Raw genomic sequence first — 57671 nt, 5'->3', positions numbered from 1 at the left:
ACTCGCTGCTGTACCTGCTGGACTCGGCGGGTGTGCAGACGTCGACGGGGTCGGCGTGCCAGGCCGGGGTCCCGCAGCCCTCGCACGTCCTGCTCGCGATGGGCGTGCCCGAGGAGGACGCGCGCGGTGCGCTGCGGTTCTCGCTCGGCGCGACGTCGACGCACGCCGACGTGCAACGGCTCCTGGACGCGTTGCCACAGGTCGTGGCGCGCGCGCAGGCCGCAGGTCTCGCGTCCTCGGCGGGCGCAGGCCGGAGCACCACCACGAGCACCACGAGGAGGCCTGCATGAGAGTCCTGGCAGCGATGTCCGGCGGGGTGGACTCCGCCGTCGCGGCGGCACTGGCCGTCGAGGCCGGCCACGAGGTGGTCGGCGTGCACATGGCGCTGTCCCGCAACCGCGAGCAGTTCCGCGCCGGGTCGCGCGGCTGCTGCTCGATCGAGGACGCGGGCGACGCGCGGCGTGCGGCCGACGTCCTGGGCATCCCGTACTACGTGTGGGACCTCTCGGAGCGCTTCGAGGACACGGTCGTCGCGGACTTCCTGTCCGAGTACGAGGCCGGTCGCACGCCCAACCCGTGCGTGCGCTGCAACGAGCACATCAAGTTCGAGGCGCTGCTCGACAAGGCGACCGCGCTCGGGTTCGACGCGGTCGCGACGGGGCACTACGCGCAGGTCCTCACGCGCGAGGTCACGGAGCCCGGTCCCGACGGCGAGCCCGTGACCCGGACGGTCCGCGAGCTGCACCGCTCGCCCAACGAGGCCAAGGACCAGTCGTACGTCCTCGCGGTCATGGGGCCCGAGCGGCTGGCCCGCTCGATCTTCCCGCTGGGTGGCTTCGCGACCAAGGACGAGGTGCGCGAGGAGGCCGAGCGGCGCGGGCTGTCGGTCTCGAACAAGCCCGACTCGTACGACATCTGCTTCGTGTCCGACGGCGACACCCAGGGATTCCTGAAGTCCCGCCTGGGCGCGCGCACGGGCGAGATCGTCGACACCGAGGGCGAGGTCCTGGGCGAGCACGAGGGCGCGTACGCGTTCACGGTCGGCCAGCGCAAGGGCCTGGCCCTGGGCCGTCCGGCAGCCGACGGCAAGCCGCGCTACGTGCTCGAGGTCGAGCCGGTCTCCAACCGCGTCGTCGTGGGGCCCGCCGAGCTGCTCACGGTCGACCGGATCGTGGGGGACCGGTCGGTGTGGCTCGCGGACGACGTCCTCGCGGCCGCGGGCTGGGACGCGTCGACGTCCGCGGCGTCGGACTGGTTCGAGGCGACCGTGCAGGTGCGTGCCCACGGGGTACCGGTACCGGCGCGGGTGCGCGCCGTCGTCGGGCCTGGGGCGGGAGCGCCCGAGGACCCGAGCGGTGCGGCGTCCGCGCAGGGCGCAGGCATGGAGGTCGAGCTCACGGGCGAGACGCTGCGCGGCGTGGCCGCGGGGCAGTCGCTCGTGGTGTACCAGGGCACGCGCGTGATCGGGCAGTCGACCGTGCAGCGGGCCTACCGGGCCGCGCGCGCCACGAGCCTCGCGGGCTGAGCCCGGCGTGGCTCGGCGGTGCGGTGCGGACCTCTCAGACCGCGACGGGCACGACGCTCCCCACGGCCGCGCCCGGCTGGGTCGCGGCGAGGACCGCGCTCGTGGGTACCACGGGGTGCTCGCTCAGTTCGCGCACGAGCCACGCGTCGTCGCGCACCGCCCAGTGCTCGGCCTCACGGCCGTCCGCGAACCGCAGCATGTGCATCTCGCGGACCGTGAAGTGACGGCCCGTGGGGGCCAGGCCCCGGAAGTAGCCGGTGTGCCGGGCGCTGAACGCGACGTGCAGCGCGACCAGGTCGCCCTCGGCCACGGCGTGCAGGACCTCGACGTGCTGGTCGGAGAACGCGTCGGAGAACCAGTGCATGGTCGCGACGAGCCCCTCGAGCCCGCCCGAGGACCCGGGGGCCGGGTCGTGGTTGTGGAAGTCGGCGGCGACCAGCGCCGCCAGGGCCTGCGCGTGGTTCCCCGGGATCGCCTGGGTGTGCACGGCGATCGCGGTGGCCTTGTTGGTCGCGGTGGCCTCGTGGGCCGTGCCGACCGAGGGCTCCGCCTCGTGGTTGCTTCTCATGTCCGCCTCGTTCGTCCGGCGGGGTCGTCCAACGGCCACCGCGTCGTCACGGTCTGTGGTGCATACTCATCACCCTTCACTCGGAGAGAGGGCTGCCGCAAGGGTTCGTGCGGGTGATGCGCGGGTGAGATCCCCGTGACACGCCCCGGCGGGCCGTGCGGCGCGGCCGGCAGAGCAGTTCTCAGCACGACACACCACAGCAAGGAGCTCACGTCATGACGTCAGTCAGCGGGCACGGACCGTGGCCGGGCGGTGAGGGCACCGACGTGCTCGAGGCGCAGCAGATGATCTTCGGGGACCTCGCCGAGGTGCCCACGGGGGTCGCGCCCGTCCCGTTCCTCGTGCGCCTGCCCCAGCGGGGGCCGGGGGCCGACGGCGTAGGGCGCACCGCGACACTGCTCGCCGACCTGCCCGTCGAGATCGGCCCGCACGGCTGGAAGCTCGCCGACCGGCCCGGCATGGACGAGCGGCGTGCGCAGGCGTTCCTGCGCGAGGACCTCGGCGCGCTCGCGATCGCGGGCCACGGGTACTCGGGACCGCTCGCGGTGTCGGTCGTCGGGCCGTGGACGCTCGCGGCCGAGCTCTACCTCGCGCGGGGCGACCGCGTGCTCTCGGACCGCGGTGCGGCGGCCGACCTGGCGGGCTCGCTCGCCGTCGGGCTGCGCGCGCACCTCGACGAGGTGCAGCGTCAGGTGCCCGGCGCCGAGCTCGTGGTACAGGTGTCCGAGCCGCTCCTGGGGCAGATCAACGCGGGCGTGCTGCCGACCTTCTCGGGGTACTCGCGCCTGCGTGCGGTCGAAGGACCGGACATCGTCGAGGGCCTCACCGGGGTCCTGGACGCCGTGCGCGGCTGGGGGGCGCGCAGCGTCGTGCACGTGGGGCCCGCCTGGGTGGGCATCGCGCCCGTGGTGCTCGCAGGCGCCGACGCCGTGGGTCTCGACCTCGCCGCGCGCGGCCCGGGCTGGGACGAGAAGGGCTGGGAGCTGGTCGCGCGCGCGGTCGAGCGCGGCACCGGGGTCTGGGCGGGCCTGCCGCCCGCGAAGGTCTCGCAGTGCTCGGGACCGAACCTCGGCGAGCTCGCGTCGCTCGTGACGGTCCCGTGGCGCCGGATCGGTCTCCCGGCCTCGGGGCTCGACGACGTCACGCTCCTTGCAGCGCCCCGCGCCGGGGGCGTGGGGCTGGGGTCGGGGAGCCGGCTCGGGAGCACCGACGAGAACCGCGCGATGCTCGGGAACCTGGGGCGGGTCGCGGAGATGCTCGCGGAGCGGGCACAGGACTGAGCGGCGCGGGCCTGCCGTGGCCCGGACGACGGGTTCGGCAGCCGGGCTGCCGTTCGTCCGCTGCGCCGATTCGTTTTCGCCGTGACGGCCCGCGGTGCGTAGGCTCGGAGAGTGGTGCCGAACTCGCGGCGCTCCCTCGTCCGTCCACTCTCCCGAAGGAGCGCGATGCCCGCTCTGCACGCCGTCCTCTTCGACCTCGACGGGGTCCTGACCCCGACGGCCGAGGTCCACATGCGCGCCTGGGAGCGCTTGTTCGCGCCCCTGTGCGTCGAGCGGCGGGTCGCGCCGTACACGTCGGCGGACTACTTCGCGCACATCGACGGCAAGCCGCGCTTCGACGGGGTCGCGACCTTCCTCGCCTCGCGCGGGATCGAGCTGCCCTGGGGCACGATCGACGACGCGCCCGGCGAGGGCACGGTGTGCGCGCTGGGCAACAAGAAGAACGAGATCGTGAACCGCATGTTCGTCGAGGAGGGCATCTCCCCGTACCCCGGCTCGATCGCCTTCCTCGACGCCGTGACGGCCGCCGGGGCCCAGGTCGCGGTGGTCTCGTCCTCGCGCAACGCGCCGTCGGTCCTGGCCGCGGCCGGCATCGCGGACCGTTTCGAGGTCGTCGTCGACGGCACGGTCGCGGCCGCGCACGGCCTCGACGGCAAGCCGTCGCCCGCGACCTACGAGTACGCGGCCGAGCTGCTGGGCGTGCCCACGACCGCGGCGGTCGTCGTCGAGGACGCGATCTCGGGCGTCCAGGCCGGGGCGGCGGGCGACTTCGGCCTCGTGCTCGGCGTGGACCGTGGGGTCGGGGCCGACGCCCTGACCGAGCACGGCGCGGACCTGGTCGTGAGCGACCTGGGCGAGCTCGACGCGACGGTCCTCGACCGCCCGGCCCGCGAGGAGGTCCGCTGATGGGCGGGTTCGAGCACGGCTTCGACGGCACGATCGACCGCAGCCGTTTCCCGGCCGACCCGTGGAAGCTCACCGAGAGCCGGTACGCCGCGCACGACCTCGGGGTGACCGAGACGCTGTTCTCGGTCGCCAACGGGTACCTCGGCATGCGCGGGAACGTCGAGGAGGGCCGCGAGTCCCACACGCAGGGGACCTTCATCAACGGTTTCCACGAGACCTGGCGCATCCACCACGCCGAGGAGGCCTACGGGTTCGCCGAGGTCGGGCAGACGATCGTCAACGTCCCCGACGTCAAGATCATCCGCCTCTACGTCGACGACGAGCCGCTCCTGCTTCCCGTCGCGGACCTGATCACCTACGACCGTTCGCTCGACATGGCCGACGGCGTGCTGCGCCGCGAGCTCCTGTGGCGCACGCCGTCGGGCAAGCGCGTGCTCGTGAAGTCCGAGCGCATGGTCTCGTTCGTCGAGCGGCACCTGGCCGTGCTCACGTTCGAGGTCACCATGCTCGACGACCCGGCGCCCATCGCGATCTCGTCGCAGATCCTCAACCGCCAGGACGGGCAGGACGAGTACCACGTCCCCTCGGCCGCGATGGGGCAGGGCTTCGACCCGCGCAAGGCCAACCAGTTCACCGAGCGCGTGCTCCAGCCGCAGGCGCAGTGGGGCGACGACCAGCGGCTCGTGCTCTCCTACCGCTGCACAAACTCGGGCATGACGCTCGCGGTCGCCGCGGACGACGACCTGGTGACCGAGAACACCTACGACGTGCGCACCCAGGTGGACGAGGACCTGGCCAAGCACGTCTACCGGATCCAGGCCGAGCCGGGCAAGCCCGTGCGTCTGACCAAGACCGTGGCCTACCACACGTCGCGTGGCGTGCCAGCGATCGAGCTCATCGACCGCTGCCGTCGCACGCTCGACCGCGTGCGCGAGGAGGGCATCGCGTTCCAGCACGCCGAGCAGCGTGAGTGGCTCGACGAGTTCTGGGCGCGCTCGGACGTCGAGATCCCCGGGCAGCCCGAGGTGCAGCAGGCCGTGCGCTGGAACATCTACCAGCTCGCCCAGGCCACGGCCCGCGCCGAGGGCAACGGCGTGCCCGCCAAGGGGCTCACGGGCTCCGGGTACGGCGGGCACTACTTCTGGGACACCGAGATCTACGTGCTCCCGTTCCTGACGTACACGAGCCCGCGGTACGCGCGCAACGCGCTGCGCTTCCGCTACCAGATGCTCGACGCCGCCCGCCGTCGCGCGGGCCAGCTCTCGCAGCAGGGCGCGCTGTTCCCGTGGCGCACGATCAACGGCGAGGAGGCCTCGGCGTACTACGCCGCGGGCACCGCGCAGTACCACATCGACGCCGACGTGACCTATGCCGTCATGCAGTACGTGCGGGCCTCGGGCGACCTCGACTTCCTCGAGCGCGAGGGCGTCGACATCCTCGTCGAGACCGCGCGCATGTGGGCCGACCTGGGGTTCTGGCGGGTCAACGGCGACGACTACTTCCACATCCACGGGGTCACGGGACCCGACGAGTACACGACGGTCGTCAACGACAACCTCTTCACCAACGTCATGGCCCGCTTCAACCTGCGGGTCGCCGCGGAGACGCTCGAGACCATGCGGCGCGACGCCCCGCACGAGTACCAGGCGCTGGCGATCCGGCTCGGGGTGAGCGAGGAGGAGACCGCCGAGTGGGAGCGGGCCGCCAAGCACATGTCGATCCCGTTCGCCGAGCACCTGGGCATCCACCCGCAGGACTCGCACTTCCTCGAGCGGGAGATCTGGGACCTCGCGGGCACCCCGGCGGACAAGCGACCGCTGCTGCTGCACTACCACCCGCTCGTGATCTACCGCTACCAGGTCCTCAAGCAGGCCGACGTGGTGCTCGCGCTGTTCCTCCAGGGGGCCGAGTTCACGCCCGAGGAGAAGCTCGCCGACTTCGAGTACTACGACCCGTTGACCACGGGCGACTCGACCTTGTCGGGTGTCGTCCAGTCGATCATCGCGGCCGAGGTCGGGTACCACGAGCTCGCGCTCGAGTACTTCACGTCGTCGCTGCTCGTCGACCTCGAGAACCGGCACGCGAACGCGGCCGACGGCGTGCACGTCGCCTCGGCGGGCGGCACCTGGTCGGCGCTCGCGTTCGGGTTCGGCGGGATGCGCGACGACTGCGGGCGCATCAGCTTCGACCCGCGCCTGCCCCAGGAGTGGGAGTCCCTGACGTTCCGGGTCACGCTGCGCGGCTCCCGGCTCAAGGTCACGGTCACGGTCGACGCGATCGAGCTCGTGTGCGAGACGGGTGAGGGAGCGGACGTGCTCGTGCGGGGCGAGGCCGTGCACGTCGGTGCGGGCGAGACCGTCACGGTCGCGCTCGACGGCCAGGGGCCCGTGCTCCACGGCACCCCGAGCCTGCGCGACCTGACGGGCAACCGCCGCGAGGACGGGACGCTCATCACGGCCCAGGTGCCGCACTCGTAGCACGGGTCGGCCGGCGCGGCCGTCACCGACCGACCGCAGACGCCGAGAGGGCGGGTCCACCTGGACCCGCCCTCTCGGCGTCGGTGCTCGTACGTCAGCCGAGCTGCTCCCGCAGGAAGCGGTAGTGGATCGCGGCCATGTGCGCGGCCTGCGCGTTGTTGGCCGCGCCGCCGTGCCCGCCCTCGACGTTCTCGTAGTACGTCACGTCCTTGCCGGCCGCGAGCATCTTCGCGGCGAGCTTGCGCGCGTGCCCGGGGTGCACGCGGTCGTCCTTGGTCGACGTCGTGAAGAGCACGGGCGGGTACTCGCGCTCGGCGTCGAACAGGTGGTACGGCGAGAACGTCCTGATGAACTCCCACTGCGCGGGGTCGTCGGGGTCACCGTACTCGGCGGCCCAGGACGCGCCCGCGAGCAGGTGCGTGTAGCGCAGCATGTCGAGCAGCGGGACGCCCACGATCACGGCGCCGAAGAGCTCGGGGTACTGCGTGAGCATGTTGCCCGCCAGGAGCCCCCCGTTGCTGCGTCCTTCCAAGCCCAGGTGCTCGGGGGTCGTGATCCCGCGGGCGACGAGGTCGCGCGCGACGGCCGCGAAGTCCTCGTACGCCTTGTGGCGCTTGGCCTTGAGGGCCGCCTGGTGCCAGGCCGGTCCGTACTCGCCGCCGCCGCGGATGTTCGCGACGACGTAGACGCCGCCGTCCGCGAGCCAGGCGCGGCCCAGCGTCCCGGAGTAGCCCGGGGTCAGGGAGACCTCGAAGCCGCCGTACCCGTAGAGCAGCGTGGGGGCCGCGCCCGGGCGTGGGCCGGTCGCGGCGGTCGCCCCGTCAGCGGCCTCGGGGGCGTCGCTCGAGCCTGCACCGACCCCGGGCCGGACGAGGTCCTCGCGCCCGACGACGAAGTACGGGACGCGCGTGCCGTCGTCGGACACCGCGAAGTGCTGGTCGATGACCAGGCCCTGCGCGTCGAAGAACGCCGGGCTCGACTTGAGGACCTCGGGGGCGGTGCCCGCACCCACGCTCAGGAGCGAGAGCGTCGAGGGCGTGAGGTAGTCGGTCGTGACGAGCCAGACGTCGTCGCTCTCCTCGGAGTCGACCGCGCCCACGACGACGGTGCCGATCGTGGGCAGGCCCGGCAGCTCGCTGCGAGCCCAGGGGACGTCCGGGCCCTCGGCGGGAGGCGGCGGGGTCAGCACGTGCAGGCGGTTCTTGACGTCCTCGAGGACGTTGACCACGAGGTGGTGCGCGGTCCACGTGGCGCCTGCGAGCGACGTGGAGGGCGTGGGCTCGAACAGGACCGTGAAGCCGCGTGCCCCTGCGAGGAAGTCCTCGAAGCGCGTCGCGAGCAGCGAGCCGGCCAGGTAGGTGGCGCCGTCGACCGTCCAGTCGTCGCGGAGCTCGACGAGCATCCACTCGCGCTTGACGCCGACCTCGGCCGAGCGCGGGACGTCGATCTTGACGAGCTTCTCGTCAGGGGTGCCCGCGTCCTGGACGAGGTACGTCTCGCTGTCGTAGAAGGCGATCGAGCGGCCCACGAAGTCGCGCTCGAAGCCGGGGGAGTGCGTGCGCCAGCCCATGATGTACATGTCCTCGGGCTCGCCCTCGTGCACGACGGTGGCCTCGGTCACGGGCGTGCCGCGGTGCCAGCGCTTGATGATCCGCGGGTATCCCGACGGGGTCATGGAGCCGGGGCCGAAGTCGGTGTAGACGTAGACCGTGTCCGCGTCGATCCAGCCGAGCCCGCCCTTGGACTCCTCGCGCAGGAACCCGCCGTCCTCGGGGGAGACGAAGGTCTTGGTCACGAGGTCGAACTCGCGCGTGACGTCGGCGTCGGAGCCGCCGGGGGACAGGTCGATCAGGGCGTGGCGCCACTCCTGGCCGGGCTCGGGCCGCAGCACGCTCGCGCCGTGCCAGACCCAGCTCTGGTCCTCGGCCTCGCCCAGCGCGTCGAGGTCGAGCACGAGCTCCCACGCGGGGTGGTCGGTGCGGTAGGAGTCGAGCGTCGTGCGGCGCCAGACGCCTCGCTCGTGCTGCGCGTCGCGCCAGAAGTTGTAGTAGTGCTCGCCGATCCGGGACACGTCGGGGATCTTGTCGTCGGAGTCGAGGACCTCGCGGATCGCCTGCTCGGTCGCGGCGAACTCGGTCGTGGCCTCGATGGTCGCGGCGGTCTCGGCGTTGCGGCCCTGGACCCAGGTCATGGCCTCGCGGCCCTCGACCTCCTCGAGCCACAGGTACGGGTCGTGCGGCGTGGTCGGCTGTGCGGTGGGCGTGTCGGTCACGGCGTTCTCAGCACTCATGCGAACACCCTAGGCGACCGGCCCGACGGGTCGTCCCGGCCCGGCCGCCCCGAGAGCGGACGGTCGGCTGTGGTCCACGACACATCCGCGGGGCGCTCTTGCATCTATCCGTACCTTGTGAAAGTATTCACAAGCAAGGGAAAGACACCACGCAGACCCGGCCGCTCGGGTCACTGGAGGAGCTACCAACGTGAGCAGCACGAGCAAGGCCCTCGCCGGAGTCACCGAGATCGACGCCCTCGTCGACCGGGGCCTCAAGGCGCTCAAGCAGTACGACGCCTTCACCCAGGAGGACATCGACCGCATCGTGAAGAAGGCGTCCGTCGCGGCCCTCCACGAGCACGGCCGCCTCGCGCAGCTCGCGGTCGAGGAGACCGGGCGCGGAGTCTTCGAGGACAAGGCCACCAAGAACATCTTCGCGTGCGAGCATGTGCCGAACTCGATGGCCAACCTCAAGACGGTCGGCGTGATCGGCCGCGACGACCTCACGGGCATCGTCGAGATCGCCGAGCCGGTCGGCGTGGTCGCGGGCATCACCCCGGTGACGAACCCGACCTCGACCGCGATCTTCAAGGCCCTCATCGCGCTCAAGACGCGCAACCCCATCATCTTCGCGTTCCACCCCAGCGCCCAGAAGTGCTCGGTCGCCGCAGCCCGCATCGTGCGGGACGCCGCGGTCGCCGAGGGCGCCCCCGTGGACTGCATCCAGTGGGTCGAGCAGCCCTCGCTCGAGGCCACCTCGGCCCTCATGAACAACGACGGCGTCTCGCTCATCCTCGCCACGGGCGGCAACGCGATGGTCCGCGCGGCCTACTCGGCGGGCAAGCCCGCCCTGGGCGTCGGCGCGGGCAACGTCCCGGCCTACATCGAGAAGAGCGCCAAGCTCGGCCGCGCGGTCAACGACGTGGTCCTGTCCAAGGGCTTCGACAACGGCATGGTGTGCGCCTCGGAGCAGGCCGTCATCCTGGACACCGAGATCTACGACGAGGCCCTGGCCGAGTTCGCCCACATGCACGCCTACCTCGCGACCCCCGAGGAGAAGGCCAAGCTCGAGCGCTTCATCTTCGGCGTCGAGGCCGGCGGCGCGAACTGCGCGGGAGCCAAGCTCAACGCCTCGATCGTGGGCAAGAGCCCCCAGTGGATCGCCGAGCAGGCCGGCTTCACCGTCCCGGACGGCACCTCGATCATCCTCGCCGAGTGCGCCGAGGTCGGCCCCGCCGAGCCCCTGACGCGCGAGAAGCTCAGCCCCGTCCTCGCGGTGCTGCGCGCCCAGTCGACCGACCACGGCATCTCGCTCGCCGAGCAGATGGTCGAGTTCGACGGCCTGGGTCACTCGGGTGCGATCCACACCGAGGACAAGGACATCGCGGAGGAGTTCGGCCAGCGCGTCAAGGCCGTCCGCATCCTGTGGAACCAGCCGTCGGCCCTCGGCGGCATCGGCGACATCTACAACGCGCTGATCCCGTCGCTGACCCTCGGGTGCGGCTCGTACGGGCACAACTCGGTGTCGAACAACGTGTCGGCGGTCAACCTCATCAACGTCAAGCGGATCGGACGCCGGAACAACAACATGCAGTGGTTCAAGATCCCGCCGAAGACCTACTTCGAGCCGAACTCGATCCAGTACCTGGCCCAGATGCCCGACGTCGAGCGCGTCACCATCGTCACGGACAAGGTCATGAGCCAGATCGGGATCGTGGACAAGGTCCTCGACGTCCTGGGTCGCCGCCCCAACAAGGTCTCGATCCAGATCATGGACCAGGTCGAGCCCGAGCCGAGCGTCGAGACGGTCGAGAAGGGCGCGGAGATGATGCGCGACTTCAAGCCCGACACGATCGTCGCGATCGGCGGCGGGTCGCCCATGGACGCGGCCAAGGTCATGTGGCTCAAGTACGAGCACCCGGAGATGGCGTTCTCGGACCTGCGCGAGAAGTTCTTCGACGTCCGCAAGCGCGCGTTCAAGTTCCCCACGCTCGGTGACCTGGCCAAGCTGGTCTGCATCCCGACCTCGTCGGGCACGGGCTCGGAGGTCACGCCGTTCGCGGTCATCACGGACCACGCGACCGGGTACAAGTACCCCCTCGCCGACTACGCGCTGACCCCGTCGGTCGCGATCATCGACCCGGTCCTGACCGCGACCATGCCGGCCAAGCTCGCGGCCGACTCGGGCTTCGACGCCCTGACGCACGCGACCGAGGCCTACGTGTCGGTCTACGCGAACGACTTCACGGACGGCCTGGCGCTGCACGCGATCAAGCTGGTCTTCGAGCACATCGAGGCCTCGGTCACGCAGGGGGCGGCCGCCCCCGAGGCCCGCGAGAAGATGCACAACGCGGCCACGATCGCCGGCATGGCGTTCGGCAGCGCGTTCCTCGGGATCGTCCACGCGATGGCCCACACGGTCGGCTCGTCGTTCGGCCTGGTCCACGGCCGCACGAACGCGATCTTCCTGCCGCACGCGATCCGCTACAACGGGCAGATCCCGACCAAGGTCACGGGCTGGCCCAAGGCCGAGAAGTACATCGCGCACGAGCGCTACCAGCAGATCGCCAAGCACCTGGGGCTGCCGGCCTCGACGCCCGAGCAGGCCGTCGAGTCGTACGCCCGGGCCGTGGAGGAGCTGCGGGCCAAGGTCGGGATCGAGCACTCGTTCAAGGAGCAGGGTGTCTCGGAGCGCGAGTTCATCGGGGGGCTCGACGCCCTGGCGATGCGGGCCTACGAGGACCAGTGCGCCCCGGCCAACCCTCGCCTGCCGATGCTCGAGGACATGAAGGACATCATGGTCGCGGCCTACTACGGCACGAGCCGCGAAGAGGTCCGTGCCGAGCGCAAGGCCACCGAGGAGGCGCTCGCGCTCGCCGCGGCCGCCGAGACCTCGGAGTGATCTGGGCACCGGCGTCCGGGGAGCAGCCCGGACGCCGGTAGCCCGACGTCGACCCGAGCGGTACGGGTCACGGTCGGGTGGCGCGTCCTGCCGGGTGGCGCCACCCACCCGGGACCGAGGCTTCCCCCCTTGGCCTCTGTCCCGCACGCAGCGCCCCGCGTCCTCCAGCGCGGGGCGCTGCTCTGCGTGGTGGGCCCGACGGCGCCGGGTGCCCTCCGCGGCTCCCGCGCCCGGGAGGGGGCCGGGGGAGTGACCGCCCGACGGCGCAGCGACCCCCTGCGGTGCACGCGCCTCGCGTGGTGGGCGAGCACGACGGACTCCTGACGGTGCAGCCCGTCCCGTGCGGCGGGCACCGCGAGTGGTGGGCGGGCAACGACGGGCTCCCGACGCCGCAGCCCGTCCCGTGCGGCGGGCACCGCGCGTGGTGGGCGGGCACAGCGTGGCGGGTGACGTCGTCGGGCAGGACGCGCAGGCCCGAGCGGGTGTGGGCGGTCCACGCGATGATGGGGACGTGAACGACGCCACCCCGCCGCGCCCCGCGACCCCTGCCGACACCGCCCCGGAGGTCCCCGGCGACCTCGCCACGGCTCCCCCGCACCCTGCTGCTCCTGCGCTCGGCGCCCGGGAGGAGGCCGACGCCCAGCGCCGCTGGGCCGAGCTCGTGGCCCAGGTCGAGGCCGACCAGCGGGCCTACTACGAGGCCGACGCTCCCGTGTCGTCGGACGCCGAGTACGACGCGCGCATGCGCGAGCTCGAGGCGCTCGAGGCGGCCCACCCCGCGCTCCAGACCCCCGAGTCGCCCACGCAGCGGGTCGGCGGACGGGCAGCGACGGGCTTCGCGACCGTCGAGCACCTCGAGCGCATGCTCTCGCTCGACAACGCGTTCTCCGAGGAGGACCTCGCCGCGTGGGCCGCGCGCGTGCACCGCGACCTGGGGGTCTCACCAGAGGCTCCCGTGGAGTACCTGTGCGAGGTCAAGATCGACGGCCTCGCGATCGCGCTGCTGTACGAGCGGGGGCGCCTGGTGCGGGCCGCGACGCGAGGCGACGGACGTACGGGCGAGGACGTCACGGCCAACGTCCGGACCATCACGACCGTCCCGCAGCAGCTCGCGGGCGACCCGGCCACGCACCCCGCGGTGATCGAGGTCCGGGGCGAGGTCTTCCTGGGCGTCGAGGACTTCGCGGCCCTCAACGAGGCGCTCGTCGCGGCCGGGCAGGCGCCGTACGCCAACCCGCGCAACACCGCGGCCGGCTCCCTGCGCCAGAAGGACCCGGCCGTGACCGCGAGCCGGAACCTGCGCATGTACGCGCACGGCGTCGGGGCGCTCCAGTGGGCCGAGGGTGAGCACGCCGAGCTCGCGCGCCAGTCGGACGCCTACGCGCTGTTCGAGCAGTGGGGTGTCCCCGTCTCGCCGCACAACCGGGTCGTCGACGGGCTCGCGGGCGTGCAGGAGATGATCGCGTACTTCGGCGAGCACCGGCACAGCATCGAGCACGAGCTCGACGGGATCGTCGTCAAGGTCGACGAGCTCGCGCTCCAGCGCAGGCTGGGCGCGACGAGCCGCGCGCCCCGGTGGGCCATCGCGTACAAGTACCCGCCCGAGGAGGTCAACACGCGCCTGCTCGCGATCCAGGTCGGGGTCGGGCGGACCGGACGGGCAACCCCGTACGCCGTCATGGAGCCCGTGCTCGTCGCGGGCAGCACCGTGCGTCAGGCGACGCTCCACAACCAGGACGTCGTGCGCGCCAAGGGTGTGCTGATCGGCGACGTCGTGGTGCTGCGCAAGGCCGGAGACGTCATCCCGGAGATCCTCGGGCCTGTCGCCGCGCTGCGCGAGGACGGCGTGCAGCGTACGGAGTTCGTCATGCCCGCCGAGTGCCCCGAGTGCGGCACGCCGCTGCGCCCCATGAAGGAGGGCGACGTCGACCTGCGCTGCCCGAACGCCGAGAGCTGCCCGGCGCAGGTCCGCGGCCGGGTCGAGCACATCGGGTCGCGCGGCGGCCTCGACATCGAGGCGCTGGGCGAGGTCACCGCGGCCGCGCTCACGCAGCCCTACGAGCCCGCGGAGCCGCCCCTGCGCACCGAGAAGAACCTCTTCGGGCTCACGGTCGACCAGCTCGCTCCGATCCGCGTGGTCGTCCGCGACCCGGAGACCGGGCTGCCCCGGCCGTTCGAAGGGGTGGGGGAGTCGGGCGAGGTGGAGATGTCCGACGGCTCGGTGCTGCTGGCCAAGGTCGTCCGCCCCTTCCAGAAGGTCGCCGCCCGCACCTATCCGCCCGGCTTCGAGGACGCGACGCCCGCCGAGCGTCGGACCGCGGGCGTCCGCAAGGACTTCCCGGTATACGGCCCGTCGACCACCGCGCAGACGCTCGTGGACGAACTGCGGATTGCGAGGACCAAGGACCTGTGGCGCATCCTGGTGAGCCTCAACATCCGGCACGTCGGGCCGGTCGCCGCCCGGGCGCTCGCGGAGTGGTTCGGTTCGCTCGACGCGATCCGGGCGGCGAGCCGCGAGGAGCTCGCAGCGGTCGAGGGGGTCGGGCCGGTCATCGCCGACGAGGTGCTGGCCTGGTTCGACGTGGACTGGCACCGGGAGATCGTCGAGACCTGGAAGGAGGACGGGGTCCGGTTCGAGACCCCGGGCCACCCCGGTCCCGGCGCGCGCCAGCAGCCGACCGGCCCGCTCGCCGGACTGACCGTCGTGGTCACCGGTGGCCTCGAGGGCTTCTCGCGCGACGGTGCCAAGGAGGCGATCCTCGCGGCAGGCGGCAAGGCCTCGGGCTCGGTGTCCAAGAAGACCGACTACGTGGTCGTGGGCGAGAACGCGGGCTCCAAGGAGACCAAGGCCCGGGACCTGGGCCTGCGGATCCTCGACGAGGCCGGGTTCGTGGCTCTCCTCGCGGGTGGGCCCGCGGCGGTGGGCGACGCGCGGGCCGGGGAGGCGGGCGCTCCCGACGGCACTGACGGCACTGACGGCAGCGAGGGGACCGACGCCGACTGACGGCCCGGGATGCGTCGAGACAGAGGGGTTTCGTCGAGGTAGAGGGCTCGAGGCCTCTCCCTCGACGGGAGGCCTCTACCTCGTGGCGTCCGTGGCGCTCGGTCCGGAGGAATCCGGCCCCGTGGCCCCCGACCCCGCGGCCGGACGGCGCGACAGCGCCGTCCGCAGGCCCGCGGTCTGCTCGAGCGGAGTCGCCAGGAGCGGTCCGCGAGGAGGTCCGGTCGGCACGCCCAGCAGCTCGGCGAGCGCGTGGAGCCCCGCGACGGGGCGCAGCCGTCCGAGCTCGCGGGCCAGGGCGAGGAGCCACGAGCGCTCGGCGACCGCGTCGAGGGGACGACCCTCGACGTGCGCCCGGCGCAACCGGACGTACTCGGCGGGCACGAGGGCCGCGACCCCGGTGTGCCAGGCGTCGCTCGCCGGCAGGGTGGTGAAGGCACCCTCGGTCATCGCGAGGTCCCCGCTCAGCCCGACTGCGAACGCCGCGTCGTCGACCGCGGCCCGGACCGCGTCCAGGCGAGCGCTCACGCCCTCTCTCCCCGCCGGGTCCTTGAGTCCCCGGAGCCGGGCGTGGCCCGCCAGGTGGGCCAGGACCTCGGGGGTCGCGTCGTACCCGCTCTGAGCAGGCCGGTTGTAGAAGCACACGGGCAGGTCCGTCTCGGCGGCCACGGCCTCGAACAGGGCCACGACCTCGTCGTCGACCAGCGGGACGTACGAGAAGGGCGTGAGCACGAGCCCGTCGGCGCCGCCCGCCTGCGCGGCGACCGCGTTCCGTACGGTCTCGGCGGCCGACGCGGCCGCGACCGCGACGTGCACCGGGACCCGGCTCCCCGAGCGGCCCGGCCCGGCGTCGCGCGCGGCCCAGACGGCCGTGCCCACGACCGCGGCGCGTTCCTCGGGGGAGAACGACGTGCCCGCGCCCGACGACGCGAGGAGCGTGACGCCGTCGACCCCGGCACGCACCGCACCCGCCACGAGACCCGCCAGCGCTCCCAGGTCCGGGGCGCCCGAGGCATGGTCCAGGGGAGTGATCGGATAGGCGAGCAGCCCGCTGAAGGGCGACGGCACGGTCATCCGCGTGATGCTGCCACACGAGCGGGCCCGAGGGATGAACGTCCCGCCGTCCGATCGTTGCCCGCGCCTACCATGGCGACCATGACCCAGGACCTGATCCCTGACCTCGTCGCGCCCGCCGACACCTCGACGCTCGTGCGTGGCGCCCACCTCGTGGGCTCCGTGAACCTCCCCACCGCCGAGGACACGTTCCGCACCGTCGCCGCGCACGCGGGCACCCACCTCCGGCGGATCCCCGACGGCGAGGTCGGCGAGAGGTTCCACTGGATCCTGTTCCAGGGCGCGCGCTTCGAGGCCGTGCCCGGCCTGGCGCGCCTCCCGATCGACCCCGTGATCGTCGCCGGGTTCGACGTGCGCCCGCACGTGCTCGACGGCTCGGTCGCCCCGGGAGACCTGACGTTCGGCGAGCTGGGCTACGCGGCGGCCGCGACGTCCTCGTACGCGGACTTCGCGCGACTGCGCGACGAGGGCGTCATCCCGGCCGGGACCCGCTTCCAGGTCTGCCTGCCCACGCCGCTCGCCCCGGTCGTGGCGTTCGCCGTGCCCGACGCGCGTGCGGCCGTCCACACGGCCTACGAGGCGGCGATGCTGCGCGAGATCGAGGCGATCGTCGCGGCCGTCCCCGCCGAGGACCTGGCGATCCAGCTCGACCTCGCGAGCGAGTTCGCGCTCGTCGAGGGCGCGAACCTCGGGGCCGGACCCGCGCAGGCGTGGTTCGCGGTCGACTCCGACGAGGTGCTCGCCGGGTGCGTCGCGCGCGCGGCGCGAGTGGCCTCCGCGGTCCCGGCGGGCGTCGAGCTCGGGTTCCACCTCTGCTACGGCGACGTGGCCGAGAAGCACTTCGTCGAGCCCGCCGACGCGCGCCGGCTCGTCGAGGTCGCGAACGGGCTCGCCACGACCGTGACCCGCGAGATCGACTGGTTCCACCTGCCCGTGCCGATCGAGCGCGACGACGTCGAGTACGTCGCGCCGCTCGCCGACCTCGCGATCGACCCGGCGACCGAGCTCTACCTGGGTGTGGTCCACCACGAGGACGGCCAGGAGGGCGCGCTGCGCCGCCTCGCGGCCGCGGCGCAGGTCCTGGGCGAGCGCGAGATCGGCGTCGGGACCGAGTGCGGGTTCGGGCGCGGCCCGAGCGAGCGCACCGCACCCCTGCTCGAGCTGCACGCCGCGGTCGCGCGCGCCTGGTAGGTCGCGACCGGTTCGGCCACGCGCCCGGGCGCACCCGCACGGCGAGGGTGCGCTCCGGCGTCGGGCAGGACGCACGAACGGTCGGCAGCCCGGAAGGGGTGCCGACCGTTCGCGTCGGTGCTCAGGAGAGGCGGCGCCTCACCGGCTGGCCCACAGCAGGCCGCGCTCGATCACGGTGCGCAGGTCCGGGCTCTCGAGGTCCGAGAGCTGGTGACCCGGCGCGCACACGAAGATCTTGCCCGCGCCCCACTGCCGGGTCCAGATCGAGGGCGACACCACGGGCGAGCGCCACGGCGAGTCGGCCGTGGGCTGGATCGTCGTGGTCGCGAGGACCTCGTTGAGCGAGTCCGCGAGCACCCAGTACTGCTCGGAGTTCAGGTGGAACGGGCCGAGCCCCGCCACGAGCGGATGGTCCGCGTGCTCGGGCAGGACCTCCACGGTGTGCTCGACCAGGTCGCCGGGGTGGGCGGCGAACTGCCCACCGAGCATCTGCAGGTAGTCCGTGGCCATGCGGAACGAGTCGATGATCCCGCCGTGCCAGCCGGCGAGACCGGCGCCGTTGGTCACTGCCTCGCGCAGACCACGCATCTCGTCGGGCAGGATCTCGCCCATGGTCCAGGACTGGACGATCAGGTCGACGCCCGCCATGTACCCGGCGTCGGCATAGACCTCGAGCGAGGACTCGACGTCGACGTCGAAGCCCGACTCCTCGAGGAAGGGGAGGAAGAGGTCGGTGCTTTCCTCGGGGGAGTGGCCTGGCCATCCTCCCCGGACGATCAGGGCCCGACGGTCCGGCACGCTCATGAGTCCTCCGTTGGCGCTCACGCGATCAGGGCATCGATCGCTGCGGGAGACAGTACGTGATCGATCGCCATGGCGCTTGCACCGAGCACGCCCGCCTGCCCGCGAGCCTGCGACGTGACGATGCGCAGGTGCTGCGTGGCGAGGGGGAGCGAGCGCTGGTAGACGATCTCGCGGATGCCCGCGATCAGGTGCTCCCCGGCCTCCGCGATGATGCCGCCGACCACGATCATGGAGGGGTTGAGCAGGCTCACGCACGCCGCCAGGACGGCCCCGATGTCGCGACCGGCCTGACGGACGGCGTGGCTCGCCATGAGGTCGCCGCCGCGCACGAGCGTGACGACGTCGCCGCTGTTGAGGGCCTCGAGGCCCTCCTTCTTCAGCGCGCCGGCGATCGCCTGGCCGCTCGCGACGGCCTCGAGGCAGCCGATGTTGCCGCACCGGCAGGGCGTGTCGGTCGCGTTGGGGACGGCGATGTGGCCGATGTCGCCCGCGGCCCCCTGGGCGCCGCGGCGGAGCTCGCCGTCCGAGATGACGCCCGCGCCGATGCCCGTGGCGACCTTGACGAAGAGCATGTCGCTGACCGTGGGCCACGCCGTGCGGTGCTCGCCGAGCGCCATGATGTTGACGTCGTTGTCCACGAGGACCGAGGCGTCGAAGGTCTTGCCCAGGATCGCGGGGACGTCGACGTCGTCCCACGCGGGCATGATGGGCGGGTTGATGGGCCGACCGGTCGAGTGCTCGACCGGGCCGGGCAGGCCGACGCCGACGCTCACGAGGTCCTTGAGGTCGCGTCCTGCCGCGGCGATGAGCTTCTCACCCGTCTCCGCGACCCAGGCGAGGACCGTCTCCGGTCCCTCGGAGATCGACAGGGGTGCGTCGATCTCTGCGAGGACGTTCGAGGCGAGGTCCGTGACCGCGAGGCGCGCGTGCGTCGCGCCGAGGTCCACCGCGAGGACGATCCGTGCACCGGGGCTGAAGGCGAAGGTCACCGGGGGGCGCCCACCGGTCGAGCTCGCCTCGCCCGCGGGCGCGATGAGCCCCGAGGCCATCAGCAGGTCGATGCGGGCGGCGATCGTGGACCGCGCCTGCCCGGTGATCGCTGCGAGGTCAGCCCGTGTCCGGGGTTGGCCGTCGCGGAGCAGCTGGAACATGTCCCCGGCGCCTGTGGGGCGTGGGGCGAACTTCAGCAGTTCCTCGGTGGGCACGATGTATCACGGAGCCTCTCGTTACTACGCAGTGGTGGCGCTCTCTAGCGTACTGCGATCTTCGGCTTTTGCTTGACGATCGACAGAAGCCGACCTAGCGTGTGGTTTGCCGCGGCAGCGACGCCGCGGCGGACGGAGTCTCGCACCTCCACCTGTCAGTAGCGTGAGAACCCCGACATTCTGCCCTTGTTGCCTCTCCTGATCGACTCGTCCCGGCCTGCTCGCGCGGCCGGACGTGAGTCAGAGTCTCGGCCGGCGCGCCGCACCCCCGCGCCCACTTTTGCTGGTCACGGGTCGGTAACGAAGCAAAAGATCGAGACCTTCTGATTGACGCTCGTCAAAAGGTCGGCTAGTTTCTCTCACATGGTCAACGCAGACCCTCAGCCCACCAGGCCGCTCCTGCAGATGCGGAGCATCGTCAAGCAGTTTCCCGGCGCCCGAGCACTCGACGGCGTCGATCTCGACATCCTCCCCGGAGAGGTGCACTGCCTCCTCGGGCAGAACGGTGCCGGCAAGTCGACCCTCATCAAGGTGCTCGCCGGTGCACACCAGCCCAACGAGGGGCAGATCCTCATCGACGGGGAGCCCGTCACCATCCCTCACCCCGTCGCCGCGCTCAAGCTCGGCGTCGCCACCATGTACCAGGAGCTCGACGTCGTCGACGGTCTGACCGTCGCCGAGAACATCTACCTGGGGCACGAGCTGTCGACCGTCGGCTTCTCCAACCGGCGCCTCGTCGCCAAGAACACCCGCGCGCTCATGAAGCGGCTCGGGCACCCCGAGATCTCGCCCCACCGCGAGGTGGGGGAGCTGTCCGCCGCGGGCAAGCAGATCGTGTCCATGGCCCGTGCCCTCTCGCACGACGCGCGGGTCATCGTCATGGACGAGCCCTCCGCGGTGCTCGACAGCGAAGAGGTCGAGAACCTCTTCCGCGTGGTCCAGGAGCTCACGTCCAGCGGCGTCGCGATCGTCTACATCTCGCACCGGCTCGAGGAGATCCGGCAGATCGGCGACCGGATCACCGTCCTCAAGGACGGGCGCACGGTCGCTCAGAACCTCCAGGTCGCGCAGACGCCCACCGCCGAGCTCATCAAGCTCATGACGGGCCGCGCGGTCGACAACGTCTTCCCGGCCCGCGAGCCGGTCGCCGAGGAGGCCGAGGTGCTGCTCGCGGTCGAGTCGCTCGGCCTCAAGGGCGAGTTCTCGGACGTTTCCTTCGAGGTGCGTGCGGGCGAGGTCGTCGGCTTCGCCGGTCTCGTCGGCTCGGGCCGCTCCGAGATCCTCGAGACCGTCTACGGCGCGCGCCGCCCGACCGAGGGGACCGTCACGGTCGGGGGCACGAAGCTCCGGGCCGGATCGGTCGCCGCGGCGGTCGACGCAGGCATCGGCCTGTGCCCCGAGGAGCGCAAGAGCCAGGGGCTCCTCCTCGACGAGCCCGTGTACCGCAACATCACGCTCTCGACGTTCGGGCGCTTCGCCAAGAGCGGGTTCCTCGACGAGCAGGCCGAGAGGTCGGCCGCGCAGGAGCAGGCGGTCTCGCTCGACCTGCGGCCCGCCGGGGTCGAGCGGCACGCGCGGACGCTGTCCGGCGGGAACCAGCAGAAGGCGCTCCTGGCGCGCTGGCTCGTCCGCGGCTGCCGCGTCCTGCTGCTCGACGAGCCCACCCGTGGCGTCGACGTCGGGGCGCGCGCCGAGATCTACAACCTCATCCGCGGCCTCGCGGCCTCGGGGGCGGCTGTCCTCGTGGTCTCGAGCGAGATCGACGAGGTGCTCGGTCTGTCAGACCGTGTCCTCGTGATCTCGGAGGGCCGCGTCGTCCACCAGGGACCAGCAGATTCGATCGACGAGCACGGTGTGCTCGACCTCGTCATGGAAGGAAGTGCCGCGTGAGCGAGCAGGAGGTGTCCACCGCAACCGTCGTGGACGGGTCGGCGCACGCCGGGAGCTCCGGTTCATCCGGTCCCGCGTCGGCGCGCCGGAATTTGTTCAATGGATCGATGGGTCGGAACATCGGCCTGGTCCTCGCCCTCGTGGCGCTCTGCATCGTCGGCTACGTCACGGCCGGAGAGCGGTTCGCGAGCATCGACAACGTCCTGACGATCCTCCGCATGGCCGCCGTGATCGGCGTCCTGAGCATCGGCATGACCTTCGTCATCACGGCAGGAGGCATCGACCTCTCGGTCGGCTCCGTCATGGGCCTGTCGACCGTCTGGGCCAGCACGCTCGCGACCCAGACCATGGCTGCCGACACCCACTGGATCGTCATGGTCGGCACGGCCCTCGCGGTCGGTACGGTCTGCGGTCTCGTCAACGGCGTCCTCATCGCCTACGGCAAGGTCGTCGCCTTCATGGCGACCCTCGCCATGATGGTCGGCGCCCGAGGGCTCGCCGAGATGATCTCCAACCGGCAGACCCAGATCGTCACGGTCAAGCCCTTCCTCACCTTCTTCCGCGCCGACTTCATCGGGATCCCGGTCCTCGTGTGGATGTTCGTCGTGGTCGCGGTCGCGGGGTGGATCCTCCTCAACCGCACGACGTTCGGCCGACGCACCATCGCGGTCGGCGGCAACCCCGAGGCCGCGCGCCTCGCGGGCATCAAGGTCAAGCGTCACCTCATGTACCTCTACTGCCTCGTGGGCTTCACGGCCGGCATCGCCGCGGTCATGATGCTCGGCCGCACCACGGCCGGTTCCTCGACGAACGGCCTGTTCTACGAGCTCGACGTCATCGCGGCCGTCGTCGTCGGCGGGACGCTCCTCGTGGGCGGCCGCGGCACGATCGTCGGCACGGTGTTCGGCGTCCTGATCTTCATGACGCTGACCAACATCTTCACGCTGAACAACATGTCGACCTCTGCGCAGAACGTGGCGAAGGGCGTGATCATCGTGGTCGCCGTGCTCCTCCAGCAGCGCTTCGCGTCGCGCACCAGATCCGACTAGCCCCGCCGTCGGGACTTCTCGAACCGCACCACCGCACGACGGCCCCGCCCCGCGGGGCCGGACCCCCAGCACGTCCAGCACGTCCCAACCAGCACCAGCAGGACCAGAATCAAGGGAGATCCTCATGTCCGCTCGTACCCGTACCCCGATGCCACGCCGCCTGGCCCTCGCGACCGTCGCGCTCACCTCGGTCGCGCTGTTCGCCTCGGCCTGCACCTCGAACACGCCGGCCCCCGCGGAGACCAGCGCCGCTGCCGTCGCCCCGGGCGCGTCGTCGGACAACGACGCCTCGGGCGAGAAGGTCGTCATCGGCTTCTCGGCCCCCGCCGCCGACCACGGCTGGATGGGTGCCATCACCAAGGCCGCCCAGGCCGAGGCCGCCAAGTACGACGACGTCGACCTCAAGGTCGCCGAGGGCACCAACGACGTCAACCTCCAGATCAGCCAGATCGAGACGTTCATCAACGACGGCGTCGACGCGATCGTCATCCTCCCGTTCGACGGCGCGGCACTCACCGAGGTCGCGACCCAGGCCATGGAGGCCGGCATCACCGTCATCAACGTCGACCGCGAGTTCTCGAGCCCGTTCGCGGCCCGCTCGACGGTCCTCGGCGACAACTACGGCATGGGCGTGAGCGCCGGCACCTACATCTGCGAGCAGCTGGGCGACAACAAGGACGCGGTCGTCGCGGAGATCGCCGGGATCGACTCGCTGCCCCTGACCCAGGACCGCAGCAAGGGCTTCGCCGACGCGCTCGAGGGCTGCGGGCTCGAGGTCAACAACCGCGTCGCGGCAGACTTCACGGTCCAGGGCGGCGAGCAGGCCGCTGCCAACCTGCTCCAGGCCGCACCCAAGATCGACGCGATCTGGAACCACGACGACGACCAGGGCGTCGGCGTCCTCGCGGCGATCGACAACGCGGGCCGTGACGAGTTCTTCATGGTCGGCGGCGCCGGCTCGGCGAACGTCATGCGCTCGATCGAGGCCGACGACACCGTCCTCAAGGCGACGGTCATCTACCCCTCGACCCAGGCGGCCGACGGCATCAAGCTGGCCCGTCTGATCGAGCACGGCAAGTCGATGAGCGACCTCGCCTCGATCGGCGTGCCGCGTCAGATCCAGCTCTTCGCGCCGGTCGTGACCAAGGACAACGTCGACGAGTACCTGCCGTCGGCCTTCGAGTCCTGAGCACGACCCACCCCTGACGTCGCCGGCGGGGCGCAGCGCCCCGGCGGGCGCCCCGCCGCGACGTCCACCACGAAAGGAAGTGCCTGAGATGGCAGAAAACGGTCACCCGACCCTCGGGATCGGCATGGTCGGGTACTCGTTCATGGGGGCTGCCCACTCGCAGGGATGGCGCACCGCACCGCGGTTCTTCGACCTGCCGCTCGCGCCCGAGATGCGCGTGCTGGCCGGCCGCAACGCCGCAGCCGTCACGGCGGCTGCGCACAAGCTCGGCTGGGACGACGTCGAGACGGACTGGCGCAAGCTCGTGGCGCGCGACGACGTCGACCTGGTCGACATCTGCACACCGGGCGACACGCACGCCGAGATCGCGATCGCGGCCCTCGAGGCGGGCAAGCACGTCCTGTGCGAGAAGCCGCTGGCCAACACGGTCGCCGAGGCCGAGCTCATGGTCGCGGCCGCCGAGGCCGCCGCCGCGCGTGGCGTGCTCTCCACGGTGGGCTTCACCTACCGTCGGGTCCCCGCGGTCCAGCTCGCCCGCCAGCTCGTGGCGGACGGCAGGATCGGCACGATCCGCCACGTGCGCGCCCAGTACCTCCAGGACTGGATCGCCGACGAGAACGTGCCGCTCTCGTGGCGCCTCGACAAGACCAAGGCCGGCTCGGGTGCCCTGGGCGACATCGGCGCACACATCATCGACCTCGCGCAGTTCATCACGGGCGAGTCGATCACGGGGGTCTCGGGCATCCTCGAGACGTTCGTCGACGAGCGTCCGATCGCCACGGACTTCTCCGGCCTGTCCGGCACGGGCGGCACCGAGAAGGGCCCCGTCACGGTCGACGACGCCGCGGTCTTCCTCGCGCGGCTGACGGGCGGCGGGCTCGGCGTCTTCGAGGCCACCCGTTTCGCCTACGGCCGCAAGAACGCGATCCGCCTCGAGATCAACGGATCGCGTGGGTCGGTCGCGTTCGACTTCGAGGACATGAACGTCCTCCACTTCTTCGACGCCTCGGACGACGCGCAGGTTGCGGGCTTCCGACGCATCGTCGTGACCGAGCCGCAGCACGCGTACATCGCGAGCTGGTGGCCCGCCGGTCACGGGCTCGGGTACGAGCACGCGTTCACGCACCAGGCCGTCGACCTCGTGCGCGACGTCGCGGCCGGTACCCAGCCCACCCCGTCCTTCGCCGACGGCCTGGCCGTCCAGCGAATCCTCGAAGCCGTCGAGCGCAGCGCTGCGTCCGACAGCGACTGGCAGCAGATCTGAGAGGAGGTCCTCGACCCGCCACGAGCGGGGGCCACGCGCCGACGCGCGACGTGGTGCACGGTGCCCGGCGGAGCAGGTCCGCCACCGGTGACGACGGGTCACGGCCGAAGCCGTCGACACCCCGGAGCGCAGCACCCTTGTCCCATCATCACAAGGAGTCCTAGGTGAGAAACGTGCTCTGGAGAGCCCCGCGCGCAACGATGCGCACGGTCGCGGCCGTCGCCGCTACCGCGGTGGCGCTCCCACTGTCCATGGCGACCGGGGCGGCGGCGTTCGCTGCCACCCCCGGTGCCGCCCAGTCCGCCACCACGTCCGTCGTGGTGCCCCAGGAGGCCGCCGCGGCCCCCTTCGACGCGCTGATCTTCTCCAAGACCGCCGGGTTCCGGCACGACGCGATCCCGGCAGGCATCGCCGCGATCGAGAAGCTCGGGACCGAGAACGGCTTCACGGTCGACGTCACCGAGGACGCGGCCGCCTTCAACGACGAGAACCTCGCGCAGTACGAGGTCGTGATCTGGCTCTCGACGACCGGGGACGTGCTCAACACCGAGCAGCAGGCCTCGTTCGAGCGGTACATCGCGAACGGCGGCGGCTACGCCGGCGTGCACGCGGCGTCCGACACCGAGTACGACTGGTCCTGGTACGGCGGCCTCGTGGGCGCCTACTTCTCGGGGCACCCGCAGAACCAGGACGCCACGATCAAGGTCGAGGACGGCGTCCACCCCTCGACCGCTCACCTGCCGTCCCGCTGGGACCGCCACGACGAGTGGTACAACTTCCGCACGAGCCCGCGCGACACGGTCCACGTGCTCGCGAGCCTCGACGAGACCTCCTACGACGCGGGCAGCGCGAAGATGGGGTCGGACCACCCGATCGCGTGGTGCCAGACCTACGAGGGCGGCCGCTCCTGGTACACCGGCGGCGGGCACACCCAGGCCAGCTACACCGAGCCGGGATTCGTCGAGCACCTGCTGGGCGGCATCCAGACCGCCGCGGGCGTCGTCGACTCGGACTGCAACGCGACCCAGAGCGCGAGCTTCGAGCGCGTCGCGCTCGACGAGGACACGAGCAACCCCATGATGCTCGACGTCGCGCCCGACGGCACGGTGTTCTACGCCGAGCGTGACGGACGGGTCCGTCGCATCGACCACGACGCCAACGTCACGACGACGGCGCTCAGCCTCAACGTGACGCAGGCCAACGAGGACGGGCTGCTGGGCCTGGTGCTCGACCCGGACTTCGCGACGAACGGCTGGCTCTACGCCTACTGGTCGCCCGCGAACGTGGGGTCGGACGGCCCGCACAACCGGATCTCGCGCTACACCTACGACACCGCGTCGAGGACGTTCGACCCCACGAGCGAGAAGAAGCTCCTGACCGTGACCACGCAGCGCGACACGTGCTGCCACGCGGGCGGAGACATGATCTTCGACGAGGACGGCAACCTGATCCTCGCGACGGGTGACAACACCAACCCGTTCGAGTCCGGCGGCTTCACGCCGACCGACGAGCGTCCCGGCCGCAAGAACTTCGACGCCCAGGGCTCCTCGGCGAACTCGAACGACCTGCGCGGCAAGGTCCTGCGCATCACGCCCGAGGACGACGGCACGTACTCGATCCCCGAGGGCAACATGTTCGCCCCGGGCACGGACAAGACGCGGCCCGAGATCTACGCCATGGGCTTCCGCAACCCGTTCCGCATCGGTATCGACAACGCGTCCGGGAACGTCCTGGTCGGCGACTACGGTCCTGACTCGGGTACGGCCGACCCCAACCGCGGTCCTCGCGGCGCGGTCGAGTGGAACGTCGTGAGCGAGCCGGGCTTCTACGGCTGGCCGTACTGCACGGGCGCCAACACGTCGTACGTCGACTACAACTTCGCGACCGGCCAGTCCGGTGCGTCGTTCGACTGCGCGGCGGGCACGACCAACGACTCGCCCAACAACACGGGCATCCAGAAGCTCCCGGCCGCCATCGCCGCCGAGATCTGGTACACCGGCGCGGCCAACCCGCAGTTCCCCGAGATCGGCGGCGGCGGTGCGCCCATGGGCGGCCCGGTCTACGAGTTCGACCCCGAGCTCGACTCCGACGTGAAGTGGCCCGCGTACTGGGACGGCAAGGCGCTGTTCGGCGAGTGGAACCACGGCACGATGTTCTCGATCCAGCTCGACGGCGAGAAGCGTGACCAGATCGTCGACATCAACCGGATCATGCCGGGCGTGCTCGACCCGTCCAACGGGTTCGACCGTCCGATGGACTTCGACTTCGGGCCCGACGGCGCGCTGTACGTGATCGACTGGGGCTCCGGCTTCGGCGGCAACAACGACTCGAGCGCGGTCTACAAGGTCAACTACGTCCAGGGCGACCCCTCGCCGATCGCTCACGCCCGTGCGGACGTGACGAGCGGTGCGGCCCCCCTGACGGTCCAGTTCTCCTCCGAGGGGACGCGTCACCCGTCGGGCGACCCGATCGCCCTCCAGTGGACGTTCGGCGACGGCTCCGCGCCCTCGACCGAGGCGAACCCGACCCACACCTACACCGAGAACGGCTCCTACACGGCCCAGCTCACCGCGACCGACAGCAACGGCAAGTTCGCCGTCGCCAACGTCACGGTGGTCGTCGGCAACCAGGCGCCCACGGTGAAGATCGAGTTCCCGGACAACGGCGGGTTCTTCGAGTGGGGCGACCAGGTCCGCTACCGGATCACGGTCGAGGACCCCGACGGCGACGTCGACTGCTCGTCGGTCGCGCTGCGCACCTCGCTCGGACACGACTCGCACGCTCACCCCATGGAGGAGCTGTACGGCTGCGAGGGGGTCCTCCAGACCGCCCGCGACGAGGGTCACGGCATCGAGTCGAACATCTTCTGGGTCATCGAGGGCTCCTACACCGACGACGGCGGCGAGGCCGGCGTGCCCCTCACGGGCAACGCGCTCCAGGTCCTCCAGCCCAAGCGGGTCCAGTCGGAGTTCTACACCTCGACGGGTCGCGAGACCTCGATCGGGACCAGCGGCACCCCTGGCGTCCAGAAGGAGACCACCTCGGACTCCGCGGGGGGCGGTCAGAACCTGGGCTACATCGAGCCCGGTGACTGGTGGGCGCACGAGCCGGTGAGCCTGACGAACGTCGAGGCCATCAGCCTGCGCGTCGCCTCGCCCAACGCGAACGGCGTGGTCTCGCTGCGCTGGGACGCGCCGGACGGCCCCGAGGTCGGACGGATCACCGTGCCGAACACGGGGGACTGGCAGGTCTACCGCGACGTCTCGACGCCGCTCACGAACGTGCCGGAAGGCAGCGGGACGCTCTACTTCGTCCTGCTCTCGGGCGGCATCAACGTCAACTGGATGGACATCGACGGCCGCGGCGTCACGGACAACATCCGTCCCGACGTCGAGCTCGACGTGCCCACCCTGGTCGGCTCGGCCCCGCTGACGGTCACCGCGACCGCGACGGGCTCCGACCCCGACGGCGAGGCCTCCGACCTGGTCTACGCGTGGGACGACGGGCTGGGCGGCGGGTTCGTCGACGGCGGCCCCGAGTTCTCGCACACGTACACCGCGGCGGGCACCTACCGTCTGCAGGTCCGCGTGACCGACGCGGGCGGCGCCTACACGGTCAAGTACGTGAACATCAAGGTCAACGAGTCCGGTCCGGTCATGTGCTTCTCGGGCCGCTCGGACGACTTCACGGGCACCGCGGTGGACGAGGACCGCTGGTCCACGATCATCCGTCGGGACCAGAAGCTCGCGGTCGCGGACGGTCACCTGGTGATCCCCGCGAGCAAGGCGGACTTCTACGGCCAGGGCGAGGGACCGGTGTCCAACATCGTCCTGCAGGACCTGCCCTCGGGTCCGTGGACGGCGACCACCAAGGTCACCTTCCCGGCACGCGCGCAGTACCAGCAGGCCGGTCTGCTCCTGTGGGGCGACGGGGACAACTACGCCAAGATGGTCATCCAGGGCCGCGGGACCGGGGCCAACCCGAACTCGCGCGTCTTCCAGTTCATCCGCGAGGAGAACGGCGCGCCGAACGAGGTCGCGGCGTCCAACGTGAACATCACGACGGACTTCCCGGACACGTTCTACGTGCGCTACACGAGCGACGGGTCGAACCTGCGGGCGTACTACTCGGCCGACGGCCTGGACTTCACGGCCATGTCGGAGACCAAGTCGCTGCACGGGCTCGTGAACCCGAAGATCGGGCTCGTCGCGTTCGCGAACGACGGTTCCGTCCCGGACGTGGTCGACGCGAAGTTCGACTGGTTCCACATCACGCCGGACGACACGGCCACCGCGGCCGGGCCGGACGACGAGTTCGAGGGCACGTCGCTCGACGGCTGCCGCTGGAGCTCCGTGGTCCGTCCTGACGCGTCGGGCCTCCGGGTGGCCGGTGGCAAGCTCGAGATCGACACGACCCCGACGGACATCTTCGGTACGGGCAACACCGACGTGCCGAACATCGTCCTGCAGGACCAGCCGGCAGGTGACTGGACCGTCGAGACCAAGGTCGACGGCTCGACGTTCGACCAGCAGTACCAGCAGGGTGGTCTGATCCTCTACGGCGACGACGACAACTACGTCAAGCTGGACTTCATCACGAAGAACCAGCCCGGCGCGGCGATCGACCGCGGGATCGAGATGCGCAGCGAGGCCGGCTCGACCGTCCTCAACCCGCAGCCCAACGTCAACAGCCTGACGCAGGGTGTCTGGTGGCTGCGCATGGCCAAGGTGGGCACGACCTACACGGGTTCGTACAGCGCCGACGGCGTGACCTGGACCGAGATCACCCAGAAGGTGACCAACCCCGGTCTGGCGGACGCGAAGATCGGTCTCTACGCCCTCGGGGCGGGCCAGAAGGCCTCCGCGACCGCGACGTTCGAGTACTTCCGCGTCGTGGGACCCCAGGCCGAGCCGCTCACGGTGAGCGGGTCGCTCGACCCGGCCTCGCCGTCGGGCGCGAACGGCTGGTGGACCGGTCCGGTGACCGTCACGGTCGCCACCACGGGCGGTGCGGCGGGCCAGCAGGTCTACCGCGAGTACCAGCTCGACGGCGGAGCGTGGGCCGAGTACACGGCCCCCGTGGTCGTGGACGCACCGGGTGAGCACACGATCAAGGTGCGGGCCTCGGCCGGCACCGAGAACGTGACGGGCGCCGACGTGGCGGTCAAGATCGACGGCGACGGACCGACCGCGGCGGCGACGCTGCGCGAGGACCGCACGGTGGAGATCACGGCCACGGACGACGTCTCGGGGATCGCGTCGGTCGAGTACTCGCTCGACGGCACGACCTGGGTCGCGTACGAGGCACCGGTCGCCGTCGGCGACGCCGCGGCGACCCTCGCCTACCGGGCCACGGACGCGGCCGGGAACGTCACGGCCTCCTCGCTCGAGGTGCCGGCAGGTGAGCTGGTCCCCGCGACCGTCACGGCCGCACCGAAGTGCGTGGCGAACCGGGTGACGCTCGGCGTCACCGCGGTCAACACGGGCGACGCCCCGGTCACGATCGTGGTGCGCTCGGCCTACGGCACCAAGACCTTCACGGGCGTGGCGGCGGGCAAGTCCGCCCACCAGTCGTTCGCGACCCGTGCAGCGTCGATCGAGGCCGGTCAGGTCACCGTCACGGTGACCGACGCCGAGGGGAGGACCAGCACGTACACGATCGACCACGCCGCGGCGAGCTGCGGCTGACCGATCACCGGTGGGGCCGCGGTGAACCGCGGCCCCACCGCCCCTGACGGGCGGGCTGAGGAGCCTCGACCGACGTGTGGCGTCGACGACCCTTCGGCCGGGACGTCGGCACCATGGCCGAGGCTCGTCAGCACGTCTGGCACTTCCGCGTCGACGACGAGGAGGTGCCGGCTCCCGGCACCGGAACCCGGTGCTCCGGCTGGTGCCGGGAGCCACCTACCGTACGACCAGCACCACCCGCAGGACCAGCACCACCGCGCGGCCCGCCGGGCCGCGCAGCCCGACGCACGACCCCTTTCTTTCACGACGAGGTGATGAGCGACATGACTCAGCAGGCGAACCGGAGCTCCGGTCCCGACCGGACGCGTACCCCACGCCCCCGCCCCTTCTCGCACGCGCTGCGTGCGGTCCTGGCAGGGGCCGTCCTGCTGCTCGCCTCGGTGCTCGGCGCAGCCCCCGCGAGCGCCCACGGCGGGGAGATCATCCTGTCGATCGGCGGCGACGGTGCCGGCGGGGTGTCGGTCAACGTGACGTACAAGACCGACGGGCACCCCGTCGAGGAGATCGTCGACGTCATGGTCACCGCGGTCTCCGCGGAGGGCACCGAGGTCGGCCCGATCCAGCTCTCCTCGGCCTCCGAGGGCGTCGGCTGGTACACGTCCGCCCCGGACGTCCTGGGCGAGGGCAACTGGACCGTGACCGCGACGACCACGACGCCCGTCGCGACGACCGCGACGACGCAGATCGACGTGGTCCCCCCGGCGGCCCCGCCCGCTCCCGCGGAGGACGCCGGTGCGGAGGCGGACGCCGCCGGCCAGGGCGACGAGGCCTCGGCGACGAGCGAGGACGACGGGACCGGTGTCCCGACGACCGCGATCGTCGTCGGTGCGGTCGTGCTGCTCGCTGCCGCCGGAGCCGTGCTGGTGCTCCGCCGTCGGGCCACGGCTGCCGAGCGCCCCTGAACCCAGGCGCGGCGGTGACCACCGAGCACGCCGCACCACAGCCCACCACAGCGCACCCGGGTGCACGCCGCACCAGGGCGCACCCGCAGCACGACGGAACGAAGGAGATACCGACATGGCACGACCGATCACCCTCTTCACCGGCCAGTGGGCCGACCTGCCCTTCGAGGAGGTCGTACGCCTCGCGTCCGGCTGGGGCTACGACGGTCTGGAGATCGCCTGCTGGGGCGACCACCTGGACCCCTGGCGCTGGGACGACGACGAGTACGTCGCGGGCAAGCTCGCGCTGCTCGAGGCGCACGGGCTCAAGGTCTACGCCATCTCGAACCACCTCAAGGGACAGGCGGTGTGCGACGACCCGATCGACCAGCGTCACCGCGACATCCTCTCGGACCGGGTGTGGGGCGACGGTGACCCCGAGGGCGTGCGTCAGCGCGCGGCCGAGGAGATGAAGAACACGGCGCGTCTCGCGGCGAAGCTGGGCGTCAAGACGGTCGTCGGCTTCACGGGGTCCTCGATCTGGAAGTACGTGGCGATGTTCCCGCCGGCGTCGCAGGCCATGATCGACGCGGGCTACCAGGACTTCGCGGACCGCTGGAACCCGATCCTCGACGTGTTCGACGAGGTCGGGGTCCGCTTCGCGCACGAGGTCCACCCGAGCGAGATCGCGTACGACTACTGGACGACGGTCCGCACGCTCGAGGCGATCGGCCACCGCGAGGCCTTCGGCCTGAACTGGGACCCGAGCCACATGGTCTGGCAGGACCTGGACCCGGTGGGGTTCCTCTGGGACTTCCAGGACCGGATCTACCACGTGGACTGCAAGGACACCAAGAAGCGCATGCACAACGGCCGCAACGGCCGTCTGGGCTCGCACCTGGCCTGGGCCGACCCGCGTCGTGGGTGGGACTTCATCTCGACGGGCCACGGGGACGTCCCGTGGGAGGACAGCTTCCGGATGCTCAACAGCATCGGGTACGACGGTCCGATCTCGGTCGAGTGGGAGGACGCGGGCATGGACCGCCTCGTGGGCGCGCCCGAGGCCCTGGCGTTCGTCAAGCAGTACGCGTTCGAGGCTCCCGAGGCGGCGTTCGACGCGGCGTTCTCGACCAAGGAGTAGGCGGGAGCAGGCAGGAGCAGGCAGGAGCAAGCAGCACGCGAGCACCGGAAGGGCGTCCTCCCCACCAGGGAGGGCGCCCTTCCGGCGTGCCCGGGACGAGGCCCGGCAACCGGGCAGGGCACGTCCGAGCACGCTGTGCGTCACGGTTCCACCGCACGACAGTAGGCCTCGGCAATTGTTTAACCGATGGAGTTACCTAACGGTGACATCTAACATTCGGCTTTTGCTTGACGCTCGACATAAGTCGCCCTACGGTATGGGACATGCGAGCCGAAGAAGTCGCGCGGGACCACGGGGCTGTCAGCGCCCCCACCACCAGGACGGAGCCGTCCTCCCTGAACGGCCGTGCCGTCGTGGACGCCGCGACCACCCCAGTTCTTGTCCACCCCGCGAGCGACCTGCTCCCGAGCCGACTGCCCGCCGCGGGCTACCGCGCAGGGATCATCGGGACCGGGTTCATCGGCGAGGTCCACGCCCGCGCGATCCGCACGGCCGGGGGAGACCTCGTCTCGGTCGCCGGCATCGACGCACCGGGGGCGCGAGAGGCCGCCGCCGACCTCGGGGCGCTGGGGTACGCGGCCACGTCGCAGGAGCTCATCGACGACCCGGACATCGACGTGGTGCACATCTGCACCCCCAACTTCCTGCACGTCCCGCTCGCCACGGCAGCGCTGGCCGCGGGCAAGCACGTGGTGTGCGAGAAGCCCCTCGCGATGGACCTCGAGGGCGCGGTAGCGCTCGCCGGTCTCGCCGAGGAGGCCGCAGCCGCGGACGGCCGCGTCGCCGTCGTGCCCTTCGCCTACCGCTTCCACCCCATGGTCCGCGAGGCTCGCGCCCGGGTCCGCAGCGGCGCGGTCGGCACCATCAGCCTCGTGCACGGCTCCTACCTCCAGGACTGGCTCCTGCGGGCCAGCGACGACAACTGGCGCGTCGACCCCGCGCTCGGCGGCGCGAGCCGCGCGTTCGGGGACATCGGCTCGCACTTCTGCGACCTCCTCGAGTTCACGACGGGCCAGCGCATCGTGCGGCTCGTCGCGCAGACCGCGACGATCAACGCCGAGCGCACGGGCGCCGACGGGCGCCCTGCCGCGGTCCGCACCGAGGACGCCGTGACCCTGCAGTACGAGACCGACGGCGGGGCGCTCGGCTCGGCGGTCATCAGCCAGGTCTCGGCCGGCCGCAAGAACCGGCTCTACCTCGAGATCTCGGGCTCCGAGTCGACGCTCGCGTTCGACCAGGAGGGTCCCGAGACCCTCTGGGAGGGGCGCCGGGACACGAGCCGCCTGCTCATCCGCAACCCCGAGGCCCTCTCGCCCGAGGCTGCCCGCTACTCCCGGCTCCCCGCGGGACACCCGCAGGGTTACCAGGACTGCTTCAACGCCCTCGTCGGCGACACCGCGGCGGCCATCAACGGGCAGACGCCCGACGGGCTGCCCACGTTCGCCGACGGGCTCCGGGCCGCGCACCTCGCCGAGGCCGTCGCCCGATCCGCACGCACCGGCACCTGGGTGGAGGTAGGAGCATGACCGCATCGACGGCAGCGGGAGGCGCGAGCGCCACGGGCGCGCCCATCCTGCAGCTGCGGGGCATCGGCAAGGTCTTCTTCGGCAACTCGGTCCTGCGCGGCATCGACCTCGACGTGCGGCCCGGTGAGGTCCACGCGCTCGTCGGGGAGAACGGCGCCGGCAAGTCCACGCTCATGAAGATCATCGCCGGGGTCCACAAGCCCGACTCGGGCACCATGGAGCTCGACGGGAAGCCCGTCGCGTTCGCCTCGCCGCTCGCGGCCCAGGCCGCCGGCGTCTCGACCGTCTTCCAGGAGTTCAACCTCCTGCCCGAGCGCACGGTCGCCGAGAACGTCTACCTCGGCCGGGAGCCCCGCCGGCTCGGGATCGTCGACGCCGGGCGCATGGCCCGCGACACCGACGCCCTGCTCGCGGACCTCGGCCTGCACGGCCTCGCGTCCTGGATGCGGGTCGGCTCGCTGTCCGTGGCCGAGCAGCAGATCGTGGAGATCGTCAAGGCCGTCTCCTACGACGCGCGCATCATCTCGATGGACGAGCCCACGGCCGCGCTCGCCGACCAGGAGGTCGAGCTCCTCTACGCGCTCGTCGAGCAGCTGAGGGCGCGCGGCGTCGCGATCCTCTACGTCTCGCACCGGCTCAAGGAGATCTTCGACCTCTGCGACACCATCACGGTGCTCAAGGACGGCGACTTCGTGCTGACGACCGCGACGGCCGACATCACCCCGGACCGCCTGGTGCGGACCATGGTCGGGCGCGAGTTCGCGGGCTACTACCCGGACAAGGACCCCGGCACGGTGCCCGGCGCGGTCAAGCTCGCGCTCGAGGGTGCGGGCAACACCCAGGTCGACGGGATCGACCTCGAGGTCCGTGCGGGCGAGATCGTCGCGCTCGCGGGCCTCCAGGGCAGCGGCCGCACCGAGATCGCGCACGGCGTGTTCGGCGTCGCCCCCTTCACGCGCGGCACGATCCTGCTCGACGGCAAGCCCGTCACGGTCTCCTCGGCCCGCGAGGCGGTCCGCAAGGGCCTGGCGCTCGTGACCGAGGACCGCAAGGCCGAGGGGCTCGCGCTCGAGCAGTCGATCTCCGCGAACGCACGGCTCGTGCTCGACTCCGTGACCCCGGGGTCCTCCGACCGCCGCGCCAAGGCGATCCCCGGCATCCTCTCGTCGCTCGACCTGGTCTCGCGCTCCAAGGACGCCGAGGTGCAGTACCTCTCGGGTGGCAACCAGCAGAAGGTCGTCCTCGCCAAGTGGCTCGTGACCGACCCCTCGGTGATCGTGCTCGACGAGCCCACGCGAGGGATCGACGTCGGCGCCAAGCGTGCGGTCTACGACCTCATGCGGACCCTCACGGCTCGCGGGGTCGCGATCCTGCTCATCTCCTCGGAGCTCCCCGAGGTCGTCGCCATGGCCGACCGCATCCTCGTGATGCGCGACGGCCGCCTGGCCGGGGAGCTTCCCGCGGGCAGCGACGAGGAGACCATCATGGCGATGGCCACCGGGGCGGGGGACACCTCGGAGCACGTCGAGGTCGACCTCTCCGCCCTCGACGTACCCGTGGGCAACGCAGCCCGCGCACCCCAGTCCGTGCTGCCCGGCGGCGAGCCAGCCTCCCCCCGGCACGCGCAGCGCGACACCACCCAGGAGGACCAATGAGCACCGCGGTGAGCACCGCCTCGCCCTCGACGGGGAGCGCGAAGTCGACCTCCGGCCCGCGCCGGCGCCGGCTCGGCTCGACGGGGATCGTCTACCTCGCCCTCGTCGGGATCCTCGTGATCTCGGCAGGACTGGTCGCGGCCCAGGGCGGCAACTTCTTCAGCCAGGGCAACCTGTTCTACCTGCTGTCGCAGACGAGCCTGCTGGGCTTCGTCGCGATCGGGCAGACGTTCGTGATCCTCTGCAAGTCGCTCGACCTGTCGGTCGGCTACGTCGTGGCCTGGTCGTCGCTCGTCGCCGCCACGACCATGGCCGGTGACCCGTCGCGCATCTGGCTCGGCGTGGTCGCGGCCCTCGCGGTCGCCGCGGGAGTCGGCCTGGTCAACGGCCTGGTGATCTCCAAGCTCCGCGTGAACTCGTTCATCGCGACGCTCGGCGTCGGCCTCATCATCAAGGGCTACCTCGACACCCAGTACAAGGGCCCGTCGGGCGAGATCCCCAAGGCGTTCCAGTCCTTCGGCTACACGCGCATCGGCCCGGTGCCGATCTCGGTCATCGTGCTCGCGGTCGTCATGGTGCTCGGTGTGGTCCTGCTGACCCGCACCCGCCCCGGCTATCACATGTTCGCGGTCGGCGGGAACATCGACGTCGCCCGGCTCTCGGGCATCCGCACCGACCGGTCGATCATCCTGGCCCACGTCCTGTGCTCGCTGTGCGCGGGCGTCGCCGGTCTCCTCATCGCGGCTCGCTTCGGCACGGGCAACGCGCTGGTCTACACCTACGGCTACGACCTCAACTCGATCGCGGCCGTCGTGCTCGGCGGGACCCTGCTCATGGGTGGGCGCGGCTCGATCATGGGCACGATCGCGGGTGTCCTGATCCTCGCCTCGCTCGACACGGTGTTCAACGTCCTCGACGTCAGCCCGTTCTTCAAGGACGTCCTGCGCGGCGCGATCATCATCGCCGCGGTCGCGATGTACGCCCGTCGTCAGATCGACCCCGCGAGCAGCAGGGCGAGGTTCCGGGCACTGGCCCAGTCCGTCCGTCCTGGCGGCGCGCGGGGCGGGCAGGCCCCTCCGGGCTCCACGTCCACGTCCGCCCCGTCCACGTCCACCTCGTCCGGCAAGGAGGCCACCCGATGAGCGCGAGCACGTCCGCGACCACGCCGAGCGGCACCGGCGCGTCCGGCGCACCGCAGCCGGGGTCTTCGCCCAGCGGCTTCTCCCGCCTGGTGCAGCGCGCCACGTCGGGCAGCTCCTGGACCGTCTACGCCCTGCTGATCGTCGTCTTCGTCGCGATCCTCGTGATGAACCCGTCGTTCGGCGAGCCCATGTCGCTCATGGCCTTCCTCAAGAAGGCGGCGCCGCTGATCGTCCTGGCGATCGGCCAGTACTTCGTGATCGTCTCCGGGGAGTTCGACCTCTCGGTGGGCTCGCTCGTGGGGGCGCAGGTCGTCATCGCGGCCAAGCTCATCGACGGCGAGGAGTCCATGACCTGGCCCGTGATCGGGTTGATGGTCCTCTTCGGCCTGGGGATCGGGCTGATCAACGGTCTGATCGTCACGTTGCTCAAGGTCCCGTCGTTCATCACGACGCTCGGCATGATGCTCGTCCTCTACGGGGCGATCCGCCTCTGGACCGGTGGGGCACCCACGGGCTCCCTGACCGAGGGCTTCCGCCAGTGGGGGCGCGGCGGGTTCCCGGACACGCCCGGTCAGTTCCAGGTGCCGTACGCGGTGCTCATCACGCTCGTCCTCGGCGTCGTCGCCGTGATCGTCATGCGTCGCCCGTACGGTCGCACGCTGGTCGCGACCGGCGACAACGACGTGGCGGCCTCCTACTCGGGCGCCTCGGTCTGGTGGGTGCGCACGCGTGCCTTCCTGTTCTCGGGCTTCATGGCCACGGTCGCGGGCATCCTCATCGGCGGCTACGCCGGTGTGACGGCCCAGGTCGGCGAGGGGCTCGAGTTCATGGCGATCACGGCGGTCGTCCTGGGCGGCGTGGTGCTGGGTGGCGGCCGTGGGTCGGTCGTCGCGGCCATGGCCGGCGCGCTGACCCTCGAGGCGCTGTTCACGCTCTTCAACCAGCTCAGCCTGCCGTCGACGATCCGCCCCGCGGTCCAGGGCGTGATCATCATCGCGGCCGTGGCCTATGCCGCGATGCCGCGCAAGTCCAAGGCAGCGTCTCCGAGCGCCCCGACCACCCCGGCAGGGGTCCCCGAACCCACCGTCCCCAAGGAGCCCCAGCCAGCAGCGCCCTAGTCCTCCGGTCACCCCCCGGAACGCCACACAGATCCGTCCCCGACAGGCCGTCGCACCCGCTGCGACGGCAGGACAAAGAAGTCTCTCGATCATCAGGAGAAGGAACATGCGACGCTCTCGAGTTCTCATGGCAGGGGCCGCGACCGCGGCACTGCTGTTCACCGCTGCGTGCACCACCGACGCGCCCGCCGACACCCCGGACGCGGGTGCCGCGGCCACCGAGGAGTCCACGGAGGAGTCCAACGAGTCCGGTGCGAACAGCCAGTGGTTCGTGCAGGCCGACTACGAGCGCCAGCTCGCGCAGCGCTCGGCGGTCCCCGAGGGCCCGGCCGACCAGCCGTGGCTGCAGGCGATCGACCCCGAGTTCGTGGACACCGCGCAGTACGCGAAGGAGGGGGGCAAGAAGCTCTGCTTCTCCAACGCCTCGGTCTCCAACCCGTGGCGTGTCACGGGGTTCATCACGATGCAGCAGCAGGTCGAGGTCCTCAAGGCCTCGGGCGAGATCTCGGAGTTCCGCGTCTCGGACGCGGCCGACGACGACAACAAGCAGATCTCCGACATCCAGGCGTTCGTCGAGGCCGGTGACTGCGACGCGATCATCATCTCGCCCTCGACCACCGCGACCCTGACCCCGGCGGTCGAGGCGGCGTGCGAGAGCGGCAAGCCCGTGATCGTGTTCGACCGCGGCGTGAACTCCGACTGCATGGTCACCTACATCCACCCGATCGGTGGCTACGCCTACGGCGCCGACGGCGCCGAGTTCCTCGTCGAGAACCTCGAGCCCGGCTCGAAGGTCCTCGCGCTGCGCATCCTCCCCGGTGTCGACGTGCTCGAGAACCGTTGGGCCGCCGCGGACAAGATCTTCTCCGACAGCGAGATCGAGGTCGTGGGCCAGGAGTTCACCGGTGGTGACGGCGCCAAGATCAAGGACATCGTGACGCAGTACCTGCAGCGCGGTGACGTGGACGGCATCTGGATGGACGCCGGTGACGGCGCCGTCGCGGCGGTCGAGGCGTTCGAGGACGCCGGCAAGCCCTACCCCGTGTTCATGGGCGAGGACGAGCTGAGCTTCATGCGCAAGTGGCAGGAGACGGACATGACCGCCCTGGGTGCGGTGTACTCCAACTTCCAGTGGCGCACCCCGATCCTCGCAGCCCAGAAGATCTGGAACGGCGAGCAGGTCCCGGCCGAGTGGGTCCTGCCGCAGTCGCCCATCACGGGCGAGGACCTGGACGCCTACCTCGAGGCCAACAAGGACATGCCGTCGCTGCACTACGCCAAGTTCGGTGGCGAGGACCTGCCCGGCTACCCCGAGGCCTGGACCGACCGCTGACCCCAGCGACGGCCCGACCGCACCACGGGTAGCCCGCGGCTCGGCCCCTCGACCAGCTCGAGGGGCCGGCACGGCCCACCCGAGCACGACCCGCACGTCCCACCCACGGTGCCCGACGACGCAGCCCGCCCTCCGCGCGAGGGCGAGCTCCGGCGTCGGGCACCCGGGTGACGCACCCACCGACGAAAGAGAGCAACGTGGCTCGCACGCGCCCCCTCGGGGTCAACACCTGGGTGTGGACCTCACCCCTGACCGACGGCTCCCTCCGCGAGATCGCACCGCGCGTCGCCGGGTGGGGATTCGACGTCCTCGAGCTACCCGTCGAGGACGTGACCGACTGGAACCCGCAGCAGGCCGCGCGAGTCCTCGCGGACAACGGCCTCGGGGCGTCGGTGTCCCTCGTCATGGGCCCCGGCCGCGAGCTCGTCGCGGCCGACGCCGGCACGGTCCGCCGGACCCAGGACTACCTGCGCCAGGTGATCGACATGGCGGCCACCGTGGGCTCGGGCGTGATCGGCGGACCCGCGTACGCCTCCGTCGGGCGCACCTGGCGGCTGACCCCCGCCCAGCGCGAGGCGGCCAACGCCGAGCTGGTCGAGCACCTCGCCCCCGTCGTCGACCACGCGATGGCCGCGGGCGTACGGATCGGCCTCGAGCCGCTCAACCGCTACGAGACGAGCCTCGTCAACACGGTCGACCAGGGGCTCGCGGTCGTCGCGCCGCTGCCGTCGGTCGGGATCGGGCTGATGCTCGACATCTACCACATGAACATCGAGGAGACGGACCTGGCGGCCGCAGTGACGCGCGCCGGGGACCGGATCGCGCACGTGCAGGTCTGCGGCAACGACCGCGGGGCCCCCGGCAGCGACCACCTCGACTGGCACGCGTTCCTCGGCGCGCTCGACGCCACGGGCTACGACGGCTCCCTGTGCATCGAGTCGTTCACCGCCGACAACGCGACCATCGCGACGGCCGCCTCGATCTGGCGTCCGCTCGCCCCCACCCAGGACGCCATCGCAGTCGATGGCCTGGACTTCCTGAAAGGACTGATGCGCGGCTGATCGATCGGTAGGAACACCGACGGCGCCGGCACGCCGTGGGACGACGTATCTCTTCACAGCACGTGCGCCCCGTTCACCGACGAACAGGGCACGCAAACCACGTGCCGACTGCCCTGGAGGCAAGACACATGAAGGCTGCGCGACTTCCCCTGCGGGGAAGAGCCGTCGCGGCGCTGACCATCGGAGCACTGGCGTTCACCCTCGCGCCCGTGACCATGGCAGCTGCCCACGACGGACCACACGAACCCGGTGACGACCGCAAGGTCCTCATCTTCACCAAGACGACCCAGTTCCGGCACTCCGAGGCGATCACGCAGGGCACCCCGGTGCTCGAGGCCGCGTTCGCCGACGTCGGCATCGCGTCCGACCACACCGAGGACTCCTCGGTGTTCACCGACGCGGGCCTGGCGGAGTACGACGCGCTGGTGATGTTCCAGACGTCGGGCGACCCGTGGAACGCCGACCAGAAGGCCGCGCTCGAGCGCTACCAGCAGGCCGGCGGCGGCATCGTCGCGATCCACAACGCGACCGACATGCGCGGGAACTACGGCTGGTGGGACGACATGATCGGGGCGCTCATGCCCGGTCACGCGGCCACGGGCAACAGCCCCGGCCTGCCCGGCACGGTCCGCGTCGAGGACCGCGTCCACCCCTCGACCAGCCACCTCGACCAGCGCTGGAACCGCGCGGACGAGTGGTACAACTACTCGGCCAACGTCCGCGGCAGCGCGCACGTGCTCGCCACGATGGACGAGTCGACCTACGACGCCGGCGGCAACAAGATGGGCGCCGACCACCCGATCTCGTGGTGCAAGCCCTACGACGGCGGCCGCGCCTGGATGACCGGCATGGGCCACTTCGGTGCGCACTTCACCGGTGAGCCGGACCTGGTCCAGCACATCGTGGGCGGCGTCCAGTGGGCGTCCGGCCAGGTCGCGGGCGACTGCGGCGGCACCGACTGGGGCCAGTTCGAGAAGGTCGCGCTCGACACGAACACGAGCGCACCGTTCGGCATGGACGTCGCTCCCGACGGCCGCGTGTTCTTCACCGAGCTCGTGCGCGGTCAGATCCGCGTCTACGACCCGCGCACCCAGAACACCTCGACCGCGATCACCATCCCCGTGTACTCCGGTGGTGAGGACGGCCTGCTGGGCATCGCGCTCGACAAGGACTTCGCGACCAACGGGTACCTGTACCAGTACTACTCGCCGGCCAGCGCCAACGACTCCGACCCGGCGAACTTCTTCAACCGGATCTCGCGCTTCACCGTGACCGACGGCGGTCCCGGTGGCACCGTGATCGACCCGGCGTCGGAGAAGGTCCTCATCGAGGTCCCGGCCGGGCGTCTGCCCGACGAGCCGGGCCACACCGGTGGCAGCCTGATCTTCGACGACCGCACCGGTGACCTGTACATCGGCGTGGGCGACGACGTGAACCCGCACTCCGAGCCCTCGGGCGGCTACGCGCCGATCTCCGAGCGCCCGGGGCAGCAGCACGACGCCCGCGCGACGTCGGCCAACACCAACGACCTGCGCGGCAAGGTGCTCCGCATCCACCCCGAGGCCGACGGCACGTACACGATCCCCGAGGGCAACCTGTTCGCCCCGGGCACCGAGAAGACGCTGCCCGAGATCTACGCCATGGGCTTCCGCAACCCGTTCCGGTTCACGATCGACCCCGCCACGGGCAACCTCGGCGTGGCCGACTACTCGCCCGACAACGGTTCCGACAACCTCGCGAACCGCGGCCCTGCGGGCATCGCCGAGTGGAACTACATCCAGGAGCCGGGCTTCTTCGGCTGGCCCCTGTGCATGGGCAAGAACGAGCCCTTCCGCGACGTCGACTACCGCACCAACCCGGTCACGGTCGGCGCCTTCTTCGACTGCGCCAACCCGGTCAACGACTCGATCCTCAACACGGGTCTGACGCAGCTCCCGCCGGCCCAGCCCGCGGACATGTACTACGGCTACCAGCGCACCTCGGCCCCCGGCGTCATCAACGCCGGTGGCGGTCTCGCACCCATGGGTGGTCCGTTCTACAGCTACGACGCCGACCTCGTGTCGGACACCAAGTTCCCGGAGTACTACGACGGCAAGCCCTTCTTCTACGAGTGGGCACGCAACAAGATGTACTCGATCGACCTCAAGGACGCGACGCCGCAGGGCGCAGCGGTCGAGAAGGTCAACCCCTTCCTGTCGAACGAGCAGTTCCTCGCTCCGATCGACTCGACGTTCGGCCCCGAGGGCGCGCTCTACGTGCTCGACTGGGGCGGCGGCTTCGGCCGTGACAACCCGAACTCGGGCCTGCACCGCATCGACTACATCTCCGGTTCGCGCTCCCCGGTGGCCAAGCCGGCCGCCACGCCGGACTCGGGCACGGCCCCGCTGACCGTCACGTTCGACGGCTCGGCGAGCACGGACCCCGAGAACGAGGCGCTCACGTACGCGTGGGACTTCGACGGTGACGGCACGACGGACTCGACCGAGGCCAAGCCGACCCACACCTACACCGAGAACGGCGTGTTCGACGCCCGCCTCACGGTCAAGGACCCCTCGGGCAAGGTCGGTACCGCCACGGCGCCGATCACGGTGGGCAACACGCGCCCCGAGGTCGACTTCAACCTGCCGCCGACCGGGTCGTTCTTCGACTTCGGCGACCGGATCGACTGGGACGTCTCGGTCACCGACGCCGAGGACGCCTCGATCGTCGACGAGAACGTCATCATCCAGCCGGCCCTCGGTCACGACGCGCACGCGCACCCGTCCGAGCCGCTCCACGGCACGACGGGCTCGGTCGAGACCGGCCTCGGCGGCGGGCACGGCGAGGACATGAACGTCTTCTACGTGCTCGACGCCCGCTACACCGACGGTGGCGGCGAGGGCGGCGTGCCCGCGCTGACCGGCTCCGACACGACGCTGGTGTTCGGCAAGAAGCGTGAGGCCGAGTTCCAGACGGCCTCGCAGGGCACGACCCAGCTCCCGAGCCGGGACGTCGAGGGCGGCGGTTCGGTCATCACGGGCAAGGACGGGGCCTGGTCCTCGTACGACCCGTTCAACCTCCACCAGATCAGTGCGCTGTCGCTGCGCGTCTCGGCAGCCCAGGCGGGCACCGTCGAGCTGCGTCGTGACGCTCCCGACGGCGAGCTCCTCGCCACGGCCTCCGTCCCGGAGACCGGGCTGGGGACCTTCACCGACGTGCGCGTCGACGTGGCGGACCCGGGCGAGAGCTTCACCCTGTACGTCGTGTTCCCCGGTGCGGGCGAGCGTCGCCTGAACTTCATCGAGGCGCACGGCAAGGGCATCTCGGCCACGACCCGTCCCGAGGTCGTCGTGACCGCCCCCGAGGCGGGCGTCCAGCTCGAGCAGGGCGAGATCACGGTCTCGGCAGACGCGACGGACGCCGAGAACACGGTCACGCAGGTCGAGTTCTTCGTCAACGGCCAGTCGATCGGCACGGACACGTCCGCGCCGTACACGACGACGTGGAACGTGACGGCGGACAACTACTACAAGCTGACCGCGGTCGCCACGAACGACAAGGGCCTCACCACGAAGTCCCGCATCGTCATGGCGCAGGTCGGTGACCTGTTCGCCGGCATGAAGACCTACACCAACGCGAACGGCACGTTCGAGCAGCTGTCCGAGGGCAAGTACCTCGTGACGTCTGCGGGTGCCAACATGTGGCAGGGCACCGACGAGTACTCGGCCATCTACAAGGAGGCCGGTGCGGACGAGAAGTGGTCCGCGACGGTCAAGGTCAACAGCCAGGGCAACTCCAACGGGTCCGCCAAGGCGGGTCTCATCGTCCGCAACGACGTGACGCAGCCGGGCAAGTCGCCGGGCTACGCGGCCCTGGGCATCCGTCCGAACGGTGGTTTCGAGTGGCTGCGCGGCAACGCCGCGGGGCAGCTCGTGACGTCGTCCGCGGCGAGCTCGACGAGCTACCCCGCGTGGGTGCGGATCGAGCGTGACGGCGACCTGTACACGGCGTCGTGGAGCAAGGACGGCGAGAACTTCACCCAGATCGGCGACCCGGTGTCCCTGCCGGGTGCGGCGTCGGTCCAGGACGTCGGCCTGTTCGTGACGGCGCACAGCTCGAGCACGAGCGCGGTCGAGTTCCAGGACTTCTCGTTCGACGACGACCCGGTCGACCCGACCGAGCCGGGCACGGACACGCCGCCGCAGTGCGCGGCGCAGAAGTCCGACGAGTTCGACGCCCCGTCGATCAACACCGGTCGCTGGACCGTGGTGCGCACCGCACCCGGGAAGCCGATCACGGTCGCGGACGGCAAGGCGGTCCTGCCCGTCGTCCAGGGCGACATCAACGAGGCGGTCCCGGGACCGATCAGCTACCTGGGTCAGCCGGCACCTGCCGGGGCGTGGGAGATCCAGACCAAGGTCGAGGTCCCGCTCGCACGGCACTGGCAGCACGCGGGTCTCCTCGTGCACGTGAACGACAACGAGTACACCAAGTTCGCGTTCACGAAGAACCAGAGCGGGGCTCGTTTCCTCGAGTTCCAGACCGAGACCGGTGGGAGCCGGACCTGGCACGGTCAGACGGACGTCGCGGCGAACTTCCCGTCGTCGGTGTACCTCAAGCTGACCTCGACGGGCACGGCCATCACGGCCGCGTACTCGGCGGACGGTCAGACGTGGACCGCGATCGCGGGCTCTGCCCCGGTCAAGGCGAACGCGACCTTCGGCGTCATCGCCGCGGGCGACACGGGCACGGCCGACTCGGTCGCGCTGTTCGACTGGTTCAAGGTCACGCCGGACTCGACGGACGACGGCACGCGTGAGCCGTCCGACGAGTTCGACGGCACCTCGCTCGACGGCTGCCGCTGGAACAACGTGGTCCGCTACGACGCCTCGAAGGTCGAGGTCGCCGGCGGCGAGCTGCGTATCACCACCCAGCCGGGTGACATCAACAACAACAACCCGGTCAGCCCGCGCAACTTCGTGCTCCAGGCTGCCCCCGAGGGCGACTGGGTCGCGGAGACCCGCTTCAAGGCTCCGCTGCTGCACCGGTGGCAGTACGCGGGTCTGATGGCGTACGGCGACGACGACAACTACGTCAAGCTCGACGTGGTCGCCAAGAACCAGCCGGGCACCCCGCTGAACCTGGGTGCCGAGCTTGCGTCGGAGAAGAACGCGGCCTCGAGCGGCGGCAACCGCCAGCTCGAGATCGCCGACACCACCGAGTCGGGCTACTGGTACCTGCGCATGGAGAAGGTGGGCAACACCTACCAGGGCTGGGTCAGCGACGGCGGCGTGAACTGGACGTCCCTCGGGGCGCCCGTCACGAACGACGCGGCACTCACGTCCTTCGGTCTCGTGGCCATCGGCCCCGAGCAGGAGGTCCCGGTCACGGTGGCGTTCGACTGGTTCCACGTCACCACGGGTGACGAGGACACGCAGGCGCCGGTCGTGACCGTCGCCCAGGACCCGGCGGCCGGCGCGTCCGGCTGGAACACCGGGGCCGTGACGGTCTCCGCGACGGCCACCGACGACGTCTCGCAGACGCCGTCGATCGAGGTCAAGGTCGCCGACGGCGACTGGGCCCCGTACACGGCCGGCGTGGCGCTCACGACGGACGGGGAGCACACGCTCGCCTTCCGGGCGTCCGACGAGGCGGGCAACGTCTCCGAGGAGGTCGCCCACGTGGTCAAGATCGACGCCACGGTGCCGACGGCCACGGCCGAGCTCGGCGAGCGCACGGTGACCCTCGCGGGCGCCGACGCAGGTTCGGGTGTCGAGCGGGTCGAGTACCGTCTCGCCGACACGGCCGAGGGCGAGTGGCTCACGTACGGCGAGCCGGTCGTGGTCGGGGACGGGGCCGTCGAGGTCTCGTACCGCGCGGTCGACGTCGCCGGGAACGTGAGCGAGCCGCTCACCCTCTCGGTGCCCGCGGTCGAGGGCGGGGTCTCGGCCGAGGTCGTGGCCAAGACCCAGTGCACCGCAGGCAAGGTGCTCGTCAACGTGCGGGTCGTCAACACCGACGACGCGCCCGCGACGATCAAGGTGAGCACGCCGTTCGGGACGAAGACCTTCACGGGTGTCGCTCCGGGCAAGTCCGCGTCGCAGACGTTCAGCTCGCGTCTCGGGGCGATCGAGGCGGGTTCCGTCACGGTCACCACGACGATCGGGGACCGGACGTCGACGTACACGGTCGACTACGCGGCTGCTTCCTGCAGCTGATGCACGAACGGCAGGCGTCGCCCCCTCGGGGGCGGCGCCTGCCGCGCACGTCGTCCCGCCCGTGACGGCCCGACGGCGTACGGCTCTGACAGCGCTTCCCTGCCCGGTCTCCCGGCAGGCCTCTTCCGTACACCCGCATCAACCTCCGTCTTCGTGCCGGGCGCCCCCGCCGGCACGAACCTCCCGCCCCCGACAGACAGGAACCGACCCGTGGCGCAGAAGACCGCAGCACGACGCAGCAAGGCGGACCTCGCAGCCCGGTCGGCGACCGCTCGGGGAGCGGGACCCCGGTCCGGGGACGGTGCCGGCCGTCCCCAGCAGCGGCCACCGGAGCGCGCGAGCGCCCGGTGGCCGTGGAACCTCTCGCGCGCTCGTCGCGCGTGGCTCGTGGTCGCCGCGGTCGCGGTGGTCGCCCTGGTCGTCGTGGCGGTCGTCTGGGCCGTGACGCGAGGGCCCGACGACGGAGCGTCCGGCGCGTACGCCGTCGACCCCGCGCGCGTGGCCGAGCTCGAGGCCGCCGAAGTCGCGCGCGACGCCGAGAACCTGGGCGTCGTGACCGACTTCGCGGTCTCCGCCCAGGAGAGGCTCGTGCCGACCATGCACGAGCTGTCCGTGGCACTGCCGCTCGACGGCGCGCCCGGGACCCCGGCGACCCCTGAGCAGCTCGCTGCGTGGCGGGACCAGCTCGCGGCCCTGACGACCGAGGCCGAGGCCCTCCCGACGGGCGCGTCGGGGTACAACGTCACGCGCAACGGGCTGGGCGTCTCGATCGCGCTGCTGGGTGACGCGCTCGACACGCTCGAGCTCGCCGAGGGGTCGGCCGAGCCGGCCCGGGCGCAGCTCCTGGCGCTCGCGGCCGACCTGCGCCTGCGCGCCGCGGACACCTGGAGCATGGCCGCGACCCAGCTCGACGACCTGAGCGTCGCCGCAGACCAGGGGCACGTCCACGTGTTCCTCCCGCTCCACCCGGACGACGCGGGCGACGGCGCCGCGAGCCTGGGGGAGAGCGACCACTAGACCGGTGCCCGCCGGGACCACCTGCGGGTGGGCCGAGTCCCGGCGGGCACCCAGGAGCACCGCGCGCACGAGGAGGTGAGGACGGACGCAGTACCGGTGGACGGCCTGGCCGCCGCCGAGGACGACGATCGACTTTCAAAGGAGAAAGCTGTGACCGTACGACACCGAAGGAGACGGGCAGGGGTGAGCGCGCTCCTGGCGCTGACCCTCGCTGCCCCGACCCTGGCCCTGACGGCGACACCCGCCGCCGCCCACGACGAGTTCTCCGTGCTCGTCTTCTCCAAGACCGCCGGGTTCCGGCACGACGCGATCCCGGCCGGGATCGCGACCATCAAGCAGCTCGGCGTGGACAACCACTTCGCCGTGACCGCGACCGAGGACGCGGGAGCGTTCACGGAGGAGAACCTCGCGGGCTACGACGCCGTCGTCTGGCTCTCGACGACCGGCGACGTGCTCAACGGCGAGCAGCAGGCCGCGTTCGAGGCCTACATCGCGGACGGCGGCGGCTACGCGGGCGTGCACGCCGCGTCCGACACCGAGTACGACTGGCCCTGGTACGGCGAGCTCGTGGGCGCGTACTTCTCGGCCCACCCGCAGAACCAGACCGCGAACGTCGTGGTCGCGGACAAGGACCACCCCTCGACCGCGCACCTGCCGGCGACGTGGGAGCGGTACGACGAGTGGTACAACTTCCGCGAGAACCCCCGCGGTGACGTGCACGTGCTCGCGACCCTCGACGAGGCGACGTACTCACCGGGTGGGGGCGCGATGGGCGCGGACCACCCGACGGCCTGGTGCCAGGACGTGGCCGGCGGCCGCTCCTGGTACACGGGCGGTGGCCACACGCAGGAGTCGTACAGCGACCCGGCGTTCGTCCAGCACCTCCTGGGCGGGATCCAGACCGCCGCGGGCGCGGTCGACGCCGAGTGCGGCGCGACGGTCGAGAGCTCGTACGAGCAGATCACGCTCGCGAAGGGCGCCGAGAAGACCGGCGAGCCGATCGCGCTCGCGGTCCTGCCCGAGGGCGACGTCCTGCACACCTCGCGCGACGGTCGGGTCTGGTACACGACCGCTGACGCGACGACCTCGCTCGCCGGCACCATCCCGGTGTACTCGCACGACGAGGACGGTCTCCAGGGTGTCGCGGTCGACCCGAACTTCGCCGAGAACCGCTGGGTCTACCTCTACTACGCGCCGCGGCTGAGCACGCCCGCGGGCGACGCCCCGGAGAACGGGACCGGCCCCGAGTCGTTCGAGGCCTTCGACGGCTACAACCAGCTCTCGCGCTTCACGCTCACGGACCAGAACACGATCGACCTGGCGAGCGAGAAGAAGATCCTCGAGGTCGAGGCCTCGCGCGGCACGTGCTGCCACGCCGGTGGTGAGATCGACTTCGACGCCGAGGGCAACCTCTACCTGTCGACGGGCGACGACACGAACCCGTTCGCCTCGGACGGCTACACGCCGATCGACGAGCGGGCGACGCGCAACCCGGCCTACGACGCGCAGCGCTCGTCGGGCAACACCAACGACCTGCGGGGCAAGCTCCTGCGCATCACCATGAAGGACGACGGGACGTACACGGTCCCGGAGGGCAACCTCTTCGCTCCCGGGACGGACAAGACCCGCCCCGAGATCTACGCGATGGGCTTCCGCAACCCCTTCCGGTTCTCGGTCGACAAGGCTACGGGCTACGTGCACCTCGGTGACTACGGGCCCGACGCGGGCGCGGCGAACCCGAACCGCGGCCCCGGTGGATCGGTCGAGTTCAACGTCATCACCGAGCCCGGCAACTACGGCTGGCCGTACTGCGTGGGCGACAACGTCCCCTACGTCGACTACGACTTCGCGACGGGCACCTCGGGCGCGGCGTTCGACTGCAGCGCCCCCAAGAACACGAGCCCGAACAACACGGGCCTCGTGGACCTGCCGCCGGCCATCGCCGCCTGGCAGCCCTACGACGGCGGCAACGTCCCGGCCTTCGGCTCGGGCGGTGAGTCGCCCATGGGCGCCGTGGTCTACAACTACGACCCCGAGCTCGTCTCGGAGACCAAGTTCCCGCAGTACTACGACGGCAAGCCCCTGCTGTACGAGTGGGAGCGGCGCTGGATCAAGGAGGCCGTGCTCAACGAGGACGGCAGCCCTGCCGGCTTCGCCCCGGCGCTGACCGGGCTGAACATCCGTCGGCCCATGAACCTCGAGTTCGGCCCGGACGGCTCGCTGTACGTGCTCGACTACGGCAGCGGCTACTTCGGCGGCGCCGCGGACTCCGCGGTCTACCGCATCGACTACGTCAAGGGCTCGCGGTCCCCGGTCGCCGAGATCGAGGCGTCGGTGACCAACGGTGGCGTGCCGCTCGAGGTCGTCCTCGACGGATCGGCCTCCCAGCACCCCGAGAACCTGCCGCTCACGTACGCGTGGGACGTGGACTCGGACGGCACGGTCGACTCGACCGAGGCCGTCGTGACGCACACGTACACCGCCAAGGGCCAGTACACGGCCCGTCTCACGGTCACGGCCCCCGACGGCAAGACGGGCGTCGCGACCACGACGATCACGGTCGGCAACACCGCCCCCGTGGTGACGCTCGAGCTGCCGCAGGACGGCCAGTTCTTCGACTTCGGCGACCAGGTGCCGTTCAAGGTCACGGTCACGGACGCCGAGGACGGGACAGAGGTCGACTGCGACAACGTCGTCGTCGAGTACATCCTCGGCCACGACAACCACGGGCACCCGCTCTCGAGCGCGACCGGTTGCGAGGGCGTCCTCACGACGGTCAAGGACGAGGGCCACGGTCTCGACGCCAACATCTTCGGGGTCGTCAACGCGACGTACACCGACGGCGGAGCCGAGGGCGTGCCCTCGTTGACCGGCGACGACGAGGCCGTCCTGCACACGCGCACCAAGCAGGCCGAGTACTTCACGGCCCAGCAGGGTGTCCAGGTCGTCGACAAGGCTGCGGCCGAGGGCGCCAAGCAGCTCGGCTACATCGCCCCGGGCGACTGGTTCGCGTTCGACCGGATGAACCTCAAGGACATCACGGGCATCTCGGCGCGCTACACGTCGGGCAACGCGGGCGGCCTGATCGACGTCCGCGTCGGAGCGGCGGACGGTCCGCTCCTCGGGACCATCACGATGGGCTCGACGGGCAGCTGGGAGACTCACGCGTCGTCCGACGTCGTGCCGATCACGGACCCGGGCGGCACGAACACGTTGTTCTTCGTCGCGCGCTCGGCGTCGGGGGGCACGGGAGACATGTTCGACGTCGACTCGCTCCACTTCGCGGGCAAGGGGGCCGCGAACAACGTGGCACCGAGGCTCACGGCGGTCACGGGCACGCCCACCACGGGCGACGCCCCGCTCGACGTGACCTTCACGGCCACGGCGACCGACGCGGACGGCGACGACCTCACCTACGCGTGGGACTTCGGCGACGGCGGCACCGGGACCGGTGCCCAGGTCGCGCACACCTACACCACGGGCGGCGCGTTCACGGCCAAGGTGACTGTGACCGACCCGGCCGGCGCCTCGGCGTCGGGCACCGTGAAGGTGACGACGTTCGGCGCGCTCGAGTGCACCGAGCCCGACCCGCAGCGCGGGCCGGAGGACGAGTTCCTCGGCGCGTCGATCGACGCGTGCCGCTGGGACGTCCACAACTACCGCCCGGACCTCGCCGAGGTGCGCGACGGCAAGTGGGTCGTCACCACGACCGACGACGACTTCTACGGCACGGCGAACTCGCCCGTGCCCAACATCGTCACGACCGACCAGCCGGGCGACACCTGGACCGTGGAGACGTCGTTCACGGCGCCGCTCGTCCGGTCGGCCCAGCAGGGTGGCGTCATCGTCTACCTCGACGAGAAGAACTACGTGAAGCTCGACGTGGTCGGCAACGACGACGGCTCGGTGCGCGCAGAGCTGCGCAGCGAGGTCGGGGACGTCACGCAGAACCCGCAGCCGGGGATCGACAACCTGGCCAAGCCGGTCTACGGCGAGTACCAGCTGCGGCTGTCCCGTGCCGGTGACACGTTCACGGGCCAGGTCTCGGTCGACAACGGCCAGACCTGGGAAGCGCTGCCGGGCGGCGTGAAGAACCCGGCGGCCCAGGACGCCGGGGTCGGTGTCTTCGCGCTCGGCAAGCTCGCGGGCGCGGCGCAGATCGACGTCGCGTTCGACTACGTGCGTCTCGTGGACGGCACCACGCCACCCACGTGCGAGGGCACGACGGCGAGCGACACGTTCGAGGGCACCGAGCTCGACGCGTGCCGCTGGTACGTCGTCAACCCCGACGCGTCCAAGCTCGCGGTGAGCGACGGCGCGCTGCGCCTGACCACCACGGACGACGACGTGTTCGGCGCGACCAACTCGACCGTGCCGAACATCCTGCGCAACAAGATCGTCACGGGTGACCGGTGGACGGTCGAGACGACCATCACGTCCGACCTCACGCAGAACTACCACCAGGGCGGCCTCATGGTCTTCAAGGACCAGGCCAACTACGTCAAGGTGGGCGTGATCCACAACGGGGCGGCTGCCGGGACCGTGGGCTTCGAGGCGCGCAGCGAGAAGGGCGACGTGGTCCAGGACCCGCAGCCCGGCGTGTCCGACCTGCCCCGCGAGGCCGACAAGACGTACCACGTGCGCCTGACGCGCGACCAGGACACCTTCACGGGCTCCTGGTCGCTCGACGGCGTCACCTGGACGGACCTCGCACCGGTCACGAACGACACGCTCGCAGGGATCGCGCCGGGGCCGTTCGCGCTCGGCAAGAACCAGACGGCTCCCACGACGGTCGCGTTCAGCGACGTCACGGTCGTCGAGGACGAGCCCGAGGTCTGCGAGCCGGCCACGCCCGCGGAGGGCTACCGCATGCTCTTCGACGGCACGGCCGAGTCGCTCGCCGGCTGGAAGATGGCCGGGCCGGGCGGGTTCGAGCTCCAGGAGGACTGCTCCATGCTGTCCACCGGGGGCATGGGCCTGCTCTGGTACCCCGAGGAGCTCGAGGCCTACAGCCTCATGCTCGACTGGAAGATGGCCGGGGACGACAACTCGGGCGTCTTCGTCGGGTTCCCCGACCCGGGCAACGACCCGTGGGTCGCGGTCAACCAGGGCTACGAGATCCAGATCGACGCGACGGACGCCGACGATCGCACGACCGGTGCGATCTACACGTTCCAGAGCGCCGACCTCGCGGCCCGAGACGCCGTCCTCAAGGCGCCGGGGGAGTGGAACTCGTACGAGATCACGGTCGAGGGGCAGCGGATCCGGGTCTTCCTCAACGGGACCCTGATCAACGACTTCACCTCGACCGCACCGTCGCGCGACCTGTCGTCCGGCTACATCGGGCTGCAGAACCACGGCAACGGTGACGACGTCTCGTTCCGCAACGTCCAGGTCAAGGACCTGACGGCCGAGCCGGAGCCCGAGGTCGAGGTCACCACGACGGTCAGGTCCCAGTGCGTGGGGCGGACCGCCAACGTCTCGGTCCGTGTGGTCAACGACGAGGACGTCCCCGCGGACATCGTCGTCACGACGCCGTTCGGCACCAAGACCTTCCTCGGCGTCGCGCCGGGGAAGTCCGCGCACCAGTCCTTCAGCGCGCGTGCCGGCGCGGTGGAGGCAGGGGTCGCACAGGTCACCGCGACGGCCGGGGGTCGGACGACGACCTTCGACGTCGCCTACGGGGCCGCGAGCTGCGGGTGACCGGGTGACCGGTCGACGGGCCGGTCCGTCGAGAGACTGACGGGCGGCGTCGCCGACCGGTCGACCGCAGCAACGGACGGGGCGGGATCCTTCGGGGTCCCGCCCCGTCCGTCGTCCCGTCGCCCGACGACGTCGCCCACCTCGGTGCGCGACGCGCGCCGCGCGGTGGCTCAGCCGAGCGGGCGGACCATCACGACGTCGTCGTGCGACTCGCCGCCCACGACGTAGGTCCGCGAGCCCGCGACCGCGAAGCCGTGCTTGCGGTAGAAGGCCTGCGCCCGGGCGTTCTCCCCGTTGGTGCCGAGCCACACCGCGCGGTCCGCGACGAGACCCGGTGCCGCGTCGAGCGCGGCCCGCATGAGGTCGCTCGCGACCCGCGTGCCCTGGGAATCGGGGTGCACGTAGATCTTGGAGAGCTCGACCGTGGGCTCGTCGCCGACGACCGCCACGATGTCCTGGTCGTCGGGCACGCCGCGCACGAGCAGGGCGTAGCCGACGAGACGGGAGTCCGAGGCGGTGTCGGCGCGTCCTGCGCTGCTGTCGCCGGTACCGGGGCTGGGGACGCTGACCTCGGCCAGGAGCAGCGCGTGGTCGGCGCTCTTCGCCCAGGCCACGAAGCGTGCCGGGGAGAGCTGGGTCCGGATGTGCTCGGCGACGGCCGCGGGGTCGGAACCGGGCGGGCACGCGAGGGGGAAGGTGATCGCGGCCAGCGCCGCGAGGCGCTCGGCGTCGTCGGGGGTCGCGAGGCGCAGGGAGGTCGTCACCCGCGGCAATCTACCCGGGCGCACCGACGAGCGGGAGGTGCGCTCCGCCGTCGGGCCTGCGTGCTGCGCGTGCCCCACGCCCGCAGCGCTGCCGTCCGTTGACACCTCGCCCCGCACGGAGGACGGTGGAAGCACCGGAGACGTCGCCCGCCCAGCCCACGGACGCCGCCCCGCCCGGAGCCCCGACGACGGGACCCGCGTGAGGGGAGGTGAGAACACATGAGGAAGATGGTCGACTGCCGGACCACGCCCAGCGAGATCAACTGCACGCTGACGATCGCCGGCGAGGAGGAGGAAGTCCTCGACGCCGCGTACGACCACATGATCAGCAAGCACGGACACGAACCCACGCCCCAGCTGCGTGAGGAGATCCGTGCGGACCTGGTCGACGCCGAACCCTCGATGGCCTGAGGACACTTCCCAGCGCAAGGACGAGGGCCACCGGGGCCGGACGAACCCGGGACACAGCCGGTCGTGACCACGAAGGTCACGGCCGACAGCCGTGCTCAGGACCCCCGCAGGGTCGTCCGAGGCCCGCGGTACACCTGTCGAGGACCCTGCTGGGCGTACGCGTTCTCGGCGATGATGGGGACATGGCACACCTCACGGCGCCCGACGCGCGCCGCATCGACCTCAACGCGGACCTGGGCGAGGGGTTCGGGCCGTGGGCGCTCGCGGACGACGACGCCCTGCTCGACCTCGTGACCAGCGCGAACGTCGCGTGCGGGTTCCATGCCGGGGACCCGATGATCATGCGCGCCGTGACGCGCGCCGCCGTCGAGCGGGGCGTGAGCATCGGCGCGCACGTCGCGTACCGCGACCTCGCGGGCTTCGGGCGCCGCTTCCTCGCCGTGGCTCCCGCGGACCTGACGGCCGACGTCGTGTACCAGCTCGGTGCTCTCGACGCGTTCGCGCGCCTGGCGGGGGACCGGGTCCGGTACGTCAAGCCGCACGGCGCGCTCTACAACGCGATCGTCCGGCACGAGGAGCAGGCGCGCGCCGTGGTGGACGCGGTCGCGGGATACGACCCGACGCTCCCGGTCGTCGGGATGTCCGGCTCGGCGGTGCTGCGGCTCGCCCGGGAGGCGGGGCTGCCCGTGGTGCACGAGGTCTTCGCCGATCGTGGCTACGCGCCCGACGGGTCGCTCGTGCCGAGGGGCACCCCGGGTGCGGTCCTGCACGACCCGGTCGAGGTCGCCGAGCGCGCGCTGTGCCTCGTGACCGAGGGCGTGGTGGTGGCGGCCGACGGCAGCGAGATCGCGGTCGAGGCCGACTCGGTGTGCATCCACTCCGACACCCCCGGCGCGGTCGCGCTCCTGACCGAGGTGCGCCGGACGCTCGAGGCGAGCGGCGTCGTCGTGCAGCGGTTCGGCGGATGAGCAGGCCGACCGGTGCCGGTGGGTCGCGGCTCGGTGGCACGCCGGCGGACCGTGCGGGGGAGACCGCGACGAACGGAGCGACCACGAGCGGCACGGCGGACGGGACGAGCCGGTTGCCGGTGCGCCCCTACGGCGACCGGGCGCTCATGGTCGACCTGCCCGGGCTCGACGAGGTCCACGCGCTCGCCGCCGCGCTGCGGGCGCGGCGCGTGCAGGGCGTCGCGGACGTCGTGCCCGCGGCGCGCACGGTCCTCGTGCTGCTCGACGACGTGGCGACCACCGCGGACCTGGGCCGCGTCGAGGGTGAGGTCCGCGCGGCCTGGGCCTCGGTCGCCCGACGCGCGGACGGGGGGACGGGCGTCGCCTCGCACGCCGGCGGACCGGGCGGCGTGACGCCGGGGGAGGACGTGGGCCCGGGAGAGGCCGCGGTCGTCGAGATCCCCGTCGTCTACGACGGGGAGGACCTGCCCGACGTCGCCGCGTGGTCCGGCCTGTCGGTCGCCGAGGTCGTCGCACGCCACACGGGACGCGAGTACGTCGTCGCGTTCGGCGGCTTCATGCCGGGCTTCGGGTACCTGAGCGAGGTGGACCCGGCCATCGCCGCACCCCGCCTCGCGACGCCCAGGACGCGCGTGCCCGCGGGGTCGGTCGCGATCGCGGGGGACCTCACGGCGGTCTACCCGCGTGCGACGCCGGGCGGTTGGCGCCTGCTCGGGCGGACGGACGTCGAGCTCTTCGACGTCGACCGCGACCCGCCGGCACTGCTCACCGCGGGCACGAGGGTGCGGTTCCGTGCGGTCGAGCGGCTGGACGACGACGAGCCGGGCGCTGCGTCCGAGGGGGACGGGATCAGGGTCGGTGGTGACGGCGGTGATGACGGTGACGGGCCGGTGCGGGGCCGTGATCACCTCGGTGTCGGTGTCGGTGTCGATGCCGATCCCGATCCCGATGTCGCCGGGGCCGGCGTCCGTGCCCGGGCCGGTGGCCTGGGGCGATCCCTCCAGGACGCACCCGTGCACGGCAGTGCCGGCGCCGCCGAGCGGACCGCCCCGGTCGGGCACGACGAGCCGCGCGGTGTCGAGGTCCTCGCTCCCGGGCTCCTCACGCTGATCGAGGACGGGGGACGCCCGGGGTGGTCCGCCGCGGGCGTCGGGCGGTCGGGCGCCGCGGACCGGGGCGGTCTCCGCCTGGTGAACCGGCTGCTCGCGAACGACGAGTCGGCGGCCGTGCTCGAGGTGACGCTCGGTGGGCTCGCGGTGCGGTTCCACGAACGGGCGACGTTCGCCCTCGCGGGAGCACCGGCGCCCGCGACGCTCGACGGAACCCCGGTCGGGATGCAGGCGCTGCTCCGCGCGCAGCCCGGATCGGTACTGAGGCTGGGCTTCCCCGTCCGTGGAGCGCGTACGTACGTCGGTGTGCGTGGCGGGTTCGCCGCGTCTGCGGTGCTCGGGTCGCGCTCGTACGACGTCCTTGCCGAGCTCGGCCCGGCCCCGCTGCGCGCGGGTGACCTCGTGGCGATCGGACCGCGGCCCTCCGCCCTGCCGGTCGTCGACCTGGTGCCCGCGGGACTCGTGCCCTCGGCGACGAGCGACGTGGGGGTCGCCCTGGAAGTGCGTGCGGGGCTGCGTTCCGACTGGTTCGGCGGCGACGCCTGGGCCGCGCTGCTGGCGGGCGAGTTCGAGGTCTCGAACGCGAGCAACCGCGTGGGGCTGCGCCTCTCGGGCCGGACGATCCACCGTCGCGGCGGTGAGCTGCCGAGCGAGGGACTCGTGCCCGGCGCGATCCAGGTCCCGCCCGACGGGAACCCGGTGCTGTTCCTGCGGGACCATCCCGTCACGGGCGGCTACCCGGTGATCGCGGTGGTCGCTGCGGACGCTCTCGACACCGCGGCACAGCTCCGACCGGGGGACAACGTCTCGTTCCGCTCCGCGCGATCGGCGCCGTCCGGTCCGTGATGCAGGCGGGCCGGCCGTGAGCCACCCGCGCCGCGGACGCTCGCCCCTGCGTGCCGCCCGCCCGGGGCAGGGGGAGGGGGCGACGGGGTGCCGAGCCGGACGGAGTTGACGGAGCCGAGGCGCACCACGTAATGTTCTCGAAGTCAGCCCGGCAGGGAGGAACAGACACCACTGCGAAGCTCCTCGGAGCCGCCGCGAAGTGGCTGGAACCCCCGGGTGACCACCCTGAAGATCTTGACGAGGCACTCGTGCGTCGCTCGATGATCGCCTGGGAGGTCGGCTCAGGTAGAGCTTCTTCACCGGAAACGGTGGGTTGAGAAGCCGGAAAGAGTCTGGTAGATTAGAGAAGTTGCCCCGAGTGAAGGCCTGGAAACGGGTTGGAGTCGGTGCGTGTCGGTTGCTTGAGAACTCAACAGTGTGCTTGATAGTTAATGCCAATTGTCCTGCATGGGCGC

33 protein-coding genes (1 of these 33 running past the window's edge) are annotated in these 57671 nt (G+C 71.4%); 27 read left to right on the top strand and 6 right to left on the bottom strand.

Going from position 1 to position 57671, the window contains the following annotated elements; genetic code table 11:
* Positions 1-290, top strand: partial view of a cysteine desulfurase family protein gene (locus ACIPWA_RS04985; RefSeq protein ID WP_400288533.1) — the final stretch only. 973 nt of this gene lie to the left of the window's left edge; 290 of the gene's 1263 nt are visible here — the last part of the coding sequence; its start codon lies off the left edge, out of view; its stop codon occupies positions 288-290.
* Positions 287-1525, top strand: a complete 1239-nt coding sequence (mnmA, locus tag ACIPWA_RS04980; protein WP_400288532.1) for a tRNA 2-thiouridine(34) synthase MnmA — start codon at positions 287-289, stop codon at positions 1523-1525. Before ACIPWA_RS04985 ends, mnmA begins: the two co-directional genes overlap by 4 nt.
* Before the next feature lie 34 nt (positions 1526-1559).
* Here the strand turns inward: mnmA and ACIPWA_RS04975 are convergent, their stop codons facing one another.
* The gene (locus tag ACIPWA_RS04975) at positions 1560-2093 is read right to left on the bottom strand and encodes an ester cyclase (RefSeq protein ID WP_400288530.1); all 534 of its coding nucleotides are present in this window, start codon (positions 2091-2093) and stop codon (positions 1560-1562) included.
* A gap of 215 nt (positions 2094-2308) precedes the next feature.
* Between ACIPWA_RS04975 and ACIPWA_RS04970 the strand changes: the two genes are divergently transcribed.
* From ACIPWA_RS04970 to ACIPWA_RS04960, 3 genes are all read left to right on the top strand, one after another.
* Complete coding sequence (locus ACIPWA_RS04970; protein ID WP_400288528.1) at positions 2309-3373, top strand: uroporphyrinogen decarboxylase/cobalamine-independent methonine synthase family protein; 1065 nt, start codon at positions 2309-2311, stop codon at positions 3371-3373.
* Between the two features lie 165 nt (positions 3374-3538).
* Complete coding sequence (locus tag ACIPWA_RS04965) at positions 3539-4279, top strand: HAD family hydrolase (RefSeq protein WP_400288527.1); 741 nt, start codon at positions 3539-3541, stop codon at positions 4277-4279.
* On the top strand, positions 4279-6756 hold the full coding sequence (locus tag ACIPWA_RS04960; RefSeq protein ID WP_400288526.1) for a glycoside hydrolase family 65 protein: 2478 nt from the start codon (positions 4279-4281) through the stop codon (positions 6754-6756). The genes ACIPWA_RS04965 and ACIPWA_RS04960 overlap by 1 nt, the downstream gene beginning before the upstream one ends.
* Positions 6757-6850: 94 nt before the next feature.
* On the opposite strand, the gene ACIPWA_RS04955 is transcribed toward ACIPWA_RS04960, so the two are convergent.
* Positions 6851-9046 (bottom strand): prolyl oligopeptidase family serine peptidase, encoded by a 2196-nt coding sequence (locus ACIPWA_RS04955; RefSeq protein WP_400288525.1) that lies wholly within the window; start codon positions 9044-9046, stop codon positions 6851-6853.
* 190 nt (positions 9047-9236) lie between these two features.
* On the opposite strand from ACIPWA_RS04955, the gene adhE reads away from it, so the two are divergent.
* Together adhE and ligA are read left to right on the top strand one after the other, a co-directional pair.
* Positions 9237-11930: a bifunctional acetaldehyde-CoA/alcohol dehydrogenase gene (gene adhE, locus ACIPWA_RS04950; RefSeq protein WP_068626309.1), complete on the top strand. Its 2694-nt coding sequence runs from the start codon at positions 9237-9239 to the stop codon at positions 11928-11930.
* 511 nt (positions 11931-12441) lie between these two features.
* On the top strand, positions 12442-14934 hold the full coding sequence (gene ligA, locus ACIPWA_RS04945; protein ID WP_400288523.1) for an NAD-dependent DNA ligase LigA: 2493 nt from the start codon (positions 12442-12444) through the stop codon (positions 14932-14934).
* A 75-nt stretch (positions 14935-15009) separates the two neighbouring features.
* Here ligA and ACIPWA_RS04940 read toward each other — a convergent pair whose 3' ends face one another.
* Entirely contained in the window at positions 15010-16005 is a 996-nt protein-coding gene (locus tag ACIPWA_RS04940) for a dihydrodipicolinate synthase family protein (protein ID WP_400288521.1), read from the bottom strand.
* Positions 16006-16086: 81 nt separating this feature from the next.
* On the opposite strand from ACIPWA_RS04940, the gene ACIPWA_RS04935 reads away from it, so the two are divergent.
* Complete coding sequence (locus tag ACIPWA_RS04935) at positions 16087-17196, top strand: hypothetical protein (protein ID WP_056764191.1); 1110 nt, start codon at positions 16087-16089, stop codon at positions 17194-17196.
* 138 nt (positions 17197-17334) lie between these two features.
* Here the strand turns inward: ACIPWA_RS04935 and ACIPWA_RS04930 are convergent, their stop codons facing one another.
* On the bottom strand, positions 17335-18000 hold the full coding sequence (locus tag ACIPWA_RS04930; protein ID WP_068626312.1) for a ThuA domain-containing protein: 666 nt from the start codon (positions 17998-18000) through the stop codon (positions 17335-17337).
* 17 nt (positions 18001-18017) lie between these two features.
* Positions 18018-19151, bottom strand: coding sequence for an ROK family protein (locus ACIPWA_RS04925; RefSeq protein ID WP_056646836.1), 1134 nt, complete (start codon positions 19149-19151; stop codon positions 18018-18020).
* Between the two features lie 417 nt (positions 19152-19568).
* On the opposite strand from ACIPWA_RS04925, the gene ACIPWA_RS04920 reads away from it, so the two are divergent.
* The 16 genes from ACIPWA_RS04920 (at position 19569) to ACIPWA_RS04845 (ending at position 53118) form a co-directional block, all read left to right on the top strand.
* Positions 19569-21095 (top strand): sugar ABC transporter ATP-binding protein, encoded by a 1527-nt coding sequence (locus ACIPWA_RS04920; RefSeq protein ID WP_400288519.1) that lies wholly within the window; start codon positions 19569-19571, stop codon positions 21093-21095.
* Positions 21092-22144, top strand: coding sequence for an ABC transporter permease (locus ACIPWA_RS04915; RefSeq protein WP_369800613.1), 1053 nt, complete (start codon positions 21092-21094; stop codon positions 22142-22144). Before ACIPWA_RS04920 ends, ACIPWA_RS04915 begins: the two co-directional genes overlap by 4 nt.
* A gap of 124 nt (positions 22145-22268) precedes the next feature.
* The gene (locus tag ACIPWA_RS04910; protein ID WP_068626316.1) at positions 22269-23333 is read left to right on the top strand and encodes a substrate-binding domain-containing protein; all 1065 of its coding nucleotides are present in this window, start codon (positions 22269-22271) and stop codon (positions 23331-23333) included.
* Between the two features lie 88 nt (positions 23334-23421).
* Positions 23422-24597 carry a Gfo/Idh/MocA family protein gene (locus tag ACIPWA_RS04905; RefSeq protein ID WP_056646342.1) on the top strand — a complete coding sequence of 392 codons (1176 nt, stop codon included), beginning with the start codon at positions 23422-23424 and terminating at the stop codon, positions 24595-24597.
* Between the two features lie 164 nt (positions 24598-24761).
* Positions 24762-30284 (top strand): ThuA domain-containing protein, encoded by a 5523-nt coding sequence (locus ACIPWA_RS04900; RefSeq protein WP_400288518.1) that lies wholly within the window; start codon positions 24762-24764, stop codon positions 30282-30284.
* Positions 30285-30598: 314 nt separating this feature from the next.
* A complete protein-coding gene (locus ACIPWA_RS04895; protein ID WP_400288516.1) occupies positions 30599-31246 on the top strand; it encodes a hypothetical protein in 648 nt (215 codons plus the stop codon).
* Between the two features lie 115 nt (positions 31247-31361).
* Positions 31362-32366, top strand: coding sequence for a sugar phosphate isomerase/epimerase family protein (locus tag ACIPWA_RS04890; RefSeq protein ID WP_354509176.1), 1005 nt, complete (start codon positions 31362-31364; stop codon positions 32364-32366).
* Between the two features lie 263 nt (positions 32367-32629).
* Positions 32630-33892 carry a Gfo/Idh/MocA family protein gene (locus ACIPWA_RS04885; RefSeq protein WP_400288515.1) on the top strand — a complete coding sequence of 421 codons (1263 nt, stop codon included), beginning with the start codon at positions 32630-32632 and terminating at the stop codon, positions 33890-33892.
* Complete coding sequence (locus tag ACIPWA_RS04880) at positions 33889-35547, top strand: sugar ABC transporter ATP-binding protein (protein WP_082848791.1); 1659 nt, start codon at positions 33889-33891, stop codon at positions 35545-35547. Before ACIPWA_RS04885 ends, ACIPWA_RS04880 begins: the two co-directional genes overlap by 4 nt.
* Complete coding sequence (locus ACIPWA_RS04875; RefSeq protein WP_082608495.1) at positions 35544-36689, top strand: ABC transporter permease; 1146 nt, start codon at positions 35544-35546, stop codon at positions 36687-36689. Before ACIPWA_RS04880 ends, ACIPWA_RS04875 begins: the two co-directional genes overlap by 4 nt.
* Positions 36686-37807 carry an ABC transporter permease gene (locus ACIPWA_RS04870; protein ID WP_068626319.1) on the top strand — a complete coding sequence of 374 codons (1122 nt, stop codon included), beginning with the start codon at positions 36686-36688 and terminating at the stop codon, positions 37805-37807. The genes ACIPWA_RS04875 and ACIPWA_RS04870 overlap by 4 nt, the downstream gene beginning before the upstream one ends.
* Positions 37808-37913: 106 nt before the next feature.
* Complete coding sequence (locus ACIPWA_RS04865) at positions 37914-39140, top strand: substrate-binding domain-containing protein (RefSeq protein ID WP_068626321.1); 1227 nt, start codon at positions 37914-37916, stop codon at positions 39138-39140.
* A gap of 197 nt (positions 39141-39337) precedes the next feature.
* Positions 39338-40201, top strand: coding sequence for a sugar phosphate isomerase/epimerase family protein (locus tag ACIPWA_RS04860; RefSeq protein ID WP_400288513.1), 864 nt, complete (start codon positions 39338-39340; stop codon positions 40199-40201).
* Positions 40202-40416: 215 nt separating this feature from the next.
* Complete coding sequence (locus tag ACIPWA_RS04855; protein WP_400289637.1) at positions 40417-46398, top strand: ThuA domain-containing protein; 5982 nt, start codon at positions 40417-40419, stop codon at positions 46396-46398.
* Between the two features lie 210 nt (positions 46399-46608).
* The gene (locus tag ACIPWA_RS04850; protein WP_400288510.1) at positions 46609-47415 is read left to right on the top strand and encodes a hypothetical protein; all 807 of its coding nucleotides are present in this window, start codon (positions 46609-46611) and stop codon (positions 47413-47415) included.
* Positions 47416-47598: 183 nt separating this feature from the next.
* Positions 47599-53118: a ThuA domain-containing protein gene (locus tag ACIPWA_RS04845; RefSeq protein ID WP_400288507.1), complete on the top strand. Its 5520-nt coding sequence runs from the start codon at positions 47599-47601 to the stop codon at positions 53116-53118.
* 170 nt (positions 53119-53288) lie between these two features.
* On the opposite strand, the gene ACIPWA_RS04840 is transcribed toward ACIPWA_RS04845, so the two are convergent.
* Positions 53289-53882, bottom strand: a complete 594-nt coding sequence (locus tag ACIPWA_RS04840) for a GNAT family N-acetyltransferase (RefSeq protein WP_056763882.1) — start codon at positions 53880-53882, stop codon at positions 53289-53291.
* A 219-nt stretch (positions 53883-54101) separates the two neighbouring features.
* Between ACIPWA_RS04840 and ACIPWA_RS04835 the strand changes: the two genes are divergently transcribed.
* From ACIPWA_RS04835 to ACIPWA_RS04825, 3 genes are all read left to right on the top strand, one after another.
* Positions 54102-54293 carry a DUF1059 domain-containing protein gene (locus ACIPWA_RS04835; RefSeq protein WP_056646374.1) on the top strand — a complete coding sequence of 64 codons (192 nt, stop codon included), beginning with the start codon at positions 54102-54104 and terminating at the stop codon, positions 54291-54293.
* Between the two features lie 182 nt (positions 54294-54475).
* On the top strand, positions 54476-55261 hold the full coding sequence (locus ACIPWA_RS04830) for a LamB/YcsF family protein (protein WP_400288503.1): 786 nt from the start codon (positions 54476-54478) through the stop codon (positions 55259-55261).
* Positions 55258-57216 carry a 5-oxoprolinase subunit B/C family protein gene (locus ACIPWA_RS04825; RefSeq protein ID WP_400288500.1) on the top strand — a complete coding sequence of 653 codons (1959 nt, stop codon included), beginning with the start codon at positions 55258-55260 and terminating at the stop codon, positions 57214-57216. The genes ACIPWA_RS04830 and ACIPWA_RS04825 overlap by 4 nt, the downstream gene beginning before the upstream one ends.
* Positions 57217-57671 lie beyond the last annotated feature (455 nt).

It is taken from the genome of Oerskovia enterophila (assembly GCF_044748475.1).
Taxonomy (GTDB): Bacteria; Actinomycetota; Actinomycetes; order Actinomycetales; family Cellulomonadaceae; genus Oerskovia; species Oerskovia enterophila.
Note: the sequence above shows the minus strand (reverse complement) of the source record. Positions and strands in the feature narration are given on the sequence as shown.

Bases quoted from the DNA above. Each gene is read 5' to 3' on its own strand.
- ACIPWA_RS04830 (WP_400288503.1), top strand. From the start codon at position 54,476: ATGGCACACCTCACGGCGCCCGACGCGCGCCGCATCGACCTCAACGCG.
- ACIPWA_RS04885 (WP_400288515.1), top strand. From the start codon at position 32,630: ATGCGAGCCGAAGAAGTCGCGCGGGACCACGGGGCTGTCAGCGCCCCC.
- ACIPWA_RS04825 (WP_400288500.1), top strand. From the start codon at position 55,258: ATGAGCAGGCCGACCGGTGCCGGTGGGTCGCGGCTCGGTGGCACGCCG.
- ACIPWA_RS04960 (WP_400288526.1), top strand. From the start codon at position 4,279: ATGGGCGGGTTCGAGCACGGCTTCGACGGCACGATCGACCGCAGCCGT.
- ACIPWA_RS04930 (WP_068626312.1), bottom strand. From the start codon at position 18,000: ATGAGCGTGCCGGACCGTCGGGCCCTGATCGTCCGGGGAGGATGGCCA.
- ACIPWA_RS04895 (WP_400288516.1), top strand. From the start codon at position 30,599: ATGAGCGACATGACTCAGCAGGCGAACCGGAGCTCCGGTCCCGACCGG.
- ACIPWA_RS04955 (WP_400288525.1), bottom strand. From the start codon at position 9,046: ATGAGTGCTGAGAACGCCGTGACCGACACGCCCACCGCACAGCCGACC.
- ACIPWA_RS04940 (WP_400288521.1), bottom strand. From the start codon at position 16,005: ATGACCGTGCCGTCGCCCTTCAGCGGGCTGCTCGCCTATCCGATCACT.
- ACIPWA_RS04875 (WP_082608495.1), top strand. From the start codon at position 35,544: ATGAGCACCGCGGTGAGCACCGCCTCGCCCTCGACGGGGAGCGCGAAG.
- ACIPWA_RS04965 (WP_400288527.1), top strand. From the start codon at position 3,539: ATGCCCGCTCTGCACGCCGTCCTCTTCGACCTCGACGGGGTCCTGACC.
- ACIPWA_RS04870 (WP_068626319.1), top strand. From the start codon at position 36,686: ATGAGCGCGAGCACGTCCGCGACCACGCCGAGCGGCACCGGCGCGTCC.
- ACIPWA_RS04835 (WP_056646374.1), top strand. From the start codon at position 54,102: ATGAGGAAGATGGTCGACTGCCGGACCACGCCCAGCGAGATCAACTGC.
- ACIPWA_RS04890 (WP_354509176.1), top strand. From the start codon at position 31,362: ATGGCACGACCGATCACCCTCTTCACCGGCCAGTGGGCCGACCTGCCC.
- ACIPWA_RS04880 (WP_082848791.1), top strand. From the start codon at position 33,889: ATGACCGCATCGACGGCAGCGGGAGGCGCGAGCGCCACGGGCGCGCCC.
- ACIPWA_RS04855 (WP_400289637.1), top strand. From the start codon at position 40,417: ATGGCAGCTGCCCACGACGGACCACACGAACCCGGTGACGACCGCAAG.
- ACIPWA_RS04905 (WP_056646342.1), top strand. From the start codon at position 23,422: ATGGCAGAAAACGGTCACCCGACCCTCGGGATCGGCATGGTCGGGTAC.
- ACIPWA_RS04865 (WP_068626321.1), top strand. From the start codon at position 37,914: ATGCGACGCTCTCGAGTTCTCATGGCAGGGGCCGCGACCGCGGCACTG.
- mnmA (WP_400288532.1), top strand. From the start codon at position 287: ATGAGAGTCCTGGCAGCGATGTCCGGCGGGGTGGACTCCGCCGTCGCG.
- ACIPWA_RS04975 (WP_400288530.1), bottom strand. From the start codon at position 2,093: ATGAGAAGCAACCACGAGGCGGAGCCCTCGGTCGGCACGGCCCACGAG.
- ACIPWA_RS04920 (WP_400288519.1), top strand. From the start codon at position 19,569: ATGGTCAACGCAGACCCTCAGCCCACCAGGCCGCTCCTGCAGATGCGG.
- ACIPWA_RS04970 (WP_400288528.1), top strand. From the start codon at position 2,309: ATGACGTCAGTCAGCGGGCACGGACCGTGGCCGGGCGGTGAGGGCACC.
- ACIPWA_RS04925 (WP_056646836.1), bottom strand. From the start codon at position 19,151: ATGTTCCAGCTGCTCCGCGACGGCCAACCCCGGACACGGGCTGACCTC.
- ACIPWA_RS04935 (WP_056764191.1), top strand. From the start codon at position 16,087: ATGACCCAGGACCTGATCCCTGACCTCGTCGCGCCCGCCGACACCTCG.
- ACIPWA_RS04910 (WP_068626316.1), top strand. From the start codon at position 22,269: ATGTCCGCTCGTACCCGTACCCCGATGCCACGCCGCCTGGCCCTCGCG.